Raw genomic sequence first — 57,671 nt, forward strand, 5'->3', positions numbered from 1 at the left:
TTCGACCCAGCCTATGCAAAAACGCGAATTTGACATCGACCTTGCAACACCCGACCGTTCAAAACACTCGCCATGGCATTTTCTTGAGGTCAGGAATGACAAAGGGATGTCTGAAACCAATTATCCGGTAAGTCGATCGCCCAGGCGTGCATCGCGTCGTAGTCGCGGGCAGCCAGGCGATCAACTGCGGGCGTATGCTGCCGCCTGTGCAAATTATTCACGCTGCACAAGAATGCGCGTGCTGACGACCAGACAATACGAGGCGTAAAAAAAACCACTGCCTGATGACAGTGGTTTTATCGCTTCGCAACCTGGGCCTGAATGACAAGCCCCGAAGACTCAAGCAGATTGCTTGTTACGGCGGCGTGCTGCGTACAGACCAAGCATACCCAGACCCAGCAGGGCTACCGATGCTGGTTCTGGCACATCCGTTGGTTCGCCGCTAAACACGACGTCGAGGGAACCGTTGATCGTCTGCGTGCCGGCTGGCGTAAAGTTATTCAGATGGCCGGACTGGAAGGACAGCGAATAGAACGGGTTAGGCAGGATGAAGAAAGATTTGCCAGCATCGGTCAGCATAAACGAGTTCGATGCACCGAAATCGCCGCAGTTGATGCCTCTTCCTCCAGGATTGCTCGGGCTCTGGCAGGTGCTGAGCATCGGGTCGAGCGTGCCTTGGCCAGAAATTGGATTGCCACTGCCCAGCAAGGTTTCCCCACCAGCCGCGCCGAGGGTGCTGTCCAGGAACAGGCTCAGGTTACCGCTGCCAGGGGAAAAATTGAAAGTGGTAATCGAGCCGTTCATCGAGTAGGTGCCACCTGCTGCGTAGGTAGCGAACAGGCCATAAGTAGCGCCCAGGCCAGTCTGGTAAGACTGGTAAGCAGTATTGCCTTTATTACCCACGAACTGACCAGCGGTCCAGACCAGTGAGACGCTGAACGTGCCGTCAGGATTGAACGTTGCTTGCTCGGTGTAGTTACCGGTAATCTTGTCAGCAACGAAATTTGCATACGTCCCGTTAATCGGAGCAACAGTGAACTCGTTAAATGGTGCAGCCGCAGCAGCACCGCTCAACATAGAAGCAGTGGCGATCGATGCGGCGATAATTGATTTTGAGAAAGCGTTCATTGCATTGTTTCCTGATTTATGGGGTGGCGTAGCGTTTGCCCAAATGAAGCAAGCTCTATGCCAAGTTAAATTTATTTTTTAAAATCAGATAGTTAGTAAAAATATCTTCATCCAGAATGTGACCACTGTAAAGAAAATCGACATTGGGAAGCTTCATGACACTGCAGCTTGGCACTGCTTCCCGTCGCGTCGCATCCAATTCAGACAGTCACCAGGGTTGCTGCGGCCTGCAGCAGTGGCAGCATCGATATGACCGATCGCCTGCCCCGGCCTGACAAAGCCATCGGCACGGCTGTAAAAAAGGCCACATGCGCTGACGCGACATGTGGCCTTGTGCTTACCGCATTACCTGAATATCCCGGTGGACAGGCCATACCGGCCTGCCCTGCCTGCGACATTACGGCGTGCCAGGATCCTTTCCCTCTTCCAGCGCACGCTGGAACAGCGGAATATTGCGCGTGGCGGCGCTGATCACATCCAGCGGCAGTTTCGGTGAGCGATCGGCATTCAGCAAGCCATTGGCCTCCTGGAACGTGTCCGTGAACTGCGTGTAGCAGAAACCACTGAACATGAACGTCTCGTTCACTACCTGCAGCAGGCGCCGATACTGCTTCAGATAGCTTTCAGCCGTGTGCGCGCGGCTGTAGCCCCACGTGGTTTCGTCGGGATTGGGCGTCTGCTTCGGATCGTAGGCGATGCCGCCGAATTCCGTCAGCACGATCGGCTGGCCGCGATGCGGGAAGCCATCGAGCGTCAGGATACGGCCACCGGGGCGGCGCTGATCGAACAGCGTGCGCACCGGGTCGGTGACGGCGTAGCGCGCCAGCACCTTCTCGGGATCGCTGTCGTAGTCGTGAATGCCCAGGATATCGGTGGCCGACGCTTCCCAGCCATCGTTGCCGATCACGGGACGGGTCGAGTCGAGCGTGCGCGTCAGGTGGTACAGGGCCTCGACGGCATTGCGATGCGCTTGCGTGAGCGTCAGGTTCGGCACGCCCCACGACTCGTTGAAAGCCACCCAGACGATGATGCACGGGTGGCTGTAGTCGCGCTCGATCGCCTCGGTCCATTCCTTGACCATGCGCGTGATGGCGCGCGGGCTGAAGCGGTAGGCCGATGGCATTTCCTCCCACACCATCAGGCCCAGCTTGTCGGCCCAGTACAAAAAGCGCGGGTCCTCGATCTTCTGGTGCTTGCGCACGCCGTTGAAGCCCATCAGCTTGGCCAGCTCGACGTCGCGCTTCAGGTGGCCGTCGGACGGGGCCGTCATGAACGATTCCGGCCAGTAGCCCTGGTCCAGCACCAGGCGCAGCTGGTACGGGCGACCATTAAGCATGAAGCGGTCGCGGTTGATCGACACCGAGCGTAGCGCCGTGTACGAGCGGATGCGGTCCAGCACGACGTCGCCTGCGCGCAGGGTCACTTCGGCATCGAGCAGAGTCGGGCGTTCCGGGCTCCACAGGATCTCATTGCGCGAATCGTCGATGCCCGGATCGGACAGCGCGATCTTGCGGTTCGCTTCGCCGCCCAGCAGCTTGTAGTAATCGTCGGCCAGGAGCTGGTCGCCGTGCCAGATCTTGACTTCGACAAACAGCTCTTCCTGGATATCGCCGGTGGCGAATACTTCGCAGCCGATTTCATAGGTCTCGAACACGGGCGTCCAGCGCAGCTTCTGGATATACGTTGGCGAGACTTGCTCCAGCCAGACCGTCTGCCAGATGCCGGTGGTGCGCGGGTACCAGATCGAGTGCGCCTCGAGCAGCCAGTCCTGCTTGCCGCGCGGTTTGGCCAGGTCGGCCGGATCATCTTCGACCCAGACCGTGACGACCTGCTTGCCACCCGCGTTCAGGGTGCCGGAAATATCGGCCGAGAATGGCGTGTGACCGCCTTCGTGCTCGACGACCAGCTGGCCATTGACCCACACGCGTGCACTGTAGTCGACCGCGCCGAAGTGCAGGATCGTGCGCCCATCCATGGGCATCACCTCGAATTCGCGCTGGTACCACACAAAGCGGTGAAAGCCCGTGTCTTCGATGCCGCTCATCGCGGTTTCCGGCGCAAACGGCACGGTGATCTCGTGCGTCCATTCCTTCACGTCCGACGGCAGCGTGTAGTGCCCTTCGTCGTCAAAGCAGAACTGCCACGTGCCGTTCAGGTTCTGCCACTGGTCGCGCACCAGTTGCGGACGCGGATATTCAAACTGATTCATTCTTGTCCTTTCTGTCAGTTGGCACCGGAATCAGGATGCGTCCCTGGACGTCATTGCCTGGTCCATGATGGTCGTGATACGCCGCCAGCGCGGTGGCGGCTGCTTCTTGCGCCTGCCCCGTGCGGCACAGGGCGACGCAGGCGCCGCCGAAGCCGGCGCCGGTCAGGCGCGCGCCCAGTACGCCGGGCGCGGCGCGCAGCGCCTCGCACAAGACGTCGAGCGCGCGGATCGAGACTTCGTAATCGTCACGCAGGCTCGCATGCGATGCGTTCATCAGTTCGCCGAAGCGTTCGGCGTCGACACCCTTGGCGGCCTCGAGCACGCGCAGATTTTCGTGCACCACGTGGCGGGCCCGTTCGCGCAGCGGCGACGGCAGCGTCTCGACCGATGCAGGGTCGACCACATCGCGCAGCGCCGTCACGCCCAGGATGCGCGAGGCTTCTTCGCATTCGGCGCGGCGTTCGTTGTACTTGCTGGCGGCCAGCGTGCGCGCCACGCCCGAATCGATCACGATCAGTTCAGTGTCCGGCGGCAGTGCCGACAGATGATGTTCGAGCGTGCGCGCGTCGATGAACAGCATATTGGTTTCATCGGCCAGGCTCGAGGCCATCTGGTCCATGATCCCGCAGTTCACGTGCGCGTATTCGATTTCGGCGCGCTGGGCGATGCGCGCCAGCTTAACGTCGTCGAGCTCGAACCCCAGCAGCGCGCGCATGGCGCGCAGCGTGGCCACTTCGAGCGCGGCCGACGACGACAGGCCCGAACCGACCGGCAGATCGGTCTCGACATACACGCGCAGCGGCGGCACCTCGATACCCTCGGCCTGCACGAGGCGGATGCAGCCCTCGATATAGCTGCCGAAGCCCTGCGGCGCGCTGCTGTCCTTCGCGAACGTCACCGTCGCGTCGAAGTTGGGCGAGTAAAAATGGAAATGGTCGTCGCCGCTGCGGCTCATAGCCACCAGCGTGCGCTGGGGCGTGGCCACCGGCAGCATGAAGCCGTCGTTGTAGTCGGTGTGCTCGCCCAGCAGGTTCACGCGCCCCGGGGCCGAGGCATTCACCTCGGGGGCGCCGCCAAAGAAGGTATCGGTCGTGATGGTCATGCGTCCACCTCCAGCCAGAGCGGCCGCTGACGGCCTTGGATATCCACCGACGGCCAGGCCGGGTCGAAGGTCAGGTTTTCGAGTCCGTCGGGGCCGAGCAAAAATGTATCTTCGATCTTCATACCGTTATAACTTGGATTGAACGCAAATGCCATGCCCTGTTCGAGCTGCGTGGCCGTGCTGGGGGTGGCCACGATCTCGCGCGCCAGGTAGCCGGTGATGCCGCCCTGGTGGTGTTCGCGGATCGCATCCTCGACGTCGGCGTGGTGATAGGCCTGGGCCAGTGCGTGGTACACCGACGACAGCGATTTGCCCGGCGCCACGGCCGCCAGGCCGGTGGCCTCGACTGCCATCAGCGCGCGCTGGGCAATTGGCGCCGAACCTGTACCGCCAAAGCTCACGAAGCGCGTCAGGTTGGCGTACAAACCATGGCGGCGCGCGCAGAACACGAGCATGGCGCGCTCGCCGATCGGCTCGTGCGACGGCGTGGCGTGGCGAAACAGCGGCAAGCGCCGCGCACCGGCCACCAGCACCAGGGCCGGATGAATGCCGCGGCGCCACAGCGCGTCGGCGCCCGCGCCGGCCAGCTGCTGCTCGGTCCAGTCGGGCCGGGCGCGGTGCAATACTTCGGTCATTGCTTCGGCGGCTTCGCGTCCCAGCAGGCGGTAGCGCGCCTGCTCGGCGTCGCCCAGCACCAGCTTGCGCTGACGGAGCGGCAGCGGCAACGGCAGTTCGTCGGCCTGTGGGCGGTCCGACAGCACCGGCCGGCCCTCGGCTGCAGCCAGCACGAAATGCTCGCGCAGCTCGGGTTCGGCCCATGGTTCGATATGAAAGCTGAATCCGGCCGGCACTTCTTCGAGGCGCAGGCGCTCGCCTTCGATCTGGTCGGTCAGCACGCAGGCGTCGCCCGCCGTGACCAGCACTTCGGCAATGCCCGTGTCGGTGGTGTGCAGTACGGCGCTCGAGCCGCCCGCCGTGATCCACGCGAACCAGTCGGTGCCGCGCAGGCGCACGGCGCCGGCGCCGCTAGTGGCAAGGGTGGCGCGCAGCAGCGCGAGTTTATCGGCGACCTCCTGGGCGCGCATATCGATGTCCGTCATGCGCCCTCCTCCAGGTCGATCTCGACCTGCTGCAATTCATACGCGGTAGTTTCGGGCAGCACGTCCATCGCGAACATGCCGGCGGCCAGCTCGGTGCCGGCCAGGTATTTCAGGCGGTCGCGCGTGCGGTATGGCGGATAGAACTGGGCGTGCAACTGCGTCTCGGGATGCTCGGCGCCGTCGGTCGGCGCCTGGTACCACGCCATCAGGTACGGGAACGGGCGGTTCCACAGCGTCTCGTACTTGAGCAGCACGGTCTTGAGCGCGCGCGCCAGCGAATCGCGCTGCGGCGGCGTGAGCGCTGCGAAATCCTTGCATGGCGCGGTCGGCATCACCCAGACCTCGTACGGATAACGCGCGCAGGCTGGCACGAAGGCAATCGCGAAATCGTCTTGATACAGCACGCGCTTGCCATCGGCCGCTTCGTCGCGCGCCATGTCGCACAGCATGCTCGCGCCGTGCTGCTGATAGTACTCGCGCTCTTGCGCGAGCATGCGCGCCGGGACCGACGGCACGAACGGGTACGAGTAGATCTGGCCGTGCGGATGGTGCAGCGTCACGCCCACTTCGGCGCCGCGGTTCTCGAACGGCAGCACGTACTGGATGTGCGGGAGGCTGCCCACGCGCGTGGTGCGATCACCCCACACCTGCAGCAAGAGCGCGATGCGCGACAGCGGCAAGTGGGCCAGCGCCGTGTTCGGATCCTGCGTGAACACGACCACTTCGCACTGGCCATTGGCCGGGGCGGTCTGCACCGTCACCGACGGCGGATCGTGCGATTCGAGCGCCAGCGACGGAAAGCGGTTGTCGAACACGGCGATCTCGTAGTCGCCAGCCGGCATCTCGGTGGGATTGGCAGGGTCGATCGTCGGCGCCAGCGGGTTGTATTGGGGCGGCGGCTGATACGTGCGGTTCTGGCGGAACGCAGCATAGGTCACCCACTCGCCGCGCAGCGGATGCCAGCGCAGGTGCGGGTTGGCGAGCTGGGGCTCCGGAAACGGGCTGGGTGCGACGAGGCCATCGGGGATGGGCCGGTTGCTGTAAAGGGTAAGGTTGCGTCCGTCCGGTTTTCTGAGTTCTTTACTGTGCATGGCAATCAATAAGGTTCGGTCACATCCGGCGCGAACGCGCACGCCAACATCGACGCATTGGCGCGCTCGCGGCTGCAGGAGCTTGGCTCCAAGCCGATCCTATCATGCTGTATTTGCCACATTTTCTGCCAAGAACTTGGTACTTTTCCAGGCGACAATACTGTGGCTGTATCAAGACGATACCGCCCTTGGCATACAACGATGATTCACAAGGGAGAGCACCCTTGGGAGCACTCAATGGCAGAGATATTGTAGTCCGGCGCCTACGCAAAAATTAGAAGTTTTTACACTACCTGGCAAGAAGCAGCCCTACAGGTCAGCCGTGTCAAGTTCCAGCGTTTCTGCAGGACTAAAGGGCACTTGCTCAGCGCGCCAGATCGACCAGCACCGACGTGTACATCTGCAGGTTCAGCAGCAGCTGCCTGGTCGTGATGAACTCGTGCTCCGAATGCCCGGAATATTTCTGGCCCGGCATCGACGGCCCGAAGCTGACAGCATTCGGGAACAGGCGCGAGTTGGTCCCGCCGCCGATGGCGACCGGCTTCGCATCCTTCATGCCGGTGAAATAGGCAAAGGTCGCCAGCAGCGTCGGCACCTGCGGTGCGTCGTTCAACACCCACGGGTCGCGTACGCCGACCTTGATGTTGGTGAGCGGGACCTGGCGCGCCTGCCACTGGCTCAGTGCGGCGTTGATTTCATCGGTCAGTTGCGTGCCCGTCTTGCCTTGCGGGCGGCGCACATTGATCGCCACTTCGATGCCGTCGTCCAGCTGGCGAATCACGGTCGGCTTGAACGTCAGCGGGCCCATGAACTTGTCGCGGTAGGCGATGTTGCCGGCGCCGCTGCCAAACTTCTCGCCGTAGTAGCCCGTCCCCACCATCTCGTTGAGGTAGTTGACGACGCCGCCGGCGGTCGTATTGGCCCACGGCCGCACGGCCAGTGCATCGGCCAGCATGCTCACCGCGTTCACGCCTTCCTGCGGCTTGGACGAGTGGGCCGACAACCCCTTGGCGCGCACTGCCAGATCCTTGCCCTGCCACGTGTAGGTGTAGGTCATGCCCTCGTGCTGCGCGCCGCGCGCGCGGATCTGCCCCTCGATCTGCGGCGTCGCGTTGGCCACCAGCGCTTCGGCGTCTTCCGGAATCTGCGTGTTGAACGAGCCGCCCCCGAACGCGGCGATGTAGGCGTCGCCCTCCACGGGCGCCTGTGCGCCGGCCTTCGGCACCGTCACGGCCACGAGGCCGCCGCCCTTCTCCGCCGTCACCACCGGATACTCGGCGTCGAGCGTGATGCTCATCTGCGGCGGCATGTGCGTCTTGAGGAATTCGGTCAGCGGGCCCCAGTCGGATTCCTCACCCATGTACACGTACAGCTCGATGCGCTTGGTGAGCGGAATCTGGCGGTCGCGGATCGTCTTCATCGCATACAGCGCGGTGGCGATCGGGCCCTTGTCATCCTCGGCGCCGCGCGCGATCAGCTTGCCCGGCTCGCTCGTGCGGTCCAGCACGAACGGCGACTTCTTCCACTTGGTCGGGTCCACTGGCTGCACATCGCCATGCGTGACGATGCCGACGCGCTCTGTTCCCTTGCCCAAACCGATGACGACCGTCCAGCCGTAATCGGTGTAGTCGAGGCCCATGCGCTCGGCTTCTGCCTTGAGCGTGGCCTTGAACGCGGCATGCACCGGGTTCTGGTCCGACGGGTAGCGCGGATCGGCCACCGTGTTGAAGCTCACCAGCTTGGCCAGCGTGTCGACGACGTCGTTGCGGTAGGTGGCCACCGCGTACTTGGCAGCGCTGACGGCGGCCTCGCTGGGCGCCGCAGCCGAGGATGCAGCAGGTGCGGCCGCCAGGAAAGTGGATGAGGCCAGCAACAGGCTGGCAATGCAGGTGTTCTTGTACATACGGGGCCGATCTCCAAGGGTTGCAGACACGCAAACGTCCAGCATAGCGCCTTCGGTCACCGCTGTGAACGTCATGGCCAGTTTCAGCGTATCGTTACGCATCCTGACTAAACGGCATCCACACCATGACTGACAAGACCTTCCTGCGCACCCACGCCGCGCTGCGTGACGACATCGGCGACCTGCTCACGCAGCGCCCTGTGCCTTCGCCCCAGCTCGACCAGATCGATCCTTTTCTGTTTTTGAATCATCATGGTCCGCAAACCTATGGCCCGCACAACCGCGGCCTGCCATTTGGCCCGCATCCGCACCGGGGCTTCGAAACCGTCACCTTCATCGTCGAAGGCATGCTGGCCCACCGCGACAGCGCCGGCCATGAGAGCGTGATCCATGCCGGCGGCATCCAGTGGATGACGGCCGGCAGCGGCATCGTGCACGCCGAGGTCTCGCCGCGCGCGTTTCTCGACACCGGCGGCCCGCTCGAGATCCTGCAGTTGTGGGTGAATCTGCCGTCGCGCCTGAAGATGACGACGCCCGCCTATACGGGCGTGCAGCAGGACCGCATTCCTGCGTTATCGCTCGACGACGGCAAGGTCACGCTGAACCTGATCGCGGGCGAATGGGACGGCAGCACGGGCCCGGTGCAGTCGCTGACCGGCGTGTTCATGAGCACTGTCGCGATGCAGGCCGGTGGCCGGCTGCGCATCACCGGCCTGCAAGGTCGCAACGTGCTGCTGTATGTGGTGCGTGGACGCATCGGCGTGGGTCACCACGGCGATCTCGCCAGCGCTTACCAACTGGTGGAGCTGAGCACGGAGGGCGACACGCTCGAAATCGTCGCCGAGTCCGGCTCGCTGCTGCTGTTCGGTCATGCCGATCCGATCGGCGAACCGGTCGTCTCGCACGGGCCCTTCGTCATGAACACCCGCGATGAAATTGCGCAGGCGATCACCGACTACCAGGCCGGCCGCTTCGGCTCAACGCTGGCTTGACGCCAGCACCCGGCCGGCATCGTCCTTCAGGTGCACCGTGTGCGGGAACGGTCCGCCGTCGAAGCGCACGCTCAGGTCGCGGCCGACCGCCTCGAAACGGTCGCGGCCCACGTGGACGATTTCCTGCGGCCCGTCGCCCAGGTCGGCGTACAGCTTGCGGCTCTTGCCCGTCACGTGCAGCGTGCGCCCGTCCTCGAGCTTGTAGGCGCCCTGCATGCGCTTGTACATCAGCGGATCGATATAGACCTTTTTTGGCTGCGCGGCCTGCACGTTGACGACGTCAGGGTTGGTTGCAGTTACCGGCTGGGCGGCGCTGGCCAGCGAGACGACAGCGGCGGCGGCGAACAAGGCGAGGTGGGAGAGGCGCATGATGGAATTCCTTTCAGGTCGGTGGCGGAGAAGTCCGTGTCGCCAGCGCTTCGTTGCCTGACGATGAAGCCAGTCTAGCGAGCCGCAAAACCCGTTCAAGCACCAGGGGCATCAAGCGCCGGAAATGCACGACGAAGTGCGCAATCGGCGGGGTGAACGGGAGGTGCATATATGAAAGCGCGCCTTGTTTCAACTGTGTGTCTGCATTGCGTAGGTATGTCGTACAGTAGGGTTCCTCCAACGCCAATTCGCCCTCTCCCATGCCAGTCATTCCCCTCGCCGCGACCACGCGCGGCTACCCCGACAGCGGTAACGTGATCGAGAACGTGCACCTTGGATCGGTCGCCGTCGTCGACACGCACGGCCGCCTGTTGTGGTCCGCCGGCGACCCGGATTACCCGACCTTCACGCGCTCGGCGCTCAAGCCGTTCCAGGCCCTGCCCTTCATCCTGGCCGACGGCCCGGCGCGCTTTGGCCTCTCTGGCGACGAAGTCGCGCTGCTGTGCGCGAGCCACTCGGGCGAAGACAAGCATCTCGACGGTGTCAGCTCCATCCTCAACAAGATCGGGCTCGATCCCGGCCACCTCGAATGCGGCTGCGCGGTGCCGCTGCACTACGAGTTCACCGGCCAGAAGCCCCCGGCGGACGCGCACTGGACGCCGCTGCACCACAACTGTTCCGGCAAGCACAGCGGCTTTCTGGCCTGGTGCCGCCTGCACGATGCGCCCACCGCGAACTACGTCGACCGCGCGCACCCGCTGCAGCAAGCCGTGCGCAGCACGCTGGCCGACGCCATCGGCATGGCGCCCGAAGCAATGCCAGTTGGCCTGGATGGCTGTTCCGCGCCCAACTATGCGATGCCGCTCAGTCGCCTGGCGCACCTGTACGCGCGCCTCGCACACGGTCCGCAAGACCCGCAGCTGGGCAGCGCGATGGGCACGCTGCGCGACGCGATGATCGCCCGCCCCGACCTGGTCTCGGGCGAGGAACGCACCGATCTGCACTGGATGACGGCGGGCGGTGGCGACTGGGTCACGAAGATCGGCGCCGATGCCGTGCAGGCGATCGGCATCCGCTCGGCCGGGATCGGCATCGCGATCAAGATTACCGATGGCAATGTGCGCGCGCTGCACCCGACCGTGTACGCGGTGCTCGACCAACTGGGCCTGCTGAACACAGCGCGGCGCGAGCTGCTCGAACGCTATCGCCAGCCTGTCATCAAGAACGCGCGCGGCGCCGTGGCCGGTGACATCCGTACACTGTTCAAGCTGGCGCGTCAGGCATAAGCCAGATAACGCCGCAGCCGGCTTGTGCGGCGTCATTACAACATACTGTCTTCTTGCTATTTCATTTGAAGTTTAAAGGGTTGATACTTGCCGTACGGCATTTCCTCGGCACTCAATCCTTTCTTCAAAGTGATGACATCGTGTTAAAAAATCTACGTATCGGCTCCCGCCTTACCCTTGGCTTTGCCACGATGCTCGTCCTGTCGCTGGCCGGCACCTCGTTCGCCCTCTACACCACGCGTTCCAGCGCCGAGGCGACCCAGCAGATGATGCAAAAGCCGCTGACCAAGGAACGTCTGGTCTCGGACTGGTATGTGCTGACCTATTCGGCCATCGCGCGCACCTCGCTGATCGCGCGCAGCACCGACAGCACCTTGTCGGCCGTGTTCGCCAAGCCGATCAAGGACAGCGTCACGGGTACGACGGTCATCCTCAAGAAAGTCGAAGCCCTGCTCGACTCGCCCGAAGAGAAAGCGACGCTGCAGGACATCCTGGGCCTGCGCAAGACCTACCAGCAGGCCAAGGAAACCGTGATGAACGCGCGCACGTCGGGCGACTCGGCGGCGGCAGAACAGGCCTATGAACAGGTATTCGCGCCAGCAGCGGCCGCCTATGGCGCCCGGGTCCAGAGCCTGCTGCAGATCCAGCGCAAGAGCATCGACCAGACGGCGCTGGCCATCGAGGCGGCGAACGAGCGCAGCACGCAACTGGTGCTGCTGCTGGCCCTGCTGTCGACGGCGATCGGCGCCGTGGCCGCCGTGCTCGTCACGCGCAGCATCACCCGGCCGCTGGACGCGGCGCTCGACGTCGCCGAAACCGTCGCCTCGGGCGACCTTGGCCACACGTTCGCCACCTACCCGAAAGACCAGGTCGGCGACCTGATGCGCGCGCTGGAAACGATGAACGGCTCGCTGGTGCGGGTGGTTTCGCAAGTCCAGCAAGGCACCAACGCCATCTCGACCGCATCGAGCGAGATCGCGGCCGGCAACCTCGACCTGTCGGCGCGCACCGAACAGCAGGCCAGTTCGCTCGAAGAAACGGCCGCCTCGATGGAAGAGCTGACCGCCACCGTGCGCCAGAATGCCGACAATGCGGTGCAGGCCAACGGCCTGGCAAAAACAGCCTCGGATGTTGCGGCGCGTGGCGGCGCCATCGTCGGCCAGGTAGTCGACACGATGGGCTCGATCGACGCTTCGGCGCGCAAGATCGTCGACATCATCGGCGTGATCGACGGCATCGCGTTCCAGACCAATATCCTGGCCTTGAATGCCGCCGTGGAAGCAGCGCGCGCCGGGGAACAGGGCCGCGGCTTTGCCGTGGTGGCGTCCGAAGTGCGCAACCTGGCGCAGCGTTCGGCCGGCGCGGCGCGTGAAATCAAGGGCCTGATCGGTGACTCGATGACGCAGGTGAATGCCGGCACGGCGCTCGTGCAGCAGGCCGGCGCCACGATGGACGACGTGGTGGCCAGCGTGGCGCGGGTGACCGACATGATGTCCGAGATCAGCACCGCCACGCAGGAGCAGCGCGTGGGCATCAACCAGGTCAATGAAGCGATCGCGCAGATGGACCAGGTGACGCAGCAGAACGCGGCGCTGGTCGAGGAAGCCGCCGCCGCGGCAGCGAGCATGCAGGAGCAGGCAGCGCAACTGGCGCAGGTGGCCGCCGCGTTCAAGCTGGACCACACCGGCGGACGGACGCGCCCGCGACTTGCGGCGCGCGCCGTGCCGGCGCTGGCAGCCTAGGCCCCTGTAAGCCTGCTACGCCGCCAGGCGGCGCAGCATCGCGGCGATGGCGTCCAGCACCGCGTCATCGTCCCAGTAGGTGTTGTGCGCCAGTGGATTCCAGCTACGCAGCAAGAAGTCCCCCACCCCGCCGCCGGCATTGATCGCGCGGTCCTCGACCAGTTCGCGGTAGCCGTTAGACAGCGGCTGCAGCGGCCAGCCCAGCACGTCGTCGGGATCATAAAAATTGATCCACTTGAACAGCGACGTGGGCGGCGCAATCGGGATGATGTGCATTTCCTGGTGCGCGGCCACAAAGATCGGGATATTGCAGCCGGTGGTCACCAGCGCGACGCAGGTACCGCCGCCGATGAAGGCCAGTTCGCTTGCAGTCAGCGCGCGGCCGAGCGTCGCGCCGGCCCAGGCACCGATATCGCGCCAGATGCCCGCGCCGACCGGCTTGCCGGCGGCCGCCTTCTGCGCATCGTACAGATAGCTCGACAGCACCTGGCAGCCCAGCGAGTGCGCGACGAACACAACCGGCATGCCGGGCCGCGCGGCGTGGGCCGACAACAGCGTGGTGGCGATCTCGCCCTGGGCCTGCTCGTAGATCGAGCCGGGATCATCCTTGCTGTTTTCCAGCCCTGCGGCGTCGCCCAGGCCATACAGAACGAATTTGCGCAGCGCCGCGTAGCGCACCTGGCCGGTGGCTGCGGTGCGGTCCCAGACCAGGCGCTGGTTATCGTGCAGGATGCCCTGGTAGTAGACCGAGCGCATGACGACCTGGCTGGCCAGCGCATCCAGGCGGGTACGCAGCCCCGCCATCAGGCCGTCGGCATAGTCGGGCAAGGTCTCGCCCATGCCATGCACGGCTATCAATGCAACTTGTGTCATTGCCACCTCCCCACGCGCGCCGATATCCCTAGCGTATCAAATTTCGCGTGTTGAGGCAGAACAAAGGTTGTGCAGAAACCTGGCGCTCAGCGCGCCGCGATGGTCAACTCGAACGTGTCGACGCCGTCGACGCCGCCGCGCACCCGGTCACCCGGCTGCAGCGCGCCGACACCGGAGGGCGTGCCCGAATAAATCAGGTCGCCTGGAGCCAGCGTCACGAGGCGCGACAGCGATGCGATCACGTCCGCGATGGGCCAGATCATTTCATCGAGATTGCCTTCCTGGCGCAGCGTGTCGTTCACTTCAAGCCAGATGCGCGCCTGGGCCGGATGCCCCACGTCGCTGACCGGATGCAGTGCGCTGCACGGCGCTGACGCGTCAAAGCCCTTGGCCATGTCCCATGGTCGGCCAGCGTCCTTGGCCACGGCCTGCAGGTCGCGCCGGGTCAGGTCCAGGCCCACGCCGTAGCCCCACACCAGATCGAGTGCCTGCGCTGCGTCGATGTCCTTACCGCCGGCTTTCAGCGCCACGACCAGTTCGATTTCGTGGTGCATGTCGTTCGTCGATGGCGGATACGGCACCGCGCCGCTGGCCGGCACGACGGCATCGGCTGGCTTGGTGAAGAAGAACGGTGGTTCGCGATTCGGGTCGCTGCCCATTTCGCGCGCGTGCGCGGCGTAGTTGCGGCCCACGCAGAACACGCGGCGCACCGGGAAGCGCGCGCTGGAACCGGCGACGGCCACGGACGCCGTCTCGGGTGCGGTGATGACGAATTCGGTCATGCTCATCCTTTCATTGACAGGAGCATCATCATACTCCCGCCATGGAGGGCGGCAAGGCTCAGGTTTAGACTCAGGCCGATGCGGCTGCTGCCTCAGCCTGCGCCGCCTGTGCCGCACTCGCGTCCAGGATGCGCACGAGCGCCGTCATGTCGACCGGCTTGACCAGGTGATGGACGAAGCCGGCCTCCAGCGCCCGTTCACGGTCCCGGGCCTGGCCATAGCCGGTCACGGCCACCGGCACCGTGGCCGCCATCTCCGGCAGCGCGCGCAGGCTCGAGGCCAGCTGGTAACCATCGATGTCGGGCAGGCCGATATCGATCAGCATCACGTCGGGATGTTCGACGCGCGCGCGGCGCAGGGCCGAGGCGGCGTCGTATTCGACGGCGGTGGCGTGGCCCTGCACCTGCAGCAGCGTGGCCAGGCTGTCGGCGGCGTCCGTGTTGTCGTCGACGATCAGCACGCGCAACTGGCGGCCGAGCGCGACACCGACCGGAGCGGCCTCGGACGGCGGCGCGTCGTCAGCACCGCCATCATTGGCGCGCGCACTCACGCACGGCAGGCAGAGCGTGAACGTGCTGCCGCAGCCGACGCCATCGCTGTGCGCGGTGACCTCGCCATCGTGCAGGTCGACCAGACGCTTGACGAGCGTGAGGCCCAGACCCAGCCCGCCCTGCGAGCGGGCCAGCGTGCGTGCGCCCTGCGTGAACAGGTCGAACACATTGGGCACCAGGTCGGGCGGCATGCCGGAGCCGTTGTCGCGCACTTCAAGCGTCATGCGCCCGTCGCCGGCCACCAGGCGCAGCGCCAGCGTACCGGCCTTGGGCGTGTACTTCGCGGCGTTGCCGACGATATTGGCCACGCTCTGCACGAGGCGCGTCTGGTCGCCCCGCACGTACACCGGCGTCTCGGGCAGCTGGACCGTCACGTGGTGCGCTTTTTCGAGCACCAGCGGGCGGGTCTGGTCGAGCGCCCCGTTCACGACATCGCGAAAATCGACCGTCGCCAGCTTGAGCTTGACCAGCCCGCGTGTGACGCGCGAGACGTCGAGCAGATCGTCAATCAGGCGGCTCATGTGCTTGACCTGGCGGCTGATGATGGAGCTGGTCTGGCAGATGCGCGGTTCATTCGCGAACTGCATGCTCAGCAAGCTGGCCGAACTGCTGATCGGCGCGAGCGGATTGCGCAGCTCGTGCGCCAGCATGGCCAGGAATTCATCCTTGGTGTGACTGAGGCGCTCGGCCTGCACGCGCGCCAGGCGCTCGCTCTGCAGCAGCGCATCACGTTCGAGCGCCGACGTTTGCGCAATCTCGTACAGGTGCGCATTGTCCATCGCGACGGCCGCTTGCGCGGCGAGATTGGCGACGATGCGCTCGGTGCGTTCAGTGAACATGGCCGGCGCCGGGTGGCCGAGGAACAGGCCGCCCAGCACCTTGCCCGATTGCGACACGACCGGCACCGCGAGATAGCTGCGCACGCGCAGCTGCGCCAGCGGCGTGCCGTCGGCCACCAGCGCAGCGTGCTGCGGATCGCACGTGATGTCGTCGCTGCGCACCGGCGCCCCGCCTTCGATGAGGGGGCGGAAGATGGCCGCCGTCGGGGGCGCGAGCCGGTCGAACTGCTCGCGCGACGCGCCCGACAGCGCGTACAGGCGCATCTGCTCGGGCACCGTGGCGCAGATTGGGGCGTGCAGCGGGTCGCCCCGGCCCGCCGGATTGCAGAAGAACGCGCCGAAGCGCGCACCACTCAGTTCGGCGCCGGCGTCGGTGATCGACTGGGCCAGCGTGTCGAGGTCGAGCGTCGATGCCAGCGCGCGCCCGGCGCGGTTGACCGTCTCGAGGATGCGGCTCTCGTCGCGCAGGCTTTCTTCGACGCGCGAGCGGCGCGCCACTTCGCGCGTGTGGCGCGCCACGTCCTCGGCCAGGGCCACTTCTTGTTCGGTCCAGTGGCGCGCCATCGGTTCGTGCAGGTAGAACACGGCGCACAGGCGCCCTTCCTCGATGATCGGCACCATCACCAGCGCGCGCGCGCCAATGGCGGCGTAGGCCGGGGCATGCGGCGCACTGCGTTCGTCGGCCTCGACGTCGTCGATGCGCACGCTGCGGCCCTGGCGCAGCTTGGCATTGACCACCGGACCGAATGCGTCGAGGGGATGCGAGCGGCCGGCCAGGCTGGCCATGCGGCCGCTGGTCCAGTCGCAGTCGATGCTGACGGTGCGGCCGGGGACGTCGACCTCGGCGTAGCCCACGCGCGCTACGCCCAGCGTCTGCCCGGTCATGGCGCTCGTCGCGCGCATGATGTGGTCAGCGTCGTCGAGGCCATCGAGCGCTTCGCCAAGCTTCTGGTGGAAGGCATGCCGGTAATCGGACAACACGTCGGACGTCGTTTCGGTCAGCACGCAATAGACGCCGGCCACCTGCCCTGCGTGGCGCACGGGCGACAGGGACACGCAGAAAAAGCGCCGTTCGCGTTTGCCGTTGCGCTCGAACTCCATCAGCGCGTGCTGGAGCTGGGCCGATTCGCCAGCCATGACTTCATCGAAATACGGCCGCATGCGGTCCCACAGCTCGGGGCGCACGCTGGCATATGGGGCGCCGCGCGCGGCTGGATGCTTGTCGCCCAGCAGGTCGGAATACGCGTCGTTGTAGAACAGGCGCAGCTCGCGCCCGATGGCCAGAAACATGGGAAAGCGCGACGCCTGAATCAGGTCGGCGATGGCGCGCAGGCCTTCGGGCCAAGTGTCGGGCTCGAACAGCGCGGGTTCGAACAGCGCGGGCTCGAACAGGGATGGTTCGAACAGCGTGGACGGCGCGGCCAGGGCTGGCGCAGGCGTGTCCAGCCCGGTGCGGTCGGCGGCCAGCGTGGGATTGCCGTCGGCCATCGGCATGAAGCTGCTCAGATTACTCATCAGGAATACCCAGTGTGATTCTTGCAAGGCTGGCGAGCTTGAAACCCTGAAACTTCCGATTCTTTCCTACTGCATCGCCGCCAACATATTCTTGTTGGCGCGATTATAGCGAGCAACTAAACGCGGCCGCGCTCGTTACATGTGCGGCCGGGATGGCGCGTGGCGGGGATGCCACAATCCTGATGAACACTGCGCATACCGCCGGCGGCCGCCGGGCGGCAACGCACTGCCTCGTCAGAGCGATACGGAGGACCGCATCGCCGGTACTGCTAACGATCAGACATACGCCGAGCTCATATTGAGCAACCCGTTCACACCACGCGGGAAGAAGCCGCCCATCGTGACCGATTCCTTGGTCAGATACACGATATTGAGCACGTCGCCCGGCGTGCGGCTGAACGCGATGCCGTCCTTGTCAAGGGGGACGATGTTCGACACGGTGCTGTCGGTGGCATTCACGATGCCCTGGTCGACGTCGGTCGAACCGTCGAGGCTGTCGCGCGCATTCGAGATCGCCGTGGCCGCGGTGCGCAGCGTTGGCGCCGCCAGGCCTTTCGTATACAGCACGGTGCGCACGATACCGGCATGGTACGCCTCGGCCGCCAGGATGCCGGCTGCCGCCTCGAGGAAGGTCTTGTTCGTGATGAGGGGCGACGCGCCTTTGTACGCAGTCACGCCGACGTCTTCGAAGATGAACGCGCCAAGCAGGAAGTTTTCATCGCTGGCATACGGGTCGAAAGCCACGCCCGGGCCCACCAGGCCGGCCGCGCGGGCCGCGTTCGAGAACGCGCCGTTTGGATCGGTGCCGCCGATATCGATGGCCGGCTGGGCAACCGCCGCCGTGCCGAGCGCCGCGCGCAGGAAGCCCACGTGCGCGATCTCATCCTGCGCGATTTCCTTGGCATATTGCGCAACCAGCGGATCCTTGAATGCGACTGCGCGCCCGCCCGTCACGGCGCCCTGGTTGCCCGTGCCGCCCGTCAGGCTCGCAGCCAGGCCGGTGCCGAACACCGCGTACGAATAGAACTGCGCTTCGAGGTACTCGAGGTTCAGCGCAAAGTTGAGGATGTCGATATCGGTCGGCTGCGCGGCCTGCGCAATCGCGTCCTTGACCGAGCCGCCGCAGGCGGACAGGAAGGTGCCCCCTACCATACCGACGCTGATCCCTCCGACGTTCTTGAAAAACGAGCGGCGCTTTTCCAGCTTTTCCTTGCGTGATTCGAGCAGTGCCAATGTCACATTCGTGTCTGTCATGGTAGGTCTCCGGTTGATGCGATCGTATAAATGGGCGGGCGTCTGCTCGGTTGTTCCAGCCAGGAAACCTGGCTGCCAATGCAGCGCGTATAGCTTGTACTGACGCACGATTGATTCGGTTTCAACTATTTAAAAATAGTTTTGAAATAGCGCACAGACCCATCCGTGCGGGCGCAAGCGGGGCGATATGATATTGTCAATACCACCCGTTTCTCCACTCCTACAACGTCCAAGGATGGCAGTGCCAGACACCCTTCACCCCGATCCCGACCAGCTGGCCACCTGGCTGCAAGCGACCTCACGAGGCGACGCGGCGGCATTTCGCGCGCTATACGACGCAATTTCTCCGAAACTGTTTGGCTACGCGCTGCGTATATTAGGAAAGCGTGAACTGGCTGAAGAAGCACTGCAGGACGGGTTCGTGGCGATCTGGAACGGCGCAGCCGGTTACCAGCGCCACCTGGCCGCACCCATGACCTGGATGACGACAATCGTGCGCAACAAATCGCTCGACCTGCTGCGCCGCTGTGCCCATGACCTCGACATCGACGGCCCCGTCTTCGATGCCGAGATCATGGCGGCCCTGCAGGATCCGCGCGCCACGCCGATCGACGCCCTCCTGATCAGCCATGACGCGAAGGCGCTGGCCTTGTGCATGTCGTTGCTCGAAGGCGCGCACCGGCAAGTCGTGGGCCTGGCATTCTTCCATGACCTGTCGCACAGCGAGGTGGCGCAGCAGATGGCGATACCGATCGGTACCGTCAAAACCTGGATTCGCCGCAGCCTGGAGCGGCTCAAGACCTGCCTGGTTAAAGGCGAACGAGCATGAATATCCGCGACAACCCGCAACTGTGCGACAAGCTGGCGGCCGAGTACGTGCTCGGCACGCTCAGGGGCGGCGCGCGCCGGCGCTTCGAACGCTATCTGCGTGACGACGTGGTGTTGCAGCGCCTGACCGCCGAATGGCAGGAGCGCCTGATGCCGATGGCCGAATTTACGGGTGCGCAGACACCCCGTGCCCAGGTGTGGCGCGCAATCGAGCGCCGCCTGGGCTTGGGTCAGGCGCAGAAGCGGGTGCAGCAACGTGCGCACGCGGCCTGGCAGTTCTGGCGTACCGAGTCGCTGACGTTCTGGCGTTCGCTGAGTCTGGTGTCGCTGGCGGCGGCCTTGCTGATGGTGGGTGTGCTGCGCTCGACGCTAGTCGAGGCGCCACAGGTCGATCTGGTCGCCACGCTGATCGATGACAAGGCGCGCACGGCGCTGCTGCTGACTGCCGACAGCGAGCGCCGCGTGTTCACGGCGCGCCTGGTCGAGAACGCACCGGTTGCCGCCGACAAGTCGCTGCAGCTGTGGGCCGTTCCCAAGGAAGGCGCGCCCCGCTCGCTCGGCGTGATTCCGCCAGAAGGCGCGATCGAGCTGCCGCTGACCGGCAGCGCGATCGGCGACGACATCGCCACGCTGGCCGTCTCGCTCGAACCGCGCGGCGGCTCGCCCGGCCCCGGCGGACCGACCGGACCGATTCTGTACAAGGGCAACTGGGTGCGGATGCTGTAGTGACCGGCAGCGAGCCTGGTCAGGCATGCAGGAAGCGTGACTCGGGCAGGCCGCGCACATCGAGTGCCTGCGCAAACAGCGCGCCCGACAATGGTGCGGCGGCACGCTCGCTGTCGCTCATGCCCACATGGGCGCTGGTGACGAACAGCGTCGCCAGATCCGCACCGCCAAACGCCGGGCAGCTCGGCTGCGGCGCGGCGAGTGGCACCGTTCGCTCGAGCCGGCCATCGGGCGCAAAGCGCGCGACGATGCCGGCGCCCCAACGCGTGCTCCACAGATAGCCATCGGCATCGATCGTCGACCCATCCGGCTCGCCCGGCACGGCATCGGCCGCGACAAACGTGTGCACGCGCCCCACTTCGGCGCTGCACGGGTTGTAGTCGGCGTACAGGATCGCCTTCTGCGCCGAATCGGCAAAATACATGCGGCGCCCGTCCGGACTGAAGCAGATGCTGTTGGCAATCGCGGCATTGGGCAACGGCAGGCGCTCGAGCGACAGGTCGAGGTTCAGGCGATAGAAGCCGCCCAGCGCGTGCTTCGGATTGTCGGCCTGGTTGAACATGCCGAACACGAAACGCCCCTGGCGATCGCAGCGGCCGTCGTTCAGGCGCGTGGATGGCATGCCAGGTTCGACATCGCAGATGCGCGTGACCTTGCCGCTCGAAAAAGTAAAGAACGCAAGACCGGACGCCAGCCCCAGCAGCAGGCGGTCGTCGCTGCCGGTCAGCGCGAAGCAGCACAGGCGCTCGGGCATCGGCCAGCTGGCCGTGCGGCCGGTTGCCGGCGTGTACGCCCACAGGGTGGCGGCCGGAATATCGGTCCACAGCAGGCGACCGGTGCGCTCGCACCAAAGCACGCATTCGCCCAGCTCATGCCGGGTGTCGGTCAGCACCTCCATCACGCCGCCTCGGTGGTGAAACGAAAGCGCGACTCGGTGGCATAGACCTCGCCCGGCCGCAGGATCACGTTCGGGAACTGTGGCTGGTTTGGCGAATCGGGAAAATGCTGCGGCTCCAGGCACAAGCCGCTGCGATGCCCGTAACTGCGGCCCTTGCCAGACAGCGAACCGTCGAGGAAGTTGCCGCTGTAGAACTGCACGCCGGGTTCCTGCGTCCACAGTTCCAGCACGCGGCCCGAGGCGGGTTCGCTCACGCGCGCAGCCCTGGTCAGCGCCACGCCTTCCGGCTTGTTCAGAACAAAATTGTGGTCGTAACCCCTGCCATGGCGCAGTTGCTGGTCCGGTTGTGTGATCCGCTCGCCGATCGGGCGCGGCTGGCGGAAATCGAACGGTGTGCCAGCGACCGGCGCGAGTTCGCCCGTCGGAATCGATACACTGTCGATCGCCACAAAATGGTCGGCGTCGATGGTCAGGTCATGGCCGAGGATGTCGCCGGCGCCAGCCAGGTTGAAGTAGCTGTGCTGCGTCAGGTTGACCGGCGTGGCCTTGTCGGTCACGGCGTGGAATCGTACCACCAGTTCATTGGCGTCATTGAGTGTATAGACCACCGTGACATCGAGGTTGCCGGGATAGCCCATCTCGCCGTCGGCACTGCGGTAGGCCAGGCGCAGGCTGGCGCCATCGACCGTCGCCGTCCACAGGACGCGGTCAAAGCCCCCAGCGCCGCCATGCAGGTGGTTGGTGCCGTTGTTGACCGGCAGCTGGACCTGCGCGCCGTCGAGCGTGAAGCGCCCCCTGGCAATGCGGTTGCCGTAGCGACCGATCAGCGCGCCGAAATACGGGCTGTCAGTGCAGTAGGGTTCGAGCGTGTCGAAACCGAGCACCACGTCGGCCAGCCGCCCTTCGCGGTCAGGCGCATGCAGTTCGGTGATGATGCCGCCGAAGTCGATGATCTTGGCCACCATGCCATGGGCGTTGGTGAGCGTGAACTGGGTGACGGCGGCGCCGTCTGGCAAATGGCCGAATGATGCTTGTGTGATACCGGTTTGCACGGTGATGTGATCCTTGATGAACAGGGTTGGCCGATGACGCCGTGATCGTAGCATGCACGCATGACCGGCCGCGCCGACCTGATTCACGCGCGCCGTCACCCGGGCCGACAGCGTCGATGGACTACCCGCGTCGGAAATCTTCCATGCACTATTGCGGTGCAAGAAAAACGCTTCCCACCTCATGTCCGGATGGGCAGAACACCCGTCCAGGCCCGTTCTCCCCTGCTAGGCGCCTGGGTCCGAACGGTATGTATGCACCGTTATTGCGCATTGCAGCACCTGTCAAGGCCAAAAATGTGGCGTCCCTGCAACGCCCTTGGTTGATTTTCAGCAATATTTTATACCGTTTGCGACCCCAATTCTGTTGGCTGCGATGGTCGCTGAAACTGACGGTTCTCCTATGAAAAGCGGACCGCATCGCGGTTTTTCGGAAGCGATTTTCGGTCGATTTCGTGACAATTCCGCTTGGGCGAACCCGGTGACAGATGTCCGTCGGGCATGTCATGATTACTAGGCTATTTCACAAACAAACACTGGAGATTCATCCATGAAGCACAAAATTCTTGCCATCGCCCTCGTGTCGGCACTGCCACTGGTCGCCCAGGCTCAAACCAGCGTCACCATGTACGGTATGGTCGATGCATCGATCGGCGTTGAAAACAACGACGCTCCAGGTACGAGCAGCCGCACCGTCGTGTCGTCGGGTACCCAATCGGCCAGCCGCATCGGCTTCCGCGGTACCGAAGACCTGGGCAATGGTCTGAAGGCACTGTTCAACATCGAAGCCGCTGTTGCCGTCGATACCGGCGCAACCGATTCGAACATGTTCCAGCGCCGCGCTGTCGTGGGCCTGCAGGGCGCCTTCGGTACCGTGACCGTCGGTCGTGAATATGGTCCGATCGCTGCCGTTGCTGCCGCATCGGACACCCTGGGCCAGGGCTTCTACGGTTCGAACCTGGCAGGCTTTGGCGCAAACCGCCTGACCCGTCGCCTGTCGAACTCGGTCAACTACCAGAGCAACGCTCTGAGCGGCTTCACCCTGCGCGCTGCCTACGGCGCCGGCGAAGTTGTCGAAACCAACAACCTGAATTCGGGCGACGTGACCGGTGTTGCACTGGAATACGCAAACGCTGGCCTGTACATCGGCGCTGGTTACCAGAACGTCGAGCGCCTGCCATCGGGCGATGACAAAGAATACAACGCCGGTATCGGCTACAAGTTCGGCGACTTCGAAGTGCGCGCTGGCTACATGGCTGCCGATCCGGAAACCGGCATCCTGCCAAGCGCCAAGTACGAGCAGAAGAACGCCGGCGTGTCGTACGGCTTCGGCGCCAACCGCGTCTTCCTGAACTACCAGCAGCAAGAACTGGCCAGCGGCGCAGAAGGCAAGGCAGTCACCGTTGCCTACACCTACACCCTGTCGAAGCGCACCAACGTGTACGCATCGTATGCAAAACTGCGTAACAACAACAACGGCGTGTTCTCGCTGACCTCGCCATCGGGCACCATCGCCCTGCCAGCGACGGCCTTCGGCGCAGACCCACAGGTCTACAACGTCGGCGTGCGTCACGCGTTCTAAGCGACGCCATACCGCATCGGGCGCAAGTCGCCTGGTGCGCGACGGACATGAAAACGGCAGACCGCAGGGTCTGCCGTTTTTTTACGTCTGGCGTTCGCCGGTTGGCGCTGTCAACGTTAAATAGGGGATGTATTGGGTGCACCGGATAGCGTACCGGTTTCAGGGGGAATACGTGGCGTACGGCGTCATGGGATGACGGGATCTTGGACTCACCGGCTCATGGGATTTGGGGGGCCATGGGGTAACGGAGTCATGGGGTCATGGGGTCATGGGGTCATGGGGTCATGGGGTCATTCCAGGTAGCCCTATCCATCGCTGACGTTGACAGCGCCTGGTGCATTCAGACCAGGCAACAAAAAACGGCAAGCCTTGCGGATTGCCGTTTTTTTTATCGCCCGTCATCCGGGCATGCAGCGACAGACGGGCTTAGAACGTTTCCCACTCGTCCGCAGCCACAGGCGCCTTGGCCTGCGTCCGCGTCGGGCTCGGCGCCGGCGCCGGCTTGGCATGGGCAATGGCCACCTTCTTCACCGCCGGCGCTGGTGCCGCTGCCGGCTTCGCGCGCACAACGGCGACATCGGCTGGCGCCGCCTCGGCCATCTGCCCGGCATCGATCCTGAACACCGCGACGGCGGCAGCCAGCATCACTGCCTGCTCCTGCATCGACGCCGACGCTGCCGCCGCTTCCTCGACCAGCGCTGCATTCTGCTGCGTGCCCTCGTCCATCTGCGCCACGGCCTGGTTGATCTGCTCGATGCCGGCGGTCTGCTCGACGCTGGCGGCGCTGATCTCGGTCATGATGTCGGTCACGCGGCGGACGCTGTCGACGATTTCCTGCATCGTGGAACCTGCCTGCGCCACCAGCTTGCTGCCGTCGGCAACCTTGCTGCTCGAGTCGCCGATCAGCGTCTTGATTTCCCTGGCCGCTGCCGCCGAACGCTGCGCCAGATTGCGCACTTCGCTTGCCACGACTGCAAAGCCGCGGCCCTGCTCGCCCGCACGGGCCGCTTCCACCGCCGCGTTGAGCGCCAGGATATTGGTCTGGAAGGCGATACTGTCGATCACGCCGATGATGTCGCTGATCTTGTTCGACGACGCATTGATCTGGTCCATCGTGTCGACCACCTGGTGAATCACTTCACCGCCGCGCGCGGCCACGTTCGACGCGGTCTCGGCCAGCTTGTTGGCCTGGCGCGCATTGTCGGCGTTCTGCTTGACGGTCGACGTCAGTTCTTCCATTGACGATGCCGTCTCTTCCAGCGCGCCGGCTTGCTGCTCGGTGCGGCCAGACAAATCCTGGCTGCCCGCTGCCACCTGGCCGGCGGCAACCGCGATGGTATCGGTGCCAATCCGCACGGCGCCGACGGTGCGCGCCAGGCTCTCGTTCATGGTCTTGAGCGCCTGCAGCAGCCGGCCGGTTTCATCCTGCGTGGTGACGTCGATACGGCTGGTCAGGTCGCCAGCGGCAACGGTATTGGCCACTTCCAGTGCGCGGCGCACCGGTACCGTGATCGAACGCGTGATGAGCGTGGCCACCAGGGCCGCGAACGCCAGCGCCAGGCCGCCCAGGGCCCAGGTTTGCCACATCGTCCTGTCATAGGTTGTTGCGGCGCTTGCTGCAGCTTTCGCGCTCAGGTCCTTTTGCAGCGCCAGTTCGGCGGCAGTGGCTTCCTTCAGCTTGGCCAGGCGCGGGCGCAGTTCGTTGGTCAGATAGACCTTGGCCGGCTCTTCCTCGCCCGCATTGATCAGGGCGAGCAGTTCGGTGACGCCGGTCAGGTAGCTGGTGCTCGTGCTCTGCATCGTGCGCAGGATGGCCAGTTCATCGGGGTGCGCCGTCAGCAGCGGCTCGATTTCGGTCAGGGTCGAGGTGATCGTCACACGGGCCTTGCCGATCGCATCCACCTGCTTCTGGCGGTCGGTCGGCTCGGCATTGAGCATCATGTTGCGCAGCGCGATGGCGATGACGTTGATCTGGCCTTCCAGCCGGTTGCTCATCTCGATCGCCGGGATCCGGTGCTCGACGAGATCCCTGGTGCCATTGTTCACACGCAGCAGCGACGCATTGCTCATCACAATCATCGCGATGAGCATGACGCCGACGATGCCAAAGCCAAGCGACAGGCGCGTGGCGATATTCAGATTACCGAGTTTCATGGGGTTGTTCTTTCTGCAGGACGGCTCAGGCGGCCAGCGGGAGCGACGGCACGACGCCAAGTTCTTCGGATTGCATCAGGGCGTCGATATCGAGCAGGATCAGCATGCGTTCGCCGACCGTCCCGAGACCACGCAGGTAGCCCGCGTCGAGCGTGCCCATGGCAGGCGCCGGGCGGATCTGGTCGGCTTCGAGCGTGACGACCTCGGAGACGCTGTCGACCACCATGCCGATCACGTGCTGCGCAATGTTCAGGATGATCACGACGGTCAGGCTGTCATAGGCTGGATCGGCAAAACCGAACTTGATGCGCATGTCTACCACCGGCACGATCCGGCCGCGCAGATTGATGACGCCCTTGAGAAACTCGGGCGCATTGGCCAGGCGCGTCGGCGCCTCGTAGCCGCGAATTTCCTGCACTTTGAGGATGCTGATGCCATATTCTTCCTTGCCGAGGCGGAAAGAGAGTACTTCGTGATCGTTGACTGCGTGTTCCATGAGATTACCTTTCAATGCCGTGAGATTTCGTTATATTTCTTTTCGACAAGTAGGGTAAGTTCGAATGCGGACGATAACGATGCATGCACACTAACGAACCGGCAATGCCAGCCCGATTGCAATGAATACTGGACGATGCGCACTTTTTCATTTGCGCATGTGTTGGTTGTGCGTGCAAAAAAAAACGGCAAGCCGCAGCTTGCCGTTTTTTAATGCCGATGCCGTTTGAACGGCAAAACCCGGGGTCTTGCTCAGCGCGAGGTCAGAACTCTTCCCAATCCCCGGCCGCCACCGGCGTTGGGCCAGACGTGGCCGCTGGCTTGGGCGATGCCTTGGCCGGTGCGATTGCCTTGCGCGGGGCCGGTGCCGGTGCCGGTGCTGGTGCGGCGGCCGGTGCAGGCGCCGGGACGGCCCGCACTGGCGCCACCGGCTGCGGCGCTGCTACTGCCACGGTCGCCGACACCCCCTGCCTCTGAACCTCATCGATCCGGAACACCGCCACTGCCTGCGCCAGCAGGGCCGCCTGCTCGCGCATCGAGGTCGCCGCCGCTGCCGCCTCTTCGACCAGCGCCGCGTTCTGCTGCGTGCCCTCGTCCATCTGCGCTACGGCCAGGTTGATCTGCTCGATGCCGGCGGTCTGCTCGACGCTGGCGGCGCTGATCTCGGTCATGATGTCGGTCACGCTGCGCACGCTGTCGACGATCTCGCGCATCGTCTGGCCGGCCTGCGCCACCAGCTTGCCGCCCTCGGCGACGTTGCCATTCGAGTCCTGGATCAGGCCCTTGATTTCGCGCGCCGCCGCGGCCGAGCGCTGCGCCAGATTGCGCACCTCGCCCGCCACCACGGCAAAGCCTCTGCCCTGCTCGCCCGCGCGAGCCGCCTCCACGGCCGCATTCAAGGCCAGGATATTGGTCTGGAACGCAATGCCGTCGATCACGCCGATGATGTCGTTGATCTTGTTGGACGATGCGTTGATGCCGTCCATCGTGCCGACCACCTGCTCGATGACGTCGCCGCCACGCGAGGCGACGCTCGAGGCCAGGCCCGCCATGCTATTAGCCTGGCGCGCGTTGTCCGCATTCTGGCGTACGGTCGCCGTCAGCTCTTCCATCGACGACGCCGCTTCTTCCAGCGCCGCGGCCTGCTGCTCGGTGCGAATCGACAGATCATGGCTGCCCGCTGCCACTTCGGCCGCGGCCACCGCAATCGTGTCGGTCCCCACGCGTACGGTGCCGACAGTGCGCGCCAGGTTTTCGTTCATGGTCTTGAGGGCTTGCAGCAGCTGGCCCGTTTCGTCATGCGTGGTCACCTCGATGCGGCTGGTCAGGTCGCCGGCGGCAACCGTATTGGCCACGGTGAGCGCCTGCGCCAGCGGCCGCGTGATCGAGCGCGTGATCGCCCACGCCGCCAATACCGACAGCAGCAATGCGACGCCGCCCAGGCCCCACATCAGCAGACTGGTATTGCGGTAGGTGACCGCCGCGTCGCGCGCGGCTTCGTCCGCGATCGCAACCTGCAGCGCGGTCTGCTCGGCCGTCGCCCGCTTCAGGCGCATCAGCAGCGGGCCCAGGTCTTCGCCGAGCAGCGCGCGCGCCTCGTCGACTTCCTCAGCCTCGAGGTGCTTGATCATCGCATCCTGCCCGGCCTTGTACAGTGCGGTTTCCTTGTCCATCTGGGCCAGCAGCTCGAGCGCCTTCGGGTTGTGCAGCGAGGCCCGCAGCTTGACCAGGATGGCGTCCATCGCCGCGCGCGCGGCCATGATGTCCTTGACCTGACGCCGGTGGTCGGAACCGCTCTCGCTGAGGATCATATTGCGCAGCGAAATGGCGATATCGTTGATCCGGTCCTGCATCTGGGTGGTCAGCGCGATACGCGGCATGCGTTCGTTGACGATTTCGGCAGTGCCAGCGTTGGTACGGGCCAGCATTGCATTACTCAGTACGATCATCACGACCAGCATGATGCAGATCAGGCCAAAGCCCAGTGCCAGTCGTTTGCCGATGCGCAGATTTGCCAGTGCCAAGGCACGGCGTTTCTTGTTTGATTCTGTCATGGTCATCCTTGTACAGCGCCAGGCGCTGAAAATAGTTACCGTGAGAGAACATTACAAGCGACTTTTCGTCATGTCGATAGATCGATGTCAATACGAGAAAATAAAACTTGGTCAAGCCCTGAAGTATGGCGTGTCCGCAACAGGTGATGACACACTGCTCATCTCCGATGGGTGCGGTGGCATGCATCGTGCTTTAAATAAAGGGACAATCCACCCACCTTTTGTTCCGGGAGTTTTATGATCATCCGCAGACTCGATCCACGCACCATCGCCCAATCCATGCCGTCGCTGGGCACGCTGCTCCTCGATGCGGTTGCCGATGGCCACTCACTGGGATTCGTCAACGGCCTGGACCAGGAGCAGCTCGACGCCTACTGGCAAGGCATTGCGGAAGAAGTCGGTCTGGGCCAGCGCGTCCTGTTGGCAGCGGAACGTGACGGCGTGCTGGTCGGCACTATCCAGTTAGCATTAACTACAAAGCCAAATGGCCATAATCGCGCCGAAGTGCAACAGTTGCTCGTACACTGCACCGTACGGCGAAGCGGCATCGGGATGGCGCTGCTGCAAGCCCTCGAGATCGAAGCACTGGCCTTGCGCCGCGGCTTGTTGTTTCTGGATGCGGCAGTGGGTTCCGGCGCCGAGCGCCTGGTGCAACAAAGTGGCTACGAACTAGTCGGCGAGTTGCCCGAATACGCTTGTACACCCAATGGTCGCTGGCACGCGACGGCAATTTATTACAAGACACTGTTCACGCGTAACCGGCGCTGACCGACACAGTCTGCTGCCAGCCTCGCTGAAGGAATGCGTGCGCCACCTGTTTGTGGCGTAGAATTTGCCGGATTAAACGTTCTGGAAAGCAATGTGACTGGCATATCGTCCACCATGCCCCGCAGACCACTGCGGGCTTATTTGCTCTGGCTGGTCCTGGTAACCCTGTTGCCGGGGGTGGTCGGCGCATCGCTCCTGTTCGTCCATCAGTACCAGAAAAGCCGCGCCCAGTTCGAGCGCAACACCATGCAGACCGTGCGCGCGCTCGTGCACACGGTCGACAGCAAGCTGCTGCAGGCGCAGGTCATTGCCCAGACACTGTCGACGCTCGACGCGCTCCAGGACCGCGACTTCCCGCTCGTGCACCGCCAGGCGCGCGAGGCACTGCAACTGGCCGGCGACGGCATGGTCGCCGTGCTGCGCGAACGCAGCGGCCAGCAGATCCTCAACACCGCCGTGGTCTACGGCGAACGCCTTCCGCTCGAACCGTCCGACTCGCTGGAAAAGGTATTTGCCAGCGGCCGGCCAGGCATCTCGCGCGTTTTCATCGGCAAGGTCATCGGCCAGCCCACCGTCAGTGTCGACGTGCCGGTGATGATCGACGGCAGCGTGGCCTACGTGCTGAGTATCGGCGTACGGCCCGGGTATTTCGACGACATGCTCACGCCCCGATCCGTGTCGGATGGCGCACGGGCGTCGGTGGTCGACGCTGGCGGCACCATCTTCGCGCGCAACCTGAGCCCCGAGCGCTTCGTCGGCAACCGCGTCACCGATCCGCTGTTCCGCGCCATGGGGCGCCAGCGCGAAGGCATCGTGCCGTCGGTGTCGCAGGAAGGCGTCGCCCTGCTCACTTTTTACTCGCGCTCCGAAACCACGGGCTGGCACGTCGCCATCGGCATGCCGCGCTCGAACCTGAACCAGGTGCTGTTCGAGCCGCTGGCCGCGCTGCTGACCGGCGTGCTGCTGCTGTTTGCCGTCGGCCTGTGGCTGGCCTGGCAGATTGGCGGACGCCTCGCGCGGTCGGTCCAGGCCCTGACCGTACCGGCCGTGGCGCTGGGCAAAGGCGAAACGCCGCCCCGCTTCACGCAAGTGCACGTCAAGGAAGCGGCCGAAGTGGCCGAGGCCATCAGCGCCGCATCGACGCTGCTCGGCGAACGCGCGCAAGCGCTGGCCATCAAGGAAGCCGAACTGCGCGACGCACACCGCATGGCGCGCTTCGGCACCTGGCACATGCAACTGCCGGGCGGCGACTTGATCACGTCCGAATCGGTGCCGCACATCTACGGACGCGAGCTGCCGCCATTCGACGAACAGCGCGGGTCGGTGCTGCCTGAAGAATCGTGGCAGCGCGCCAGTGCGCTGATCCGGGAGCTGCAACGCACCGGTGGCAGCGGCAGGCTGCAACTGCAGGTACTGCACGCCGACGGCCACCGCATCTGGATCGACCTGCATTGCGAGGCGGTGCAGGACGGCGACGCGCGCGTGTCGGCGCTGCGCGGCACGATCCAGGACGTGACCGACCGCGTCAACGCCGAAGAAGCGCTGCGCCAGGCCGACCAGCGCAAGAACGAATTCCTGGCGATGCTCGCGCACGAGCTGCGCAACCCGCTGGCGCCAATCGCGTCCGGCGCGCAGTTGCTGGGCCATGACACGCTCGACCCGGCGCGCACGCGCCAGATCAGCGGCATCATCGCGCGTCAGGCACGGCACATGGCCGGTCTGGTGGACGACCTGCTGGACGTGTCGCGCGTCACGCGCGGCCTGGTGACGCTGTCGAAAGTGCGCCTCGATGTCAACGACGTGCTGGCCGAAGCGATGGAACAGGTCCAGGAACCGCTGCGCCAGCGAGGCCACACGCTGACATCGTCGCTGCCGGCGACGCCGGCCTGGGTGATGGGAGACCGCAAACGGCTGGTGCAGGTGGTGGGCAATCTGCTGCACAACGCAGTCAAGTTCACGCCCGCCGGCGGCAAGCTGCGCGTGGCGCTCGAACTGGACGCGTCGCGCCTGCGCATCGTGGTGGCCGACAACGGCATCGGCATGCTGCCCGAAGAACTGGACCGTGCATTCGAGATGTTCGTGCAGGGCGAACGCACGCCCGACCGCACGCAGGGCGGCCTGGGAATCGGGCTCGCGCTGGTGCGCAGCCTGGTGCAGCTGCATGGCGGCAGCGTGCGCGTGGAGAGCCCGGGCCAGGGTCTGGGCAGCACCTTCATCGTGACGCTGCCGCGCAGCGAGGAGCGCAGCGCCGGCATTAGCACTGCCAACACGCCCGAGGCGGGCACGCTGCAGCAGCTTAAGGTGCTGGTGGTGGACGACAATATCGATGCGGCGCAGGTGCTGGCGATGTACGTCAGCGCAGCCGGGCATGAGGTGGCGGTCGAACACGATCCGTTCGACGCCTTGCGGCGCGCCGCGCAGTTCGTGCCCGACGCCTGCCTGCTCGACATCGGCCTGCCCGGGATGGATGGCCACGAACTGGCGCGCCAGTTGCGCGCAGCACCGGCGACCGCGAACGCCTTGCTGGTGGCCGTCACCGGCTATGGCCAGTCGCAGGATCGCGATGCCAGCAGCCAGGCCGGGTTCGACCATCATCTGGTCAAGCCGGTGGACATGACCGACCTGGATCGCATTTTGACAGCGGCGGCCAGTGGCGCCGCCGCTGCCGTGTGAGCCGTGTGAGGGCTGGCGACGAACCTATTTGCGCTTGACGCTACCGAAGGCTTCGCCCTTCTTCCAGGTCGGCATACCGGGCGCGTTGGCGACCGCGTAACCGAGGTTGAGGGTGAACTGGGCCTGCTGCACCATGCCGGACAAATCCCACTCGGGCCGGTATGCATCGCTGACCTGGTGGTAGTGGTCCTTGAAGCCCTTGATGTTGGTGCTCGATTCGCTCTGGTGCTGTTCGAACTCGAAGTGGCCATCGCCCGAGAACACGGCAGAGCCGACGTTAAACGCCGGCACGCCCGCCTTGGCGAAGGCGAAGTGGTCGGCGCGGAAGTAGGCGCCCGACATGTCCGGCGTGCTTGGCGCGATCTTCAGACCCATCGACCTGGCCACCTGGCTCGACGTCTCGTACAGGCTGCTGCGCTCCGCGCCGGCGACACCGATATCGCGGGTGCGGCCGACGAAGTTCAGGCTGTCGAGATTGAGGTCGGCGGCCGTTTGCGCCAGCGGCCAGACTGGGTTGGCGACATACGCGGCCGCGCCCAGCAGGCCCTGTTCTTCGGCAGCGGGCCACAAGAAAATCTGGGTGCGCTTGGCCGGCTTCTTGACCGCTTCGGCTGCCATCACCAGGAGCGCCGCCGTGCCCGATGCGTTATCGATCGCGCCGTTGTAGATGCGGTCGGCCTTCGGATCGTCGCCGGCCTTCAGTTCGGCCATGCCCATGTGATCCCAGTGCGACGAATACACGACGGCCTGCTCTTTCAGTTTGGCGTCGGTGCCGGGCACGATGCCGATCACGTTGAACTGCTCGACCGGCCGGATCGCCGAGCGCAATTCGACATGCCCCGCGACCTTCAGGTCAACCGGGCGAAAATCACGGCGCTCGGCCTGCGCGCGCAGCTTGTCGAGGTCATGGCCACCGGCCGCGAACAGCTCGCGCGCCGTGTCTTCGTGCAGCCAGCCTTCCATCGGATTGCCCGGGCCCTTGAGGCCAAAGCGCTCATTGCCGAAGCCATTGGCTGGCACGCTCCACGGATAGGAGCTCGATGGCGTCGTGTGGATCAACAGCACGCCGGCCGCGCCACGGCGCGCGGCTTCCTCGAATTTGTAGACCCAGCGGCCATACCAGGTGTAGGCCTTGCCGGCGAAGCGGTTGGGCTCCTCGGCGGTGGGCTGGGGATCGTCGACCATCATGACGAGGATCTTGCCCTTGGCGTCGAGGCCCTTGTAGTCGTCCCATTGTTCTTCGGGCGCTGCGGCGCCGTAGCCGACGAAGACGAGAGGCGCATTGAACGACAGGTTCTCGTTGCCGCTCTTGGTGCCCATGACAATGCCCTTGCCCAGCTCCGGCTTGAAGGTCTTCCCGCCAGCCGTGAAGGTGGCGCTGCCGCTGAGAAGTTTGCTGCCCTCGATCTCGACCTTCTGGCGATAGCCGCCGCCGGGGATGGGCTTGAGGCCAATCAGCGCAGCCTGGGTTTCCAGATAGCGCACAGCCAGATCGCCGCCGCGCTGGCCGGTGCCGCGGCCTTCGAGCAGATCGTCGGCAAGGAAGGACAGGTGGGCGCGCAGTGCGGTCTCGGACACGGCGGCCGGCTGCTGCGCATGCGCAGCCTGGGAGACGGAGAAAATGCAGGCGCTGACGGCCAGGGCAAGAGGATGAAGTCGCATCGAGGCTTTCGTGACAGGATGGTGGAAAAGCCATCTTAACCCGACCTGCATCGAATGCGCCAAGACGCCCGTTTGTGCTTGGCGACGCCAGGGGGCACACCTATACTTCCTCAGGACAATTCCACGCGAGGACAGGCATGACCGTATCCCGCCGCAAGCTGCTTGGGGCGCTGGCAGCATTGCCGCTGACCCAGGCCCGCGCCGCCGCACCACCCGTCACCACCACCACGATGAAAGAGACACCCCGCATGTACGGTCTGATCGGAAAAATGCGCTCTACCCCTGGCCAACGCGACGCCCTCATCGCCATCCTGCTCGAAGGCACCACCGCCATGCCTGGCTGCCTGGCCTACATCATCGCCAAAGACAAGCAGGACGCCGACGCCATCTGGATCACCGAAACCTGGGACTCGCAAGACAATCACAAGGCCTCACTGACCCTCCCATCAGTCCAAGCCGCCATCAAACAAGCCCGCCCCATCATCGCCGGCTTCGGCGAACGCTTCGAAACCGAACCCATCGGCGGCCAAGGCCTCCCCAACAACTAGGGTCAGAGTAGATTTATTGGGCAATTACCCAAAGTTGTCAAACAATTCGACTCCGACCCTAATTTATTCTCGCAGAAACTCTTGCAAATTAATTAGGGTCAGAGTCGAATTATTGAGCAATTGATCGCCATTTTTCGATGGTTTGATTCCTGGTTTCATTAAATCGAATTCGCGGCGTTTTTAAATGATTCGGGGCTCTTTCTTTTGGCCATAGAATTCGATAGCACAAGAAAACTATTCGCAAAAAGACAGAATTAATTAGGGTCAGAGTAGATTTATTGGGCAATAATCGAATGTTGTCAAACAATTCGACTCTGACCCTAATTTAGATTTTGGGAAATCGTTGCAAATTAATTAGGGTCAGAGTCGAATTAACTGGCAACTTTGAAAATTGCTTTTTAATTCTACTCTGACCCTAATTTATTTAACATTGATTTGGGGGATTATTAGCCCAGCCAGAGGCGGTAGCCGACGCCGGTTTCGGTGAGGAGGTGGCGGGGTTGGGTGGGGTCGGGTTCGAGTTTGTGGCGCAGGTGGCCCATGTAGATGCGCAGGTAGTGGCCGCTTTCGGCGTGGCCGGGGCCCCAGACGGCGCGCAAGAGCTGCGGGGCCGTCATCACGCGGCCGGCGTTGCTGACCAGGACGGCGAGCAGGCGGTATTCGGTAGGCGTTAAGTGGACGTGTTCGCCGTTTCGTGTGACCACACGGTCTTGCAGGTCGACTGAGACGTCGCTGAAGTGCGTTTTGCTGTCGCCGCCGGCGGCGGGTTGGCGCTGGCGGCGCAGCGTGGCGCGCACGCGGGCGAGTAGTTCGCCAGTGCCGAAGGGTTTGGTCAGGTAGTCGTCGGCGCCGGCGTCGAGGGCGCGGATTTTCTCGCTCTCGGCCACGCGCGCCGACAGCACGATGATCGGCACCGCCGACCATTTGCGCACGTCGTGGATGAAGTCGATGCCGTCGCCGTCCGGCAGGCCGAGGTCGAGCACGATCAGGTCGGGGCGGCGCGTGCCGGCGTCGATCAGGCCGCGCGCCATGCTCACCGACTCGTGCACCTGCCAGCCTTCCTGTTCGAGCGCGGCGCGCACGAAGCGGCGGATCTGCGGCTCGTCCTCGACCAGCAGTGCGCAAGGCGCGTCAAGCATCGTTTGTCTCCATCGACAGCAAGTCCAGTTCAGGGGGGCTGCCGGCCGGCAGCGAGAACACGAAGCCGGCGCCGCCCAGGGTTGATGTGCAGGCGCGGATCATGCCGCCATGTGCACCGATGATCGCGCGGCAGATTGCCAGGCCCAGGCCCACGCCGGGCAGCGCCGATTCACGCTCGCCGCGCGTGAATTTTTCGAAGATTGCTTCTTCACTGCCGGCGCGCAGGCCAGGTCCGTCGTCACTCACCGTGACGTCGATCCAGGCACCGCGCGTCATCGCGGCGATCTCGATGCGCGAGCCGGGCGGCGTGTATTTTGCGGCATTTTCAACGAGGTTGCACAGCACGCGTTCGATCAGCACGGCGTCGAAACGCACCAGCGGCATGTCGGGCGGCAAGCGCACCGTGACTGTATGCTGGCGCAGCGCCGCGCCGCAGGCGCGCAGTGCGCTGCCGATGACTTCTTCGAGCGCCTGCCATTCCAGGTTGAAGCGCACTTCCCCGCTTTCGATGCGCGCCATGTCCAGCAAGTTCGCCACCAGGGTCCCCATGCGCACCGCTTCATCATGCAGCGCCTGCGCCAGCGCCAGCGAATTGGCAGGCAGCGCCGGCTGGCCGCGCAATAGCGATTCGGACAAGCCGACCAGCGCCGTGAGCGGCGTGCGCAGATCGTGCGACAGCGCCGCCAGCAGAGAATTGCGCAGCCGCTCCGATTCCATGTTCACCAATGCCGCCTGCGCGACCTCGACGTAGTGCACGCGCTCGAGCGCGATCGCGGCCAGCGCCGCCAACGCATCGAGCTGGCGGCGCTGCTCGGGAATCAGTACCCAGCGCCCGCCTTCCGGCTCGATCGCCAGCACGCCGCGGGTGCGCATCGGCGCCACCAGCGGCAGGTAGAACAACGGGCAGGCCGGCAGCGTGTCCGTGCCCAGGCCCGCCGGCTGCGCGTGGTCGTACGCCCACTGGGCGATGCCCAGGTCGACGTTGCCGGGCGCCTGTCCAGTCGCGCCGCCATCGTCCGCCGCTGGCATGCCGAGCCGCTCATCGGCATCGGGCACCAGCAGCGTGGCGCGCGCGCCGAACGCATTCTGGATCACGGCGCGGCTGGACTCGAACACCTGCGACGCGGCCAGCGCGCCCGACAACTCGCGCGCAAATTCGTACAGCGCGCGCACGCGCCGCTCACGCTGCGCAGCCACCCGTGCCTGGAAGCGCAGGCCGGCCGTCAGGTGCCCGGTGATCAGGCCCACGGCCAGCATCACGGAAAACGTGATGAGGTACTGCACGTCGCTGACCGCGAAATCGAAACGCGGCGGCACGAAGAAGAAATCGAAACTGGCCACGCCGACGCAGGTGGCGGTGACCGATGGCGCCCGCCCGAAGCGCATGGCCACGAGCAGCACCACCAGCAGGAACAGCATGACGATATTGGCCAGATCGAGCCACGGCCGCAGCGGCGTGGCCACCAGTGCCATGAGAAGGCACGCACCGGCAGCCAACGCGTGCGGCAGCAAAGGCTGGCGCGGCGGCTCAGGTGCAGCTGCAGCCGCCATCGCGCCGCTCGCAGCAGGCGGCACCGCCGGCTGCCCGATCTCGATCAGGTCCACGCCCGGCGCGAGCCGTGCGAGGCGGCGCGCCGTGCGCCGGCGCCACGGCCAGCGCGAACCATCCCGGCCCAGCGCGATGCGCGACAGGTTATGGTCGCGCGCGTAATCGAGCGTGCTGGCCGCGATGTCCTCGCCCGACAGCACGGCCGTGGTGGCGCCCAGGCTGTGCGCGAGCTTGAGTGTGTCCATGATGCGGGCCCGCGCGACCTCGGGCAGCTTGCCCAGGCGCGCCGTCTCGACATACACCGCATGCCAGCCCGTACCCAGTTGCGACGCCATGCGCGCACTGCTGCGTACGACGTGTTCGGCGTGCGTTCCCGGCCCGAGGCACACCAGCAGGCCGGCGCCGGTCTTCCAGATCGCGTCGATCGATTGCGCTTCGCGCCAGGCGCGCACGTCGCCTTCGACACGGTCGGCCGTGCGCCGCAGCGCCAGTTCGCGCAGCGCGATCAGGTTGCCCTTTTTGAAGAAATTACCGGCAGCGCGCTCGGCCTGCTGCGGCTGATACACCTTGCCCTCTTTCAGCCGTGCCAGCAGCGCGTCGGCCGTCAGGTCGACCATCACGATTTCATCGGCGCTGTCGAACACGCGATCGGGCACCGTCTCGGCCACCCGGATGCCGGCGATGCCGCCCACCACGTCGTTCAGGCTTTCCAGGTGCTGCACGTTGACGGTCGTGAGCACGTCGATGCCCGCTGCCAGCAGTTCTTCGACGTCCTGCCAGCGTTTGGGATGGCGCGAACCGGGCGCGTTCGAATGCGCCAGTTCGTCGACCAGGATCACGCCGGGCGCACGCGCCAGCGCGGCGTCGAGGTCGAATTCGTCGAGCGTCTTGCCGCGATAATCGATGCGCCGCCGCGGCAGCAGTTCGAGCCCGTCGAGCAGGCGCGCCGTCTCGGTGCGCCCATGGGTTTCGATGATGCCCACCAGCGGCGCGGCGCCCTCGCGCTGCAGCTTGCGCGCCTCTTGCAGCATGGCGTAGGTCTTGCCCACACCGGCCGAGGCGCCGAAATAGATGCGCAGGCGGCCGCGCGCGGCGCGCCGGTCCTGCTCGCGCAGTTGCGCAAGCAGTGCGTCGGGGTCGGGTCGCTGGTCGTCGTGGGGCATGGTCTAACGAGTATGCCCGCTTTCGCGGCTGCTGGCCACGGTGACCACGCCGGCCGCCTGGTCCAGCGCCAGGTTCAGCGCCAGCACGTTCACGCGCGGCGCACCTGGCAAGCCAGGCAGGGGCAGCTCGGTGTGCCGTTCGATCAGCGCGCCGACCCGTTCGACCGGCATCGCGCGCGCACGTGCCACCCGCGCCGCCTGGTACTGCGCGCCCGCCACGCTGATCTCGGGATCGAGACCGCTGGCCGATGCCGTCACCAGGTCGACTGGCACCGGCGCCGTGTTGGACGGGTCGAGTGCGCGCAGTGCAGCGACGCGTCCCTTGACCGCTTCTTGCAGGGCAGGATTGAGCGGGCCCTGGTTCGAGCCGCCCGAGCCGCCGCCGTTATTGGCCATTGGGCCGGTGGCCGATGGCCTCCCCCAGAAGTAGCCCGGCGCGGTGAACGACTGGCCAATCAGCGCCGAGCCGACGGTCTTGCCATCCCGTTCAATCAGGCTGCCGTTCGCCTGCACGGGAAACGCCGCCTGGGCGATCCCGGTCACGGCCAGTGGATACAACACGCCGCAGATCAGCGTAAGCACTGCGAACAGCACGAGTGCGGGGCGAAGAATCGATTGCATGAAAACTCCTAGGTCAGATTAAGCGCAGTGAGCGCCATGTCGATCAGCTTGATGCCGGCGAATGGCAGCAGCAGGCCGCCAAGGCCGTAGATCAGCATGTTCCGGCGCAGCAGGGCCGCCGCACCGATGGCGCGATAACGCACGCCGCGCAGCGCCAGCGGGATCAGGACCACGATGATCAGGGCATTGAAGATCACCGCCGACATGATGGCCGACGCTGGGCTGGTCAACCCCATCACGTCCAGCGCCTTCAGCTCGGGATAGGTGGCGACGAACATCGCCGGCACGATCGCAAAATACTTGGCGATATCGTTCGAGATCGAGAACGTCGTCAGCGCGCCGCGAGTCATCAGCATCTGCTTGCCGATTTCGACGATCTCGAGCAGCTTGGTCGGATTCGAATCCAGGTCGACCATATTGCCGGCCTCCTTGGCCGCCTGCGTGCCCGAGTTCATCGCCACCGCGACGTCGGCCTGGGCCAGCGCCGGTGCGTCGTTGGTGCCGTCGCCCGTCATCGCCACCAGCTTGCCTTCGCTCTGATATTTGCGGATAAGCGCAAGCTTTTCTTCCGGCGTGGCTTCGGCGATGAAGTCATCGACCCCGGCTTCGGCCGCAATCGCTGCCGCCGTGAGCTTGTTGTCGCCGGTGACCATCACGGTCTTGACGCCCATGCGGCGCAGTTCGGCGAAGCGCTCGCGGATGCCGCCCTTGACGACGTCCTTGAGTTCGACCACGCCCATCACGCGGCTGCCATCGGCCACCACCAGCGGCGTGCTGCCACGGCGCGACGCTTCGTCGACGCTGCGTTCCACGTCACCAGGCCAGACCGCGCCCAGCGCTTCCATATGACGGCGCAGCGCCGATGCAGCGCCCTTGCGCAACTGCCGCTCACCCAGGTCCACACCACTCATGCGCGTCTGCGCCGTGAACGGTACAAACACCGCGCCGAGCGACTCCATCGCCCGTTCGCGCAGATTGAAGCGGTTCTTGGCCAGCACCACGATGCTGCGGCCTTCCGGCGTCTCGTCGGCCAGCGAGGCCAGTTGCGCCACGTCGGCCAGTTCTTCTTCGGTCACGCCGGGTGCCGGCAGGAAGGCGGACGCCTGGCGGTTGCCGAACGTGATGGTGCCGGTCTTGTCCATCAGGAGCACGTCGACGTCGCCAGCGGCTTCCACCGCGCGGCCCGACGTGGCAATCACATTGGCCTGCAACATGCGGCTCATGCCGGCCACGCCAATGGCCGACAGCAGGCCGCCGATCGTCGTCGGGATCAGGCACACCAGCAGTGCCACCAGCGCGGTGAGCGTCACCGGCGCGCCGCTACCGGACGCCTGCACCGCGAACAGCGAGAACGGCAGCAGCGTCACCGTCACGACCAGAAACACGATCGTCAGCGCAACGAGCAGGATGGTCAGCGCGATCTCGTTCGGGGTCTTCTTGCGCGAGGCGCCTTCGACCATGCCGATCATCCGGTCCAGGAACGTCTCGCCGGGATTGGCGCTCACCTGCACCACCAGCCAGTCCGACAGCACGCGGGTGCCGCCGGTGACCGAGCCGAAGTCGCCGCCCGACTCGCGGATCACGGGCGCCGATTCGCCAGTGATGGCGCTTTCGTCGACCGAGGCCACGCCGTCGACCACTTCACCGTCCACGGGAATCACGTCCCCTGCTTCAGCCAGGAAGAACATGCCCTTGCGCAGATCGCCCGACGGGCAGGCCTGCCACGGCTCGCCATGCTTGGGCGCCTCGAGCTTCTTGGCCGTCACGGTCTGGCGCAGGTTGCGCAGCGACGCCGCTTGCGCCTTGCTGCGGCCTTCGGCCAGCGCTTCGGCGAAGTTCGCAAACAGCACCGTGAACCACAGCCAGACGGCGGTGGCCAGGATGAAGCCGGCGCTTGTTTCGCCGTGCCCGGCCAGCGCCTGGAACCAAAGCAGCGTGGTGATGATGCTGCCGACATAGACGACGAACATCACGGGGCTGCGCAGCTGCGTGCGTGGATGCAGCTTCTTGCATGCGTCGAGCATCGCGGGCCAGACCAGCGCCCCATCGAACAGGTTCAGCGACTTGCGCGGCGCCTGGACCGGGGTTGCTTCAGTTGGGTTGATCACTGATTGATCCATTGTCATTCTCCGAACAATTGCAGGTGTTCGACCACGGGACCCAGCGCCAGCGCCGGGACGTAGTTGAGAACACCGACCAGCACAACGATCGCGGCCAGCATGGCGACGAACATCAGGCCATGGGTGGGCAAGGTACCGGGCGTGGTGGGCAGACGCTGGCGCCCGGCCAGGGAGCCGGCAATGGCCAGCACCGGCACGATCACGGCGAAGCGGCCGAACCACATCGCCACGGCCAGCAGGGTGTTGTAGAACGGCGTATTGGCCGACAAGCCCGCGAACGCGCTGCCGTTGTTGTTGGCGGCGGACGTCAGTGCGTACAGGATTTCGGAGAAGCCGTGCGCGCCAGGATTGGCCACGCCGGCCGCGCCAAGACCAGTAGTAACGGCCAGCGCAGTGCCCAGCAAGACCAGGCACGGCGTCACCAGAATGACGACGGCAACCATCTTCATCTCGAATGCGCCGATCTTCTTGCCCAGGTATTCCGGCGTGCGGCCGATCATCAGGCCGGCGATGAACACCGTCAGGATCGCGAACACCAGCATGCCGTACAGGCCGGAGCCCACGCCGCCGAAGATCACTTCACCGAACTGCATCATCACCATCGGCACCATGCCGCCCAGTGGCGTGAACGAATCGTGCATGGCGTTGACTGCACCGCACGATGCGGCCGTGGTCACGACCGCGAACAGGCTCGATGCGGCGATGCCGAAGCGGGTCTCCTTGCCTTCCATATTGCCGCCCGACTGCAGGCTGCTTGCCGCCTGGTCGATGGCCAATGGCGCCAGCAGCGGATTGGCTTGCTGCTCGGCGGCGAAGGCCCCGATGGCCGCGATCACGAAGATCAGCGTCATCGTGCCCAGCACGGCCCAGCCCTGGCGAGGGTCGCCCACCATGCGGCCGAACGCGAAGCACAGCGCGGCCGGGATCAGGAAGATGGCGATCATTTGCGCAAAGTTCGACAGCGCGCTCGGGTTTTCAAACGGGTGCGCCGAGTTGGCGTTGAAGTAGCCACCGCCGTTCGTGCCCAGCATCTTGATGGCTTCCTGCGACGCGACGGGGCCCATCGGAATGACTTGCGTCTCGGCGCGCGTCTCGATCGCTGCCTGGCCATCGCTGGCCGGCTGCGTGTACGCGACCGGCTCGATTACCTGTGCCTGGACATGCGGCGACAGGCTCTGCACCACGCCCTGCCCCACCAGAAACACGGCCAGGATCACGGACAGCGGCAGCAGCACATACAGCGTCGAGCGCGTGACGTCGACCCAGAAATTGCCGATCGCGCCGGCCGAACGGGCAGCGAAGCCGCGGATCAGCGCGAACGCGACGGCGATGCCAGTGGCAGCCGAAAAGAAGTTCTGGCCGGCCAGGCCGACCATCTGGGTCAGGATGCTCATCGTCTGCTCGCCGCTGTAGCCTTGCCAGTTGGTGTTGGCGACGAAGCTGACGGCGGTGTTGAAGCTCGAATCGGGGCTCACATTCGCCATCCCTTCAGGATTGAGCGGGAGCCAGCCCTGCAGGCGCTGCAGGCCGTAGACAAACACAACGCCCACCGCATTGAAGGCGATCAGCGCCAGCGCATAGGCCTTCCAGGTCTGGGCGGTGCCGGCGGCAGGCCCCGCAGCGCGCAGCAGCGCGCGCTCGATGCCGCCGACCCAACCCAGGCCAGCAACGGCGCCCGGTGTGACGTCGGCGGCGCCGATGCGCGCCAGCAGTGCACCCAGCGGCCAGGCCAGCGCCAGCAGCACGACCAGAAACAGCGCCAGCAGCGGCAGGAACTGCGTCATCAGTTCATTGGTGGGCATCACATGTCCTCCGGTTTGAACAGGGCGATCAGGAGATAGACCAGGAGCGCGCAGGCGGCCATGCCGCCGATCGCGTAGGAGAGATTCATTGCTTGCCTCCGAGGAGTCCGCAACCGCTCACCAGGAGGCAAGTCAGGCGGACGAAGACCAGGAGCGCGCCGATATAGATGAGATCCATGGACGTTCGCTTTCAGCGTGGTGGTTATTCTGGGGGTTGGGTTCAGAAGGTGCGGCTGAGGGTCAGCTGCAGCGCGTCGCGGCCCGTGAACTTGCCGTTTCTTGGCGAGGCGTACGCACTCTTGCTGGCATTGGTGCCGACATACGCGACGGCGACCGTGGCCAGCGCGAAGCTGCGCGAGGCGCCGATCTTCCAGTCGGTGTAATCGGCTGCCGGGTTATTGTCCACGCGCTGGCGGCCAGCGTGCAGTTGCACCGTGACGCCATTGCCGGCGTCGAGATTGGCGCCGATGTCGAGGTAGCCACTGCCCTCGCTGTCGACGAAGCCGAACAGGTTCGTGGTGGCGTGCGAATACTTGATGTAGGCCGGGCCGTAGCCCAGTTGCGCATACACCTCGGTGGTGTTGGCATTGACGAAGCCGGCGACCTGACCAAGGCCATTGTCCGGATACAGGTAGCGCAGCACGCCGACGTCGTACGTCAGACCCGAGGACAGGCCGACCGCGATCTCGCCGCGCTTGCCCGCGTACAGATCGATCTCGACGTCGCCGTCGCCCCCGGCGTCCTTCGCGAACTTGACGGTCGAGCCCCAGGCGCCGACATACCAGCCAGTCGCGTGAACGTAATCAAGACCGCCCTGCAGCGCCGGTTGCAGACGCGTCTGCGAAATGCCGCGGTAGCGGTAGTCCGACGTGATCGCGGCGTTGAAGGTGACGGGGGATGTGGCTGCGGAAGGTTCGGCCGGCGCGACGGTGTCGGTGGTCTGGGCCTGGGTCGCGCCGCTGATGGCCAGCATGGCGGCTGTTGCCAGGGCGGCGCGCCGTGCTTGAATCGATGCGTTCATGGTGTCTGCTCGTGGTTGTGTTGGAACCCATGCGGCGCACGATGGCGCTGCATGGAACACGAGCAGGTTAGCGATTCAGGCGTAAAAACCGGGTATAAAGCGCGGGCCCCGGTGTATACGTGATGTAAACGTCGCCCTTAACGCAGCGGCTGCGCGCGCAGCCAGTCCATGTACTTCGCCACGCCGGTGGCCGCGTCGGTGAACGGCTCGTTGTAGCCGGCCGCGCGCAGTGCCGAGATGTCGGCCTGCGTGAAGCTCTGGTATTTGCCCTTCAATTTGTCCGGGAACGGCAGGTACTCGAGCAGGCCCTGGTCGACGATCTCCTGCAGCGTCAAGGCCGGCTTGCCTTCGTTGGCAAGCGCGTTGGCGGTGGCCACCGCCAGGTCGTTGAACGGCTGCGCGCGGCCGGTGCCCAGGTTGAAGATGCCGCGCTGTTCGGGATGGTCCAGGAAGAACAGGTTGACCTTGACGACGTCGTCGATATAGACGAAGTCGCGCATCTGCGCGCCGGCTTCGTAACCGTCGTTGGCGCCGAACAGCCGCACCTTGCCGTCCTTCAGGAACTGGTGGTACTGGTGGAACGGCACCGACGCCATCGTGCCCTTGTGTCCTTCCAGCGGCCCGTAGACGTTGAAGTAGCGCAGGCCGACGACCTGGCTGCCCGCATCCTTGCCCTTGGTGGCCCAGTAGCGGCGCAGGTACTGGTCGAACAGGAATTTCGAGTAGCCGTAGACGTTCAGTGGCCGCTCGAGCGGCCGCTCTTCGCGAAACACGGTGCCGGCGCCATACACGGCGGCCGACGACGCGTAGATGAACGGGATGTCCTGGCGCTGGCAGAATTCGAACAACGCGACCGTGTAGTCGTAGTTATTCTTCATCATGTAGCGGCCGTCGGTCTCCATCGTGTTCGAGCACGCGCCCTGGTGCAGCACGGCGGTGAACTTGTTGTCGAACTCCCCGGCCTTCAGGCGCACCAGGAAGTCTTCCTTGTCAGCGTAGTCCGCGATTTCGGCGTCGACGATGTTATGGAATTTCTCGGGCCGCGACATATTGTCGACGGCGAACACGCTGAACGGCTGGCGCGCTGACAGCGCGTGAACGAGGTTCGCGCCAATAAAACCTGCGGCGCCGGTAACCAGAATCATGATGGGGTCCTCTGTTAAATCGTTTGGCTTGCGCGCATCACGCGGCGGCAAGCATGGATTGCAAGGGCTGCCAGACAGCCTGCGGCAGGATCTGCTTCATGCAGTGTTGGTGGCCCAGCGGGCATTCGCGCTGCTGGCATGGCGAGCATTCGATGTGCAGCCACAGGATCTGCGCCAGTTGCGACAGCGGTGGTGTGTGGCGCGGATCGGTTGGGCCATAGATGGCCACCACGGGCCGTCCCAGCGCCGCGCCGATGTGCATCAGGCCCGAGTCGTTCGTGACCACGGCGGCGGCGCGCGAGATCAGTGCGATGGCTTCGGCCAGCGAGGTCGAGCCGGCCAGGTTGTGCGCCTGCGGCGCAAGCGCCGTGATCTCGTCGCAGACCGCGCGGTCTTTCGGTGAGCCGAGCAGCAGGATCTGCACATCCGGGCGATGGGCCAGGATCGTCTGCGCCAGCTCGGCAAAGTATGTGGACGGCCAGCGCTTGGCCGGGCCGAATTCGGCGCCCGGCGCAAACACGACGTGCGCACCGCCCGGCAGTTGCAGGCGCGCGAGCGCGGCCTGCGCTTCCTCGGGCGCCACGGTCATCACCGGTTCGGGCAGACGCTCGGGCCGCGCCAGGTCACGCACCGGCGCGTCGGCCAGCGCCTGATAGAACTGGGCCATCGGCCGCGGCGCGGTCTTGTCGTCGTGGTGCATGACATTGACCAGGCCATAGCGCATCTCGCCCTTGTAGCCCACGCGGCGCGGGATGCCGGCCAGCCATGGGATCAGCGCGAACTTGAGCGTGTTGGGCAGGACGTACGAGTCGGCGTAGCCACGCGCTTTGAGTATCTTCGCGAACGCCTTGCGCTCTTTCCACTGCAGCGCGCCATGCTTGAATGGCGACTCGAGCACCGTGTCGACTTCGCGCATCGCGCGCCACACCGGGGCCACCCAGGTGGGCGCCACGACATCGATCGGCCGATCGGGGTGACGCTCCTTCAACCGGCGCAGCAAGGGCTGGGCCATGACGGCGTCGCCGATCCAGTTCGGGGAAATGACAAGGGTGCGCGGCATCGTGTTGGTCGTCGGTAGCGGGGATGGTAGGCCGCGATTATAACAATCGCGCACAGTATTGCCCGTGACCCGGTCGTGGGCCGCCCGGCGAGATGGACAAATTGACCACCCGTGCGCCGCGGCGCGCTGCCCCGACTATAATTTTCATATGCACAGGCTTCGCACAACCCGCGCGCTGTATGGCTGGACCGTCCTCGTGGCATTCCTGTTTGGCCTCTTCACGCCCGTGCTGTCGCATGCGATGGCCCTGGCCACTGCGCAGCCGCCCAATGCCTATCTGTCCGAGATTTGCAGCGCCACTGGCACCCGCCACATCCTGGTCGTGGACGATGCGGGCCAGACGACGGCGCCGCCGGTGCCCGACATGTCGCACTGTGACCTGTGCTGCTCGCACCAGCATGCGGCCGTCGCGCCGCCGCCGTATGCCGGCACGCTGCTGGTGGTCAGCCTTGAGCCCGATCCCTACCCGCCCCTGTTCTACCACGCCCCACGCCCGCAATTTGCCTGGACGCCTGCGCAATCGCGCGGGCCACCTGCCGCCCTTTCCTGATCCGTCATACCCCTTGATTCCGGCGCTGCATCCCCATGCAGCACCGGCGGACCATGCGCGATGCGCCATCGCTGTTCGTCGCGCGCACAGGAAATGCAATGACCCCATGTCTTCACGCCCGGCCGCGCACGATCGCGCTCGCCCTCGGCTTTACCTTTGTCGTCCCGTGGCAGGTGCACGCCCAGACCATCCCCACCGTCGAGATCACGGCCGATGCACCGCGCGCAGGCAGCCTGCTCGACCTCGACACGCCACTCGATACCGCCAGCCGCCTTGGGCTGAGCGCACGCGAAACCCCGGCCACCGTCACGGTTGTCGACCGCGCACTGATCGACGTGCGCGGCGCCCAGGACACGCAGGAAATCCTGCGCGCGATCCCCGGCGTGACCGCCCACAATGCGCCGGGCAATATCGGTGTGAGCTATCGGGGCTTCGGCAGCGGCTCGATCAGCCAGCTGTTCAACGGCATCAACGTCCAGTATGCGATTGCGGCGCGCCCCGTCGACAGCTGGATCATCGACCGGGTCGAAGCCATCGGCGGACCATCGAGCTTTCTGTTCGGCTCGGGCGCTGTCGGCGGCTCGATCAACTACATCACCAAACTGGCCGAGACGCGCGACTTGTCACAGGCCCAAGTGCGGCTTGGCGGGCATGGGCTGAAAGAAGCATCGGTCGGCCTGAACCGCCAACTGAGCGATGGCCAGTACGCACGCATCGACATCAACCACCGCGACACCGGCAGCCCGATCGACGGCGTCGACAGCCGCTCGACCCAGCTCGCGGCGTCCCTGCTGTCGCAGTTCGGGCGCGGCGTGACGCACACGCTGGCCTATGAATTCCAGCAGGAAGACGTGGACCGGCCGTACTGGGGCACGCCGCTGGCCAACCCGATCGGCGGCCAGGCACGCATTCTGGAGGCCACGCGCTTCAAGAACTACAACAGCACTGACGGCGTCTACGACCAGCGCGTGCACTGGCTGCGCTCGATCGGCAAGTGGCAGGTCAGCGACGCGCTGCAGCTCACGAACACGCTGTATCTCTACGATGCGCTGCGCGACTACCGCAACGTCGAGACCTACCGCTTCAACCCGTCCAACACGGCCGTGATCCGCTCGGCCGCCCTGCTCCAGCGCCACGATCAGCGCATGGTGGGCGATCGTCTCGACGGCGTGTACAAGAGCCGCATCGGCGCGCGCCGCAGCGACTGGGCCTTTGGCCTGGACGTCAGCGTCAACAAGCAGACACGCTTCCCGAACAGCCTGCCCGCCACGGTCAGCACAGTCGACCCGTACGACTTCGTCACCGAACGGTTCTTCGCCGTGCCGGGCATGAGCCCGGGCTTCCGGCCCGACCGCGACAACAAGGTCACGACAACGGCCCTGTATATCGAGAACCGCACGGCGCTTGTGCCCACCCTGAACCTGGTGACCGCGCTGCGCCACGAGCGCATTGAACTCGATCTGACCAACCGCCGCGAGGTGACGAGCGCCAGCCCGGCCAGCTTTGCGCGCAGCTACACGCCCACGACGGGCCGCCTTGGCTTGGTATGGGATGTCACGCCCGACATGAACCTGTATGCGCAGTATGCGACGGCGGCCGATCCGCCGTCCGGCGTGCTGTCGACCGCCTCGTTCGCGGACGTGCGCACCAACAGCGAGCTGACGACCGGGCGCCAGTTCGAAGTAGGCAGCAAGCTGGGATTCTGGGATGGCAAGGGCACGGCGACGCTGGCCGCGTACCACATCACGCGCAAGAACATCGCGACGCAGGACCCGGACAACAGCGCCCTGACCCTGCTCGTGGGCGAGCAGACATCGCAAGGCGTCGAGCTGGCCCTCGGCCTGCAGCCGACGCGCCGCCTTGGCCTGCAGGGCAACCTCACGTATGTGGACGCCGAGTATCAGAACTACCGCCAGGGCAATGTGTCGCTGGTCGGGAAGACGCCGGTCAACACGCCGGCGACCGTGGCCAATCTGTGGCTGTCGTACGCCATCACGCCAGCGCTGCAGACAAACGTCGGCGTACGCCGGGTCGGCAAGGTATATGCGGACGCCGCCAACACGCTGTACTGGCCGGCCTATACGTTCGTCGACCTGGGTCTGGCCTACCAGGTCAACCGCGACGTCACGCTGGTCGGACGCGTGCGCAATCTGACCGACCGGATCTACGCCGCCAACGTGAACAGCACGATGGCGTACCTGGGCACGGCGCGCACGGCGGACGTGTCGCTGCGCGTGGCGTTCTGACGGGGAGTCTCGCATGAAGGCACAACTCAAGCGCTGGCTGTTCCTGACCCACCGCTGGCTGGGCATCGGCGGCTGCGTGCTGTTTGCGATGTGGTTCGCATCGGGCATCGTCATGATGTACGTCGGCTATCCGAAGCTGACCGATGCCGAACGGCTGGCGCATCTGCCGGCGCTGTCGCAGAACGCCCCGCTGCTGGCACCAAACGTGGCGCTGGCCAGGGCCGGTGTCTCCAAGCCGCTGGACGGGTTGCGCCTGGCGGTGTCCAGTGGCGGACGCGCCGTGTATGTGGCGACGCCGGCTGCCAGCGGCAAGCGCGGCGCCATTGTCATCGACGCTATCAGCGGCGCGCGCGTGGAAACCGTGAACGCAGCCGATGCGCTGGCCAGCGCTGCCGCCTGGGCCGGCCCCGGCGTGAACGTGCATTACCAGGACGTGATCGACGAAGACGCCTTCACCCATTCGCGCGGGCTCGATGCGCAGCGCCCGCTGCACCGGGTCGAGGTGATTGACGCAGATCGCACGCTGCTGTACGTGTCAGGGAAAACCGGCGAAGTCGTGCGCGATGCAACGCGCAGCGAACAGCTGTGGAATTACGCCGGCGCCTGGATCCACTGGCTGTATCCGTTTCGCGGCAACCTGTTCCAGCCTTACTGGACCAATATCGTCAATTACCTGGCCATTGCCGGCATCGCCGCTGCGCTGTCGGGCACCGTGGCCGGCATCCTGCGCTGGCGCTTTCGCGCGCCGTACCGCAGCGGCGCGCGCACGCCGTACCCGGGCGCGATGATGCGCTGGCACCACGTGACGGGCCTGCTGTTTGCGCTGGTGACGATCGCGTGGATCTTCAGCGGCCTGATGTCGATGAACCCGTGGCACATCTTTGACACGGGCGCGCCGAAGCTGCGCATGGAGGCGCTGCAGGGCGGGACGTTGACGCTGACGGACCGTGACGCAGCGCCTCCAGCGCTACTGGCCGCCAGCACCGGCGCCGTGCGCGAACTGCGCTGGGTGCGCGTGCTGGGCCAGAACCGCGTGCTGGCCTACCGCGCGGGCGGCGCGCCGCAGGTGCTGGACAGCCACGCCGCGCGGCCGCTGACGCTCGACACGGCGGCGCTGCAGGCTGCGGCCGCGCACCTGGTCGACGCACCCGTCGCGCGGGTCGAGCAACTGGTTGATTACGACCTGTATTACTACGCCCGCGATGCGCACACGATGATGGGCGGCGCCGACAAGCCGCTGCCCGTACTGCGCATTGTGTTCGATGATCCGCACGCGACCTGGGTCCATCTCGACCCGCATACCGGCGCGGTGCTGGGCCACATCGACAGCGGCAAGCGCGCCAGCCGCTGGCTGTTTGCGATGCTGCATTCGTGGGACTGGCTGCCGCTGCTCGAGCGGCGCCCTTTATGGGACATCGTGCTGGTCGTGCTGAGCCTCGGTGGTTTGCTGCTCAGCGTGACGGGCGTGGTGATCGGGTGGCGCCGGCTTGGCAAGAAGCTGCGCTCGGCGGGCGTCAACCCGCCGCGTGCCGCCGCGCCGGCGCCGCATCCGGTGCCGGCAGCCGGTCGACATGGTTGATGGTCACGAGGCGCACGAACGAAAGGATGCGGATGACCAGCCAGCCCGCATCGAACTCCCACCACTTCATCGACAACTTGGCCGAGGCCGGGTTGGCGTGATGGTTGTTGTGCAGTTCGGCGCCGCCGAAGACGATCCCGATCGGGAAGAAGTTGCGTGACCCTTCCTTGGTCTCGAAGTTACGGTAGCCCACCACGTGGAAGATGCCGTTGATGAAGCCCGAGGCCCAGAATGGCAGGATCGAAAACTGGAACAGCCAGATCAAAAAGCCGTTGGTCATGCCGAACACCAGCATCTCGATCGCCAGGAACAGGAACGCGCCGCGGAAGCGGTGCTTTGTGTACAGGTGCGCGTCCATCCAGTCTTCCTTGATGCCCACCCCGTAGGCCTTGATCAGGTCCGCGTTGCGCGCGGCCTTCCGGTACAGCAGCGTGCCCTTGGTCAGGATGGTCCACAGGCCGTGGATGTGCGGGCTGTGTGGATCGTCGACCGTGTCGCACTTGGCGTGGTGCTTGCGGTGCACCGCCACCCAGGCCTTGGCGGTCACGCCATAGGTCGTCAGCCAGATCCACAGGCGAAACAGGTGGCACAGCAGCGGGTGGAACGTGATTGCGCGGTGGCTGCGCGAACGGTGCAGATACAGTTCGCTGGCAAACACGGTCATGATGTACGACGCGGCCATGGTGAGCGCGACGCCCGTTGGGGTGAGCTGGATGAATCCTTCGAACACGTTGTTTCTCCCTGTTGTACACGGTCTGTGGACGTAATGACGTCCTGACGATGCGACAAGAGTAACGTGCTACTACTGGTTTCCATTCGCTGAGAAGAGCGGTATTTCGGGGCCTGTTTGCATGACAAATGCGCCCTCTTCTACGGCGCGTCAGCCGATCATGCCGAGCGCCCTGACCTGCTTCACCCACTGCGGGTATTCGTTCATCAACAGGTCGTACAGCGCGGCGTCGGGATGCTCGTCGGGCGAGGCGACCGAGAAGAAGTCGGCGTTGTCGACCAGGCGGCCATCGAGCTCGTCGAGCTTTTCGAGGAACGGGAAATCCGAGTCGGCGAAGCTGGCCAGCGCCTTCGCTTTCGACTTGCGCCCTTTGCCGATGCCCATGAACTGCCAGAAGATCGGCTCGCGGCTGGCCCAGCGCAGCTGACGTTCGGTCAGCGGCTTGTCGGACGTCGAGCCGTCGGTAACGAACATCACGTACACCGGCACGGCGGCCTTGGCGACGGCACGGCGCTCGCCGCCACGCGCATCCGGAAAGTAATGGCGGCGCACAGCTTCGATTGCGGCGCCGTAGCGGGTATCGCCTTCGAGCGGGTGGCGCGTGATGATGCCCTTGATGTAGTTCGGCCAGTTCGACAGGCCCATCGCCTCGCCCTGGTGGACGTTGCGGCCAAACAGGAACACGTCGATCTCGCCGTCGTCATCGAAGCGGCAGCCCAGCGCCAGGATGCGCTCGGCGAATTTCTGCACCAGACCCTTGCTGTACAAGGCGCTCATCGAACCGGAGATGTCGAGCACCAGGCATACCTTGGCGCGGTGCTGCGCGAGCCCCGCTTTTTCGAGCGACACGGCGGCCGACTTGACCAGATTGACCAGCTGCGGCGCGGCCTGGGCCACGCGCTTTTCGAGATCGACCGATGGTGTTGAAGGCGCCGGGGGCGTCTCCTGCGCCACCGCGCCGCCAAAGTGGCGCACCAGCGCATCCAGGCCGCCGTTGAAGCCCTGCCCCACTGCCATGAAACGCCAGCCGCCATCCTTGCGATACAGCTCGCCGAGCATGACGGCGCGCTCGCCGGCAAAGTCGCTGCCGCTGAACGTGAAGCGCGCGAACTCGCCCTGCGGCCCAACGAGACGCAAACAACCGGTCTGCAGTTGCGCCATCGTCGCTGCGCCCTCGGTACTGGCGACGATGCTCACGCGCTCGACCCAGCCAGGTAGCCGCGCAAGCTGAAAACTAAAGTCCGCAGCATCCTGGCCGGCCGCATCCAGCGCGACGGCGCCGCACGGCGTCGCGGGCTGGTTGAAGAAGGTCATATAGCGCTCATCGGCCAGCTTGCCGCCGGCGTCCAGCGCAAAGCACGCGACATCGAGCGCCAGGCCCTGGGCCGACACGCCCGCCTGCAGCACGCCGTCTGGCGCCACGGTGGACAGGGGCAGGCGCTGGCCCCGGGAGAGTGCTTGCATGATCGTGTCCCTGTCAAAAACGGTCGTTCAACTTGTCGTCAAAGCGGATCGGCGATGCGCGTGACCAGCACCGAGGCGATACGGCGCTCCAGCACCTCTTCGACTTCCATGCGCAAGCCCTCGATCTCGATGCCGTCGCCCACCAGCGGCAAGGTGCCGAAGCGCTCGAGCATCAGGCCGGCCAGCGACGTGTAGTCGTCGGTGTCGCCCACCAGCGCGTCCACCTCGAGCACCTGTTCCAGGTAGTGCAGATCGGCCGTGCCATCCACGCGCCAGCGTCCGCCCCCAAGGTCCTGCACGACGGGCTGCTCGTCTTCGTCCGGGAACTCGCCGGCGATGGCTTCGAGGATGTCGATCGGCGTGACCAGGCCCTGCAAGGTGCCGTATTCGTCGGCGATGAGAACCAGCTGGCCGTGCGAGCGCTTGAGGCGGTCCATCACCTTGAGCACGCCGCTGGCGTCGGGCACGATGATCGGCACGCGGATATTGTTCGCGTCGATCGCGCCCGACAGCGTCAGATCGGCGATCAGGTCTTTTGCGCGCGCGACGCCGATCACTTCATCGAGCTCGCCCCGGCAGACCGGGAAAAAGCCGTGCGGCGTGGCCAGGAGCTGGGCGCGGATCGTGTCGGCGTCATCCTCGATATTGATCCACGAGATGTCCGAGCGGTTGGTCATGATCGAGCGCACCGAGCGCTGCGACAGGCTCAGGACACCGCTGACCATATTGCGTTCTTCAAGCTCAAAGGTCGGCTCGTCGGGCTTTTGCTTCTGCTGCTTGCTCGTCACCGGATCCGGCTCGTCGCCCGGCTCGATCCCGCGCGTGCTGCCCAGCAGGCGCAGCACCGCATCGGCCGTGCGGTCGCGCAGCGGGATGTGCGCATCCTGCTTGACGAAGTTGCGGCGCGCCAGCTGGTTGAGCAGCTCGATGACCACCGAGAAACCGATCGCCGCGTACAGGTAACCCTTGGGAATATGGAAGCCCAGGCCTTCGGCGATCAGCGACAGGCCGATCATCAAGAGGAAGCTCAGGCACAGCACGACGACAGTCGGATGCGCGTTGACGAAGCGCGTGAGCGGCTTGGAGGCGAACAGCATGACGCCCATCGAGATCACGACGGCAGCCATCATGACGCCCAGCTCGTCGACCATGCCGACGGCGGTAATCACGGCGTCGAGCGAGAACACGGCGTCGAGCACGATGATCTGCGCGACGACGGCGGCAAAGCTGGCATAGGCGCGCTTGCCGGTGGCCACGTGCAGCTTGCCTTCGACGCGCTCGTGCAGCTCCATTGTGGCCTTGGCCAGCAAAAAGAAGCCGCCCACCAGCAAAATCAGGTCGCGACCGGAGAACGTCAGCGGGCCGAGGACAATCAGGGGGGCGGTGAGTTTGACGAGCCAGGCGATGACGGTGAGCAGGCCAAGGCGCATGATCATGGCGAGCGACAGGCCGACAAGGCGGGCTTTGTCACGCTGGTGCGGGGGGAGTTTGTCCGCCAGGATGGCGATGAAGATCAGGTTGTCGATGCCAAGGACGATCTCGAGCACGACAAGGGTGAACAAGCCGACCCAGATATTTGGGTCAAAAAGCCATTCCATTAGGTGTGTTTGGTAGTGATTGGCCCGTCATTGTACGCGATCACGCCGTCAATCAAGCAGATCCGGGGGCCGCCGTTGTATTGGCGTCGCCCTTCAAAATGAATGATCGGCGGCCGGTTTGACTGGCGGTGCCGGCAGCAGCGGTTCGATCAACTGGCGGCTCAGCGTGGGCGCGAGCGGCGTGTCGGTCCCTACTTCGGCCGGCCAGTGGCGCGGCAGGTAGTGGCTGCCGAACAGGCGGTCCAGGAACGGCAGCGTGGACGCGTAGTTGCGGTTGATGTGCTCGTGCCGGCTGTGGTGCCAGTGATGAAAGGCCGGCGTCGTGACGAACCATTCGAGCGGGCCGAAGCGCCAGCGCAGGTTGGCGTGGATGAAGAAGCCCCATAACGTGCCCAGCACGATCAGTGCGGCGGGCGCGGCGCTGCCAGCCGCGGTCGGGCTGGCCAGCCCCAGCAGATACAGCGGCACGATGCCGAACAGGCGCGTGATGATCATGTCGACGGGATGGCTGCGCGTGTTGGCCAGAAAATGCATGCGTTCGGTGCTGTGGTGCAGCGCGTGGAAGCGCCATAGCCACGGCAGCTCGTGGCTGAGCCGGTGGCCCCAGTAGAAGCCCGTTTCGGCGATCACGAAGGCCAGCACCATGCGCACGGCGAGCGGCAAGCCGGCGATGGCGGTGATCAATGCATCCGGCACCAGCCAGGCGGCCAGCGCGGCCAGCAGCGCCATCGGCGCGCTCAGCAGCACGATGGGCACCAGGCTGCTGAGAAAGTAATACGCGAGGTTGTGCCGCAGCTCGGCGTTCGGCCCGTCGTGGCGCACCCCGAACCAGCGCTCCAGCGGCACGAACAGGGCCGTGAGCAGGATCAGCCAGACACACAGGCGCAGTGCAGTGGCGGCGAATTCGGCGGGCGAAAAGTGCATGGTGATTTACAGGCGGGTAGCGGCAGACTTGCTTGCCGCCACCGGCCCGTATTTTCAGGCCTGTGCGTTGCGGCGACGGCGCGCCATGAAGCCGATCAGGCCCAGGCCGCTGAGCAGCATGGTCCAGGTGGCTGGCTCGGGCACTTCGGCATTAAGCGCGACGTTATCGAGCAGCATGAATGGCGGCGCGCCAGGCGCGGTGCCACGGGCCAGGAACGACAGCATTTCGCTCGCGCTGGTGGCCGTAAAGGCCATCGTGGCCGACTTCCAGCCGCTGAAGCCGTCATCCGGAATGCTCAGCTTGGTGCTGTTCTGGGTAGCCTTGCCGAAGCCGACTTGCCAGTAATTATCGTAGTTGGCGCCGACGAAGCCGGATTGCTGCGCCAGTGCGAAGTCAAAGGTCAGCAGGTATGAGGTGCCGATCGTCAGGCCGTTGATCAGCTGGGACAGTTGGCCCGGGTAGTACTGCGAGTCGGACGCGAAGAAATTGCCACCGGTTGGCGAGGCGGTGAAGCCATTTCTGGTGCCTTCGAGCCGCAGCGCCGACGTGGTCGTGGTGGCGGTGGCGCCATCCAGGAGGAAGTTGTAGCCACCCGATCCGCTGCTACCTTCCTTGCTGGTCCAGCCCGTCAGCGTGGTGCCCCTGGCATCGACCGTCGTGCCGTTGATTTTCTTGTTGCCACCATTCGAGGTCAGCTCGAAATTGCCGTTCTGGACCAGGATCGGGCCCGCGTGGGCAATGCCCGCGCTGAAGGTGATGAAGGCGGACAGCAACAGCAGGACTGACTTGATGCGCATAGGATGGGACTCCGTGGAAAATCGACGTTGATGACGGGGAGTGGCATTGCCCGAGCTCTCCGTCGCCCAGGCAATGAAACTTTGGTAGATTTTGATCAATTTTTATTTCTTGTAAAATATTTTAGCAGATTCTTGGTGTGCCAAATCAATATTCATATTGCAATTTTTATTGCCGTTCATGAACCCACGAAGTTCTTCAAGCTAGGCATCGGGCAAATCGCGGTTACCACTGGTGCACATTGGACGAATTGCATAAAACAGTGGACGAACTGCATGCCGTGAAAACAACAGACAGGAAGCACTGCGTTATCGCGACGGCATGCATGTTGTTAAGCGGTTCGTGAAATCACGCACTGACTCAGTACGCCCTGGCCGCGCATCCTGCAGTTTTTGAGGAGATACCCATGTCAGATAATCTTTCGAACAAAGGCAACCCGGACCGCAACCTCATCAGCCTCACCGAGGCCCATGAGGTTCGCTATTGGACTGAAGCTCTGGGCATCAGTAAAGAAGAGCTGGAGCGCGTGGTTGGCCAGGTGGGCAACAGTGCAGCCAAGGTGCGCGAGCACTTGAACAAGTGATGCAGGGCTTTTCCGAGCAAGACAACACGCCGGTCTGGTTCATCACCGGCTGTTCCACCGGCCTGGGTCGGGCTCTGGCTGAACTGATCGTTCAGCGCGGTTGGCGCGTGGTCGTCACCGCGCGCGACCAGAGCGCCATCGCAGACATCGAACGCAGCGCACCGGATCGCGTGCTCGCACTGTCTCTGGATGTCACGCGTCCTGCAGACATCGATGCAGCCGTTGCCGCGATGCGCGAACGCTTCGGACGCATCGATGTCCTGGTCAACAACGCCGGCTATGGCTACCAGAGCACTGTCGAAGAAGGTGAAGAGGCAGAAATTCGTGCGCAGTTCGATACGAATGTCTTCGGCCTGTTTGCCATGACGCGGGCGGTCCTTCCCTTGATGCGCGAGCAGCGCAAGGGCAACATCATCAATATCACCTCGGTTGCTGGTCTCATCGGTTATCCGGGGTCTGGCTACTATGCCGCATCCAAGCATGCGGTTGAGGGCTGGTCAGACGCGCTGCGCGCCGAGGTGCTTCCGCTGGGAATTGGCGTCACGTGCGTCGAGCCCGGGCCATTTCGCACGGATTGGGCGGGCCGCTCCTTGCGTCAGACAACGAGTGGGATTGCCGATTACGCCGATACGGCGGCAAAGCGCTTGGCTGTGACCAAAGAAACCAGCGGCGCGCAGGCCGGTGACCCGGTAAAGGCCGCGCAGGCGATGGTCACCATTGCAAATGGCGCCGATGCACCACGACATCTCGTGCTGGGCGCCTGGGGCTTCGATGCGGTTGTTGAGCGCCTGGAAGAACGCGTTCGCGACATCTCGATGCAACGCGATCTGAGCTTGTCGGCCGACTTTAATGACGAGGCATGATCCTTTTAATTGACGAGCAATTTGCTGATGTCTCGTTCTGGAGAATTTGATGAAACCCTATGTTATTTGCCACATGATGTCCTCCATCGACGGCCATGCACTGACCGATGGCTGGGATCGGCCCTTCAAGAAAGCCGCAGGCGACCTGTATGAAAAGTTGGCCGCGACGTTTGACTTCGATGGCTGGATTTGCGGCCGCACGACCATGGAAGAAATCGCGCATGGTGAAGGCTATCCGAAAGGGTTGGCGAAGGAGCCGATCCCACGTACGCCCTATTTCGCCAAGCGTGACGCGAAAACTTACGCCATTGCGATCGACGGCCACGGCAAGGTTGCATGGAAGAGCAATGAGGCACTCGACTCGCACGTCGTCGCGGTTCTGACGGAAGCCGTGTCGGATGACTATCTGGCCTATCTGCAATCGATCCAAGTCTCCTATTTTTTTGCAGGCAAAACCGATATCGATCTGGCGCAGGTCGTGCAAACCCTGGCCGATGAGCTGGGCACGAAGCGACTGATCGTCGAAGGTGGCCCGCACGTCAGC

The 57,671-nt window shown here is 64.7% G+C and carries 46 protein-coding genes (1 of these 46 cut by a window edge); 15 read left to right on the forward strand and 31 right to left on the reverse strand.

The features are described from left to right. Nucleotides 1–339: 339 nt before the first annotated feature. The 6 genes from pepA to NX775_RS12235 all read right to left on the reverse strand — a co-directional run bounded on the left by pepA (nucleotide 340) and on the right by NX775_RS12235 (nucleotide 8,533). Nucleotides 340–1,128 (reverse strand): flocculation-associated PEP-CTERM protein PepA, encoded by a 789-nt coding sequence (gene pepA / locus NX775_RS12210; protein WP_258836255.1) that lies wholly within the window; start codon nucleotides 1,126–1,128, stop codon nucleotides 340–342. A 397-nt stretch (nucleotides 1,129–1,525) separates the two neighbouring features. Continuing rightward, nucleotides 1,526–3,337 (reverse strand): glycoside hydrolase family 2 protein, encoded by a 1,812-nt coding sequence (locus NX775_RS12215; RefSeq protein WP_258836256.1) that lies wholly within the window; start codon nucleotides 3,335–3,337, stop codon nucleotides 1,526–1,528. Continuing rightward, a complete protein-coding gene (galK, locus tag NX775_RS12220) occupies nucleotides 3,324–4,439 on the reverse strand; it encodes a galactokinase (protein WP_258836257.1) in 1,116 nt (371 codons plus the stop codon). Before galK ends, NX775_RS12215 begins: the two co-directional genes overlap by 14 nt. Further along, nucleotides 4,436–5,539, reverse strand: a complete 1,104-nt coding sequence (locus NX775_RS12225) for a M24 family metallopeptidase (RefSeq protein WP_258836258.1) — start codon at nucleotides 5,537–5,539, stop codon at nucleotides 4,436–4,438. The genes galK and NX775_RS12225 overlap by 4 nt, the downstream gene beginning before the upstream one ends. Beyond that, nucleotides 5,536–6,630, reverse strand: a complete 1,095-nt coding sequence (gene galT / locus NX775_RS12230) for a galactose-1-phosphate uridylyltransferase (RefSeq protein WP_258836259.1) — start codon at nucleotides 6,628–6,630, stop codon at nucleotides 5,536–5,538. Before galT ends, NX775_RS12225 begins: the two co-directional genes overlap by 4 nt. A 364-nt stretch (nucleotides 6,631–6,994) precedes the next feature. Beyond that, nucleotides 6,995–8,533 carry a dipeptidase gene (locus NX775_RS12235; protein WP_258836260.1) on the reverse strand — a complete coding sequence of 513 codons (1,539 nt, stop codon included), beginning with the start codon at nucleotides 8,531–8,533 and terminating at the stop codon, nucleotides 6,995–6,997. 125 nt (nucleotides 8,534–8,658) lie between these two features. Between NX775_RS12235 and NX775_RS12240 the strand changes: the two genes are divergently transcribed. Then, a complete protein-coding gene (locus NX775_RS12240; RefSeq protein WP_258836261.1) occupies nucleotides 8,659–9,525 on the forward strand; it encodes a pirin family protein in 867 nt (288 codons plus the stop codon). Here NX775_RS12240 and NX775_RS12245 read toward each other — a convergent pair. Then, nucleotides 9,511–9,894, reverse strand: coding sequence for a hypothetical protein (locus NX775_RS12245; protein ID WP_258836262.1), 384 nt, complete (start codon nucleotides 9,892–9,894; stop codon nucleotides 9,511–9,513). The genes NX775_RS12240 and NX775_RS12245 overlap by 15 nt on opposite strands. A gap of 260 nt (nucleotides 9,895–10,154) precedes the next feature. Here NX775_RS12245 and NX775_RS12250 point away from each other — a divergent pair, with 260 nt between their 5' ends. Further along, nucleotides 10,155–11,180 (forward strand): asparaginase, encoded by a 1,026-nt coding sequence (locus tag NX775_RS12250; protein ID WP_258836263.1) that lies wholly within the window; start codon nucleotides 10,155–10,157, stop codon nucleotides 11,178–11,180. A 191-nt stretch (nucleotides 11,181–11,371) separates the two neighbouring features. Further along, complete coding sequence (locus tag NX775_RS12255) at nucleotides 11,372–12,922, forward strand: methyl-accepting chemotaxis protein (protein ID WP_370660588.1); 1,551 nt, start codon at nucleotides 11,372–11,374, stop codon at nucleotides 12,920–12,922. 15 nt (nucleotides 12,923–12,937) lie between these two features. On the opposite strand, the gene NX775_RS12260 is transcribed toward NX775_RS12255, so the two are convergent. The 4 genes from NX775_RS12260 to NX775_RS12275 all read right to left on the reverse strand — a co-directional run bounded on the left by NX775_RS12260 (nucleotide 12,938) and on the right by NX775_RS12275 (nucleotide 18,736). Beyond that, on the reverse strand, nucleotides 12,938–13,795 hold the full coding sequence (locus NX775_RS12260) for a hypothetical protein (RefSeq protein WP_258836264.1): 858 nt from the start codon (nucleotides 13,793–13,795) through the stop codon (nucleotides 12,938–12,940). Nucleotides 13,796–13,881: 86 nt separating this feature from the next. Further along, nucleotides 13,882–14,577, reverse strand: coding sequence for a fumarylacetoacetate hydrolase family protein (locus NX775_RS12265; protein WP_258836265.1), 696 nt, complete (start codon nucleotides 14,575–14,577; stop codon nucleotides 13,882–13,884). A gap of 70 nt (nucleotides 14,578–14,647) precedes the next feature. Beyond that, nucleotides 14,648–17,482 (reverse strand): GAF domain-containing protein, encoded by a 2,835-nt coding sequence (locus tag NX775_RS12270; protein WP_258836266.1) that lies wholly within the window; start codon nucleotides 17,480–17,482, stop codon nucleotides 14,648–14,650. A 276-nt stretch (nucleotides 17,483–17,758) separates the two neighbouring features. Further along, complete coding sequence (locus NX775_RS12275) at nucleotides 17,759–18,736, reverse strand: ferritin-like domain-containing protein (protein WP_258836267.1); 978 nt, start codon at nucleotides 18,734–18,736, stop codon at nucleotides 17,759–17,761. 235 nt (nucleotides 18,737–18,971) lie between these two features. Here NX775_RS12275 and NX775_RS12280 point away from each other — a divergent pair, with 235 nt between their 5' ends. Both NX775_RS12280 and NX775_RS12285 read left to right on the forward strand, forming a co-directional pair. Further along, nucleotides 18,972–19,565 (forward strand): sigma-70 family RNA polymerase sigma factor, encoded by a 594-nt coding sequence (locus NX775_RS12280; protein ID WP_258836268.1) that lies wholly within the window; start codon nucleotides 18,972–18,974, stop codon nucleotides 19,563–19,565. Continuing rightward, nucleotides 19,562–20,290, forward strand: a complete 729-nt coding sequence (locus NX775_RS12285; protein WP_258836269.1) for an anti-sigma factor — start codon at nucleotides 19,562–19,564, stop codon at nucleotides 20,288–20,290. The genes NX775_RS12280 and NX775_RS12285 overlap by 4 nt, the downstream gene beginning before the upstream one ends. 19 nt (nucleotides 20,291–20,309) lie before the next feature. Here NX775_RS12285 and NX775_RS12290 read toward each other — a convergent pair whose 3' ends face one another. Both NX775_RS12290 and NX775_RS12295 read right to left on the reverse strand, forming a co-directional pair. Beyond that, nucleotides 20,310–21,188: an SMP-30/gluconolactonase/LRE family protein gene (locus NX775_RS12290; protein WP_258836270.1), complete on the reverse strand. Its 879-nt coding sequence runs from the start codon at nucleotides 21,186–21,188 to the stop codon at nucleotides 20,310–20,312. After that, nucleotides 21,188–22,240 carry an aldose epimerase family protein gene (locus NX775_RS12295; protein ID WP_258836753.1) on the reverse strand — a complete coding sequence of 351 codons (1,053 nt, stop codon included), beginning with the start codon at nucleotides 22,238–22,240 and terminating at the stop codon, nucleotides 21,188–21,190. Before NX775_RS12295 ends, NX775_RS12290 begins: the two co-directional genes overlap by 1 nt. A gap of 547 nt (nucleotides 22,241–22,787) precedes the next feature. Between NX775_RS12295 and NX775_RS12300 the strand changes: the two genes are divergently transcribed. Next, the gene (locus tag NX775_RS12300; RefSeq protein WP_258836271.1) at nucleotides 22,788–23,819 is read left to right on the forward strand and encodes a porin; all 1,032 of its coding nucleotides are present in this window, start codon (nucleotides 22,788–22,790) and stop codon (nucleotides 23,817–23,819) included. 426 nt (nucleotides 23,820–24,245) lie between these two features. Here NX775_RS12300 and NX775_RS12305 read toward each other — a convergent pair whose 3' ends face one another. The 3 genes from NX775_RS12305 to NX775_RS12315 all read right to left on the reverse strand — a co-directional run bounded on the left by NX775_RS12305 (nucleotide 24,246) and on the right by NX775_RS12315 (nucleotide 28,522). Next, the gene (locus NX775_RS12305; protein ID WP_258836272.1) at nucleotides 24,246–25,973 is read right to left on the reverse strand and encodes a methyl-accepting chemotaxis protein; all 1,728 of its coding nucleotides are present in this window, start codon (nucleotides 25,971–25,973) and stop codon (nucleotides 24,246–24,248) included. 25 nt (nucleotides 25,974–25,998) lie between these two features. After that, nucleotides 25,999–26,469 (reverse strand): chemotaxis protein CheW, encoded by a 471-nt coding sequence (locus NX775_RS12310; RefSeq protein ID WP_258836273.1) that lies wholly within the window; start codon nucleotides 26,467–26,469, stop codon nucleotides 25,999–26,001. A 262-nt stretch (nucleotides 26,470–26,731) separates the two neighbouring features. Next, nucleotides 26,732–28,522 carry a methyl-accepting chemotaxis protein gene (locus tag NX775_RS12315; RefSeq protein ID WP_258836274.1) on the reverse strand — a complete coding sequence of 597 codons (1,791 nt, stop codon included), beginning with the start codon at nucleotides 28,520–28,522 and terminating at the stop codon, nucleotides 26,732–26,734. Nucleotides 28,523–28,759: 237 nt separating this feature from the next. On the opposite strand from NX775_RS12315, the gene NX775_RS12320 reads away from it, so the two are divergent. Both NX775_RS12320 and NX775_RS12325 read left to right on the forward strand, forming a co-directional pair. Beyond that, nucleotides 28,760–29,290, forward strand: coding sequence for a GNAT family N-acetyltransferase (locus tag NX775_RS12320; protein WP_258836275.1), 531 nt, complete (start codon nucleotides 28,760–28,762; stop codon nucleotides 29,288–29,290). A 114-nt stretch (nucleotides 29,291–29,404) separates the two neighbouring features. Next, nucleotides 29,405–31,963 carry a hybrid sensor histidine kinase/response regulator gene (locus NX775_RS12325; RefSeq protein ID WP_258836276.1) on the forward strand — a complete coding sequence of 853 codons (2,559 nt, stop codon included), beginning with the start codon at nucleotides 29,405–29,407 and terminating at the stop codon, nucleotides 31,961–31,963. A gap of 24 nt (nucleotides 31,964–31,987) precedes the next feature. Here the strand turns inward: NX775_RS12325 and NX775_RS12330 are convergent, their stop codons facing one another. Further along, complete coding sequence (locus NX775_RS12330; RefSeq protein WP_258836277.1) at nucleotides 31,988–33,625, reverse strand: M28 family peptidase; 1,638 nt, start codon at nucleotides 33,623–33,625, stop codon at nucleotides 31,988–31,990. Between the two features lie 137 nt (nucleotides 33,626–33,762). Between NX775_RS12330 and NX775_RS12335 the strand changes: the two genes are divergently transcribed. Further along, nucleotides 33,763–34,173, forward strand: a complete 411-nt coding sequence (locus NX775_RS12335) for a putative quinol monooxygenase (RefSeq protein WP_258836278.1) — start codon at nucleotides 33,763–33,765, stop codon at nucleotides 34,171–34,173. A gap of 446 nt (nucleotides 34,174–34,619) precedes the next feature. Here NX775_RS12335 and kdpE read toward each other — a convergent pair whose 3' ends face one another. The 9 genes from kdpE to waaF form a co-directional block, all read right to left on the reverse strand. Then, nucleotides 34,620–35,312, reverse strand: a complete 693-nt coding sequence (kdpE, locus tag NX775_RS12340; protein ID WP_258836279.1) for a two-component system response regulator KdpE — start codon at nucleotides 35,310–35,312, stop codon at nucleotides 34,620–34,622. Continuing rightward, complete coding sequence (kdpD, locus tag NX775_RS12345; RefSeq protein ID WP_258836280.1) at nucleotides 35,305–38,025, reverse strand: two-component system sensor histidine kinase KdpD; 2,721 nt, start codon at nucleotides 38,023–38,025, stop codon at nucleotides 35,305–35,307. Before kdpD ends, kdpE begins: the two co-directional genes overlap by 8 nt. Before the next feature lie 3 nt (nucleotides 38,026–38,028). Further along, nucleotides 38,029–38,646, reverse strand: a complete 618-nt coding sequence (gene kdpC / locus NX775_RS12350; RefSeq protein WP_258836281.1) for a potassium-transporting ATPase subunit KdpC — start codon at nucleotides 38,644–38,646, stop codon at nucleotides 38,029–38,031. Between the two features lie 8 nt (nucleotides 38,647–38,654). Beyond that, nucleotides 38,655–40,754 (reverse strand): potassium-transporting ATPase subunit KdpB, encoded by a 2,100-nt coding sequence (kdpB, locus tag NX775_RS12355; protein ID WP_370660578.1) that lies wholly within the window; start codon nucleotides 40,752–40,754, stop codon nucleotides 38,655–38,657. Between the two features lie 14 nt (nucleotides 40,755–40,768). Further along, nucleotides 40,769–42,568: a potassium-transporting ATPase subunit KdpA gene (gene kdpA / locus NX775_RS12360; protein WP_258836283.1), complete on the reverse strand. Its 1,800-nt coding sequence runs from the start codon at nucleotides 42,566–42,568 to the stop codon at nucleotides 40,769–40,771. Then, a complete protein-coding gene (locus NX775_RS12365; protein WP_258836284.1) occupies nucleotides 42,568–42,657 on the reverse strand; it encodes a potassium-transporting ATPase subunit F in 90 nt (29 codons plus the stop codon). Before NX775_RS12365 ends, kdpA begins: the two co-directional genes overlap by 1 nt. A 131-nt stretch (nucleotides 42,658–42,788) precedes the next feature. Next, on the reverse strand, nucleotides 42,789–43,589 hold the full coding sequence (locus tag NX775_RS12370; protein WP_258836285.1) for a TorF family putative porin: 801 nt from the start codon (nucleotides 43,587–43,589) through the stop codon (nucleotides 42,789–42,791). 137 nt (nucleotides 43,590–43,726) lie between these two features. Then, nucleotides 43,727–44,737 (reverse strand): ADP-glyceromanno-heptose 6-epimerase, encoded by a 1,011-nt coding sequence (rfaD, locus tag NX775_RS12375; RefSeq protein ID WP_258836754.1) that lies wholly within the window; start codon nucleotides 44,735–44,737, stop codon nucleotides 43,727–43,729. A 34-nt stretch (nucleotides 44,738–44,771) separates the two neighbouring features. Then, nucleotides 44,772–45,794: a lipopolysaccharide heptosyltransferase II gene (waaF, locus tag NX775_RS12380; RefSeq protein WP_258836286.1), complete on the reverse strand. Its 1,023-nt coding sequence runs from the start codon at nucleotides 45,792–45,794 to the stop codon at nucleotides 44,772–44,774. 148 nt (nucleotides 45,795–45,942) lie between these two features. Between waaF and NX775_RS12385 the strand changes: the two genes are divergently transcribed. The 3 genes from NX775_RS12385 (at nucleotide 45,943) to NX775_RS12395 (ending at nucleotide 50,169) form a co-directional block, all read left to right on the forward strand. Next, on the forward strand, nucleotides 45,943–46,344 hold the full coding sequence (locus tag NX775_RS12385; RefSeq protein WP_258836287.1) for a DUF2946 domain-containing protein: 402 nt from the start codon (nucleotides 45,943–45,945) through the stop codon (nucleotides 46,342–46,344). A gap of 98 nt (nucleotides 46,345–46,442) precedes the next feature. Beyond that, nucleotides 46,443–48,590: a TonB-dependent receptor gene (locus NX775_RS12390; protein ID WP_258836288.1), complete on the forward strand. Its 2,148-nt coding sequence runs from the start codon at nucleotides 46,443–46,445 to the stop codon at nucleotides 48,588–48,590. Nucleotides 48,591–48,603: 13 nt separating this feature from the next. Then, on the forward strand, nucleotides 48,604–50,169 hold the full coding sequence (locus NX775_RS12395; protein WP_258836289.1) for a PepSY domain-containing protein: 1,566 nt from the start codon (nucleotides 48,604–48,606) through the stop codon (nucleotides 50,167–50,169). Here NX775_RS12395 and NX775_RS12400 read toward each other — a convergent pair. From NX775_RS12400 to NX775_RS12420, 5 genes are all read right to left on the reverse strand, one after another. Next, a complete protein-coding gene (locus NX775_RS12400; RefSeq protein ID WP_258836290.1) occupies nucleotides 50,105–50,899 on the reverse strand; it encodes an acyl-CoA desaturase in 795 nt (264 codons plus the stop codon). The genes NX775_RS12395 and NX775_RS12400 overlap by 65 nt on opposite strands. A gap of 150 nt (nucleotides 50,900–51,049) precedes the next feature. Then, the gene (locus NX775_RS12405; protein ID WP_258836291.1) at nucleotides 51,050–52,363 is read right to left on the reverse strand and encodes a VWA domain-containing protein; all 1,314 of its coding nucleotides are present in this window, start codon (nucleotides 52,361–52,363) and stop codon (nucleotides 51,050–51,052) included. A gap of 38 nt (nucleotides 52,364–52,401) precedes the next feature. Continuing rightward, nucleotides 52,402–53,961 (reverse strand): TerC family protein, encoded by a 1,560-nt coding sequence (locus NX775_RS12410; protein WP_258836292.1) that lies wholly within the window; start codon nucleotides 53,959–53,961, stop codon nucleotides 52,402–52,404. Nucleotides 53,962–54,054: 93 nt separating this feature from the next. Next, nucleotides 54,055–54,885 (reverse strand): sterol desaturase family protein, encoded by an 831-nt coding sequence (locus NX775_RS12415; protein WP_258836293.1) that lies wholly within the window; start codon nucleotides 54,883–54,885, stop codon nucleotides 54,055–54,057. A gap of 54 nt (nucleotides 54,886–54,939) precedes the next feature. Beyond that, nucleotides 54,940–55,683 (reverse strand): PEPxxWA-CTERM sorting domain-containing protein, encoded by a 744-nt coding sequence (locus NX775_RS12420; RefSeq protein WP_258836294.1) that lies wholly within the window; start codon nucleotides 55,681–55,683, stop codon nucleotides 54,940–54,942. A 404-nt stretch (nucleotides 55,684–56,087) separates the two neighbouring features. On the opposite strand from NX775_RS12420, the gene NX775_RS12425 reads away from it, so the two are divergent. The 3 genes in view from NX775_RS12425 to NX775_RS12435 are tightly spaced (at most 49 nt apart) and all read left to right on the forward strand, a layout consistent with a single transcriptional unit that may run on beyond the window. Continuing rightward, complete coding sequence (locus NX775_RS12425; RefSeq protein WP_258836295.1) at nucleotides 56,088–56,264, forward strand: DUF3606 domain-containing protein; 177 nt, start codon at nucleotides 56,088–56,090, stop codon at nucleotides 56,262–56,264. Continuing rightward, nucleotides 56,264–57,127 (forward strand): oxidoreductase, encoded by an 864-nt coding sequence (locus NX775_RS12430; protein ID WP_258836296.1) that lies wholly within the window; start codon nucleotides 56,264–56,266, stop codon nucleotides 57,125–57,127. Before NX775_RS12425 ends, NX775_RS12430 begins: the two co-directional genes overlap by 1 nt. Nucleotides 57,128–57,176: 49 nt before the next feature. After that, nucleotides 57,177–57,671, forward strand: the 5' portion of a protein-coding gene (locus NX775_RS12435) for a dihydrofolate reductase family protein (RefSeq protein WP_258836297.1). The gene runs 192 nt beyond the window's last position; only the first 495 of its 687 coding nucleotides appear in the window; it begins with the start codon at nucleotides 57,177–57,179; the stop codon falls past the right edge of the window.

This window comes from Massilia aurea, assembly GCF_024753205.1.
GTDB classification, from domain to species: Bacteria; Pseudomonadota; Gammaproteobacteria; order Burkholderiales; family Burkholderiaceae_D; genus Telluria; species Telluria aurea.

Excerpts from the sequence above, each read along its gene's own strand:
- NX775_RS12260 (WP_258836264.1), bottom strand. The coding sequence starts at position 13,795 with ATGACACAAGTTGCATTGATAGCCGTGCATGGCATGGGCGAGACCTTG.
- NX775_RS12395 (WP_258836289.1), top strand. The coding sequence starts at position 48,604 with ATGAAGGCACAACTCAAGCGCTGGCTGTTCCTGACCCACCGCTGGCTG.
- NX775_RS12425 (WP_258836295.1), top strand. The coding sequence starts at position 56,088 with ATGTCAGATAATCTTTCGAACAAAGGCAACCCGGACCGCAACCTCATC.
- NX775_RS12430 (WP_258836296.1), top strand. The coding sequence starts at position 56,264 with ATGCAGGGCTTTTCCGAGCAAGACAACACGCCGGTCTGGTTCATCACC.
- NX775_RS12245 (WP_258836262.1), bottom strand. The coding sequence starts at position 9,894 with ATGCGCCTCTCCCACCTCGCCTTGTTCGCCGCCGCCGCTGTCGTCTCG.
- NX775_RS12255 (WP_370660588.1), top strand. The coding sequence starts at position 11,372 with ATGCTCGTCCTGTCGCTGGCCGGCACCTCGTTCGCCCTCTACACCACG.
- kdpA (WP_258836283.1), bottom strand. The coding sequence starts at position 42,568 with ATGCCCACCAATGAACTGATGACGCAGTTCCTGCCGCTGCTGGCGCTG.
- NX775_RS12320 (WP_258836275.1), top strand. The coding sequence starts at position 28,760 with ATGATCATCCGCAGACTCGATCCACGCACCATCGCCCAATCCATGCCG.
- NX775_RS12235 (WP_258836260.1), bottom strand. The coding sequence starts at position 8,533 with ATGTACAAGAACACCTGCATTGCCAGCCTGTTGCTGGCCTCATCCACT.
- galT (WP_258836259.1), bottom strand. The coding sequence starts at position 6,630 with ATGCACAGTAAAGAACTCAGAAAACCGGACGGACGCAACCTTACCCTT.
- NX775_RS12385 (WP_258836287.1), top strand. The coding sequence starts at position 45,943 with ATGCACAGGCTTCGCACAACCCGCGCGCTGTATGGCTGGACCGTCCTC.
- NX775_RS12265 (WP_258836265.1), bottom strand. The coding sequence starts at position 14,577 with ATGACCGAATTCGTCATCACCGCACCCGAGACGGCGTCCGTGGCCGTC.
- NX775_RS12410 (WP_258836292.1), bottom strand. The coding sequence starts at position 53,961 with ATGGAATGGCTTTTTGACCCAAATATCTGGGTCGGCTTGTTCACCCTT.
- NX775_RS12300 (WP_258836271.1), top strand. The coding sequence starts at position 22,788 with ATGAAGCACAAAATTCTTGCCATCGCCCTCGTGTCGGCACTGCCACTG.
- NX775_RS12290 (WP_258836270.1), bottom strand. The coding sequence starts at position 21,188 with ATGGAGGTGCTGACCGACACCCGGCATGAGCTGGGCGAATGCGTGCTT.
- NX775_RS12215 (WP_258836256.1), bottom strand. The coding sequence starts at position 3,337 with ATGAATCAGTTTGAATATCCGCGTCCGCAACTGGTGCGCGACCAGTGG.
- waaF (WP_258836286.1), bottom strand. The coding sequence starts at position 45,794 with ATGCCGCGCACCCTTGTCATTTCCCCGAACTGGATCGGCGACGCCGTC.
- NX775_RS12315 (WP_258836274.1), bottom strand. The coding sequence starts at position 28,522 with ATGACAGAATCAAACAAGAAACGCCGTGCCTTGGCACTGGCAAATCTG.
- NX775_RS12365 (WP_258836284.1), bottom strand. The coding sequence starts at position 42,657 with ATGAATCTCTCCTACGCGATCGGCGGCATGGCCGCCTGCGCGCTCCTG.
- kdpE (WP_258836279.1), bottom strand. The coding sequence starts at position 35,312 with ATGCTTGACGCGCCTTGCGCACTGCTGGTCGAGGACGAGCCGCAGATC.
- NX775_RS12390 (WP_258836288.1), top strand. The coding sequence starts at position 46,443 with ATGACCCCATGTCTTCACGCCCGGCCGCGCACGATCGCGCTCGCCCTC.
- NX775_RS12285 (WP_258836269.1), top strand. The coding sequence starts at position 19,562 with ATGAATATCCGCGACAACCCGCAACTGTGCGACAAGCTGGCGGCCGAG.
- galK (WP_258836257.1), bottom strand. The coding sequence starts at position 4,439 with ATGACCATCACGACCGATACCTTCTTTGGCGGCGCCCCCGAGGTGAAT.
- NX775_RS12250 (WP_258836263.1), top strand. The coding sequence starts at position 10,155 with ATGCCAGTCATTCCCCTCGCCGCGACCACGCGCGGCTACCCCGACAGC.
- NX775_RS12270 (WP_258836266.1), bottom strand. The coding sequence starts at position 17,482 with ATGAGTAATCTGAGCAGCTTCATGCCGATGGCCGACGGCAATCCCACG.
- NX775_RS12225 (WP_258836258.1), bottom strand. The coding sequence starts at position 5,539 with ATGACGGACATCGATATGCGCGCCCAGGAGGTCGCCGATAAACTCGCG.
- NX775_RS12275 (WP_258836267.1), bottom strand. The coding sequence starts at position 18,736 with ATGACAGACACGAATGTGACATTGGCACTGCTCGAATCACGCAAGGAA.
- NX775_RS12420 (WP_258836294.1), bottom strand. The coding sequence starts at position 55,683 with ATGCGCATCAAGTCAGTCCTGCTGTTGCTGTCCGCCTTCATCACCTTC.
- NX775_RS12370 (WP_258836285.1), bottom strand. The coding sequence starts at position 43,589 with ATGAACGCATCGATTCAAGCACGGCGCGCCGCCCTGGCAACAGCCGCC.
- NX775_RS12330 (WP_258836277.1), bottom strand. The coding sequence starts at position 33,625 with ATGCGACTTCATCCTCTTGCCCTGGCCGTCAGCGCCTGCATTTTCTCC.
- kdpC (WP_258836281.1), bottom strand. The coding sequence starts at position 38,646 with ATGCAATCGATTCTTCGCCCCGCACTCGTGCTGTTCGCAGTGCTTACG.
- NX775_RS12305 (WP_258836272.1), bottom strand. The coding sequence starts at position 25,973 with ATGAAACTCGGTAATCTGAATATCGCCACGCGCCTGTCGCTTGGCTTT.
- pepA (WP_258836255.1), bottom strand. The coding sequence starts at position 1,128 with ATGAACGCTTTCTCAAAATCAATTATCGCCGCATCGATCGCCACTGCT.
- NX775_RS12310 (WP_258836273.1), bottom strand. The coding sequence starts at position 26,469 with ATGGAACACGCAGTCAACGATCACGAAGTACTCTCTTTCCGCCTCGGC.
- NX775_RS12280 (WP_258836268.1), top strand. The coding sequence starts at position 18,972 with ATGGCAGTGCCAGACACCCTTCACCCCGATCCCGACCAGCTGGCCACC.
- NX775_RS12325 (WP_258836276.1), top strand. The coding sequence starts at position 29,405 with ATGCCCCGCAGACCACTGCGGGCTTATTTGCTCTGGCTGGTCCTGGTA.
- NX775_RS12415 (WP_258836293.1), bottom strand. The coding sequence starts at position 54,885 with ATGCACTTTTCGCCCGCCGAATTCGCCGCCACTGCACTGCGCCTGTGT.
- NX775_RS12405 (WP_258836291.1), bottom strand. The coding sequence starts at position 52,363 with ATGCAAGCACTCTCCCGGGGCCAGCGCCTGCCCCTGTCCACCGTGGCG.
- NX775_RS12335 (WP_258836278.1), top strand. The coding sequence starts at position 33,763 with ATGACCGTATCCCGCCGCAAGCTGCTTGGGGCGCTGGCAGCATTGCCG.
- kdpD (WP_258836280.1), bottom strand. The coding sequence starts at position 38,025 with ATGCCCCACGACGACCAGCGACCCGACCCCGACGCACTGCTTGCGCAA.
- NX775_RS12240 (WP_258836261.1), top strand. The coding sequence starts at position 8,659 with ATGACTGACAAGACCTTCCTGCGCACCCACGCCGCGCTGCGTGACGAC.